The organism is Streptomyces sporangiiformans (assembly GCF_005768555.2).
Taxonomy (GTDB): Bacteria; Actinomycetota; Actinomycetes; order Streptomycetales; family Streptomycetaceae; genus Streptomyces; species Streptomyces sporangiiformans.
In genome coordinates this window covers 57379-115049 of the sequence record NZ_VCHX02000035.1, presented here as the reverse complement: position 1 = coordinate 115049, position 57671 = coordinate 57379, and the positions used below count along the sequence as shown (strand labels likewise).

The window sequence follows — 57671 nt, the reverse complement described above, 5'->3', positions numbered from 1 at the left end:
TGCTCTGGGAGTGGTGGGCCTTCCCGGTACAGGGAAGACGACGGTGCTGGAAGTCCTCACGGATTCAAGACCCGATCTGTCCTACGTGGGAACGAGTGCTTTCCATGCGCCCGGCTCGCGAATGGCTCATTACATCCATAGGCTCTTCGTCGAAGCTGACCCTCGCGCAGCCGTCCCCTGTCAGTTCGAGGCACTGACCGAGCGGACGCTGCTGCAGCGATCGGCTGACTCGACGGCGTGCGTCGACGAGCCCATCGAGGCGGTGCTCGCACACACACAGGCTCTGTGGGCGTGCGGTCTGCTGAGCGATTCAGAGGCCGGGACGTGGTTGACCGCATACGAGCTCGCCTCTCGAACTCTCCCGTCGGCAGCCTCTATGGTGCTGCTCACCTGTGACAGTGAGGAACGCCGACGGCGCACGCGCGTCCGCGGCCGCCTCCGCGATGGGAGCGTGGGCGACGGGTACCTGGATGCGTTCGACGAGGCTCTGCGCGAGATGCTGCAGGCATCCAGAGCTCATGGAGTCCCCACGTTCGAACTCGACACGACCGGCAGGTCGCCCTGTGCGTCAGCCGAGCGCCTCCGTCTCCTGTTGTGACAGAACCTGACGATCTTCGAGCCAACTAGCTTGGTGACGAATGCGACAAGGAAAGCTGGTGACCAGTCAGTGCCACGAGGTCGTCACCCGCGTGAGCGGGCTGGAGTCATTCTCGTTCACGAGGACCGCTTGGCGGTCAAGGTGCCCACGGGAAGCCTCGGCCCTGGCGAAGGCTGCTATGAATTCCCTATCGGCGAAATCTGCGCGGGAGAAACACCCGAGGCGGCAGTGGTGAGTCGCCTGCGTGAGGCCACCGGCCTGGAGGTCAGAGTCTCCACGCACGACTGCGTGCGCCTTGTCAGTACGGGCCATGTCGACTGGTACTTCCGCGCATCTGCCGTAGTTCCCTCGACCGCGGCGACTCTCAGCGTCTCTCGTTCCCTTGCGGGAAATCGCCTTGCGTTCGTCGATTTGCCGTCCATCGCAGCCGCGACTCTGTCACCACCATCTCTGGCCGAGGTCGTGTTGCATGCACTGTCCACAGGCGAGTGGTGGAGCAATGAGATCCGACTTTCCGACCCGTGTGAGAAGCCCCCGTCCAGGATCCGGGCAGGGGCGGTGGTCATCAACGCGAAGGGTGAGGTCCTCCTCATCGAGCGAAACAGCCCGGGGCGTCGCTGGTACGAGATCCCGGGAGGAGGCACCGAGCCGGATGAACTTCCGGAAAATGCCGCTGTGCGGGAACTCGTCGAAGAGACGGGCTTGTCCGTGGTGATTCGACTGGAACTTGCCGTCGTCCTCAAGGAAGGAAGGCGCGAGCACTATTTCCTCGCAAGTTGCAGCGACCCGGCCGTCGAACCGAGGGAACTTGACCTCAGGGAGCATTCGAAACTGGTGTGGTTGGACGTCTCAGACCTGCCGAATCTACCCTTGTGGCCCAAGCGGCTGGCTTGGCGGATCGCCCACTGGCACAAGACGGAGTGGCCCAAATCTCCTGTGGTATTGAGTGATTCCGTCCCGGACGCCGACCTCACGAAACCCTGCGACTGGTGAACCTTTTGATCGCCAGGTCAGTGTGTACGTGGCGCAAGTGACTGTGGTTCGCTTGCTGCGCTGCGGGCTGTCTGCCGGGCGAGTTGGTCAGGCGTGAGAACGGGAGAGCATCACCGATGAGCCCGCTGCTGCTGAGTGTGACCGTCATCCTTGTCGCGTCCGGCGTCGCCTTGCAGATCTGGTCCTCAGGGCCCGCTCGCGCCGGTCGGCAGTTCGCCCTGCAGCTTCCCGTGGTCCTCCTGTACTCCCTGGCAGGGGCACTGTTTCTCTTCACAGCCTTCCCCGACTCGCTCTCCGAGGGCAGGGCGCTGGGGTTCAGCCTTGGCGGGGCGGCTGGATTCGTTGCCTTCTTCATGCTGTCGTCCTTCGCATGGCTGTCCAAGACCCGCCGCCGCGACGAACTCGCCGCCGACCTGAAGAAGGCGAATAGGGAGAACGCCCGGCTGCGCAAACAGCTGCTCAGCGAGCGGAGCGAGGAAGGGGCGGCCCGTCCGCTCCAGAACACCCGGTACGAAATCCCCCTGCGAGGCGACCGCCGGCACCGGCTGGGAATGATCACCGGCAATCTCGCGAACGTGCTCGGAACGGACGTGTGGGTCAACACCGAGAACACCCACATGGAGATGTCGCGCGTCAACGAGCCGACCATCTCGGCGACGATCCGCTACCACGGCGGCCGAAGAGACGCGGGCGGTCACCTGGTCCACGACACCATCGCTTCGGAGTTGGCCGAACGGATGGCGGGCCAGTCTCAGGTGGCGGCGGGCCAGGTTCTGGTAACCGGGCCGGGGGAACTCCAGGAAAGCCATCAAGTCAAGCGGATCGTCCATGTGGCCGCCGTGGAAGGGGAACCGGGCTCCGGATTCCGCCAGGTCATGGACCTGGAGAGATGTGTCCGCAACGTCCTGGCCGAAGTGGACCGCCTCAACGAGGAGGGAGAGGTACTCCGCTCGATCGTGCTGCCGCTCCTGGGAACCGGGGGCGGCAACAGCGATCTTCGGAAGACGGTGGAGACACTGGTGGCCGCTGCCGTCGGCTACTTCCGGTCGAATGCAGTCTCGCGCATCCGCACTGTCTACCTGCTGGCCAACACCGATGTGCAGGCCGTCGCCTGCCGGACAGCTCTGGAATCGGAGCCGGGGCTCGTCGGCTCGTCCGAGTCCTAGATGGCAGGTCCGGCGGCTCCATGAGTCTCAGATCGTGTTACGAGCTCTCGGGATTCGCGATCCGTGCCACCCGTGGCTCGGCGAGCCGGGCGTAGTCCTGGCCCGAGATGACCAGGGAGCGGTCCAGACGGGCGGCGTTGAAGTACAGGCGCGGCTGGGTGACCACCTCCGGGTCGGCGACGAGTTCGAGGTCGGGATCGAAACTGAACGGGAGGACGGTGCCGGGGATGGCACGGGCCATTCGTTCGGCGGTGGCCGCGTCGCTGAATCCGGCGTAGCGGGCGGTGTAGAGCGAGCGGATGGCGTCGAGGTCCACGCGGCGGTCACCGGGCACGACAGCGAGGACGTGGCGGGTGGTCTTCCGGTCCACCTTCACCCTCAGGACGAGGCACTTCGCGGCCTCGGACTCCGGGTGACCGCGCAGCGCGCTGACGGCCCCGGTGCTGCCTTCAGGCTCGTGGTCGATGAGTTCGTAGGCGATGGAGGAGGTGTCGAGCAGGGCGATCAGACGGTCGTAGGTGTCGTAGTCGTGGGTGGTGCCGTGGTGGGGCATGCGGTGTCCTCTTCGGTTCCGTTCGGATGCGTGGCCTTCGGGTCCGTGGTGTCCGGGTCCGTGATGTCCGAGTCCGTGGTGTCCGGGTCCGTGGTGTTCGGGTGCTCGGCGTTCTTGAAGTCCGTGGTGCGGTGGGCGCGTTCGACGGCCTGCCCCCAGTACGTTCCGGCGACCATCAGGGTCGCGCCGAGACCGGTGAGCGGGGTGAAGTGTTCGCCGGCGAGGCCGATGCCGGCCGCAGCGGCCCAGATCGGCTCCGTGCCCAGCAGGAGGCTCGCCCGGCTCGCTGAGGTGCGCTGAACGGCCCAGGTCTGGGCAAGGAAGGCGAACACGCTGCAGAACAGGGCGAGATAGAGCAGCTGGGCCCAGCCGGCCGCGCCGATGTGGGTGAGGGCGGGAAGATCGCCGGACGCCGGTACGAGGAACAGGGCGGTGCCGACGAGGGTCTGCAGGGTGGTCAGTCGCAGCGGGCGTATCGCGCGGTGCGCGGTGAGCCGGCCGACGAGTGCGACATGAACCGCCCGGATCAGCGCGGCGGCGAGCATCAGCAGGTCGCCGAGGCGGGGCGCGTGGAAGCCGTTTCCCGACATGAGGAGGCCGACGGCCAGCAGACACACTCCGGCCGCTGCATAGAAGGACGGCGGAAGGCCGCCGCGGTGTCCCGTGCGGTCGAGGAGAGGAGTGATCACGATGGTGAGGCTGATGATCAGTCCGGCGTTCGCGGCGCTCGTGTGGGCGACGCCGTACGTCTCCACGACCAGCACGGCCGCCTGGGTGACTCCCAGGGGCACGCCGGCCCGGATCTCGTCACGGGTCCATCCGCGGGACGTCCGGTCGGCGGCGACCAGACCGAGACAGGCGAGCGCGGACAGCGCGTACCGGGCGAACAGCACCACCAGAACGGGCAGCACCGCGGTCGCGGTCTGGGCGGCGAGATAGCTGGAACCCCAGACGAGGGCCACGAGGAGAAGTACCGCATCGGTACGGCGGGCGTCAGGCACGCGCCCACCTTGCACTCCCGGCGTCCCTGAAGCCCAGAGCCAACTTCTTAACTGATCCTTTAGTTTCCCTACAGTGATCTCTAGGCTGGGTGCATGGACGAACGGCAGCTGCGGATCCTGCGTGAGCTGGGCGAACTGGGCAGCGTCACGGCGGTCGCCGAGGCGCTGCTGGTGACGCCCTCGGCGATCTCCCAGCAGCTGCGGCTGCTGCAACGCGCGATGCCCGTGCCGCTGACCGAGCGTCAGGGGCGGCGGCTGGTGCTCACCGATGCGGGGCAGGCTCTGGCCGGCGCGGCGATCGAGGTGGAGACGGCGATGGAGCGCGCCCGGCACACCGTCGCGGAGTTCGTCGACCGGCCGGACGGCGAGGTGTCGGTGGCGGCCTTCCACAGCGCGGGTTCGGCGTTCTTCCCCCTGCTGCTACGCGGGCTCGCCGCACCCGGCGGCCCGCTGCTGACCCTCGCCGACGAGGATGTGACGCAGGACGAATTCCCGCCGCTGACCCGGGAGTACGACCTCGTGCTCGCCCACCGCCTCGATCACACCCCGAGATGGCCGCGCACTGTGACGGCCACGACGCTGCTGCGGGAGCCGCTCGACGTGGCCATGCCCGCCGACCACCCGCTGGCCGTCAAGCGGCGGCTCACCCCGCGCGACGTGGCCGACCAGCCCTGGATCACGGCGCACGACGGCTTCCCGGTCCTGGCCACCATCGACGCCATCGCCACGGCCGCGGGGCGTCGGCTCCATCTCGCCCACCGCATCAACGAGTTCGCGGTGGTGGCCGAGGCGGTCGCCGCCGGTGGAGGGCTCGCCTTGATACCCCGCTGGACCATGCGTCCGCATCCCGCGCTGGTCCTCAAGCCGCTCAGCGGCGTACAGGCCCGGCGGCACATCGACGCGCTCCACCGTCCCGAGCGCATCGCGCGGAAGGCCGTACGCACGGTGCTCGCCGAGCTGCGTCGTGCGGCCGGGACGATCCGCGGCCAGGGCTGAGCGGCCGAGCGGTATCAGAAGGAATACCAGCGAACCGTCTCGTCCCCGTCCCGCAGTGACGCCACCCGCCGCTCGAACTCCGCCAGCGCCTTCGGGTTGCTCGGCGCGTGCTGGGCGACCCAGGCGCAGCTGGCCGTCTCACGCGCCCCGCGCAGTACGCCGCAGCCGTCCCACTCGCGCACGTCCCAGCCGTAGGTGTCCGTGAAGGAGTCGTACGCCTCGGCCGGCAGCCCGTAGCGGTCCCGGGACAGGGCCATGACCACCAGGTCGTGCTCGCGCAGGTCGACGGAGAAGGTCTCCAGGTCGACCAGCACGGGACCGTCCGGGCCGACATGGACGTTGCGGGGCAGCGCGTCGCCGTGGATCGGGCCCGGCGACAGCCGCGGCGTGAGCGCGGCGGCCGCCGTGGCGAAGCCGTCGCGGCGCTCCCGCAGATACTCGGCGTCCGCCGGGTCGATGGCGTCGCCCGCGAGCCGCAGCCACCGCTCGACGCCGCCCAGCAGCTCGCGCCGCGGCAGGTCGAAGGCGGGGGAGGACAGGGCATGTACGACCCGCAGCAATTCGGCCAGATCGCGTGGCTCGGCGGGCCGCACGGGTTCGGGCAGCCGGTGCCACAGGGTCACCGGGTGACCGGCCACGAGCCGTGGACCGGGCTCGGCCGCCCGCACCGCGCGGACGCCCGCCTCGGCGAGCCAGACCGCGATGGCCAGCTCCCGCCGCGCCCGGTCGAGGAGTTCGGCGTCGCGCCCCACCTTGACGACCAGGTCACCGGCGGCGAACACCGCGTTCTCGCCCAGCGCGAGCAGCTGAGCGCCGGACCGGCCGAGACCCGCCTCGGCGAGTACGTCCCGTGCCCGTGCCTCGTCCATCAGTCGCCTCCTGTGCCTCTCACGTCCGCCGACGCGTGCCGCCCCGCGTGATCACGCCGCGTTCACGCCCCCGAGTTGTCCCCGTACTGCGTCGAGATCGCGCCACACCACACCGTCCAGTGTCGCATTCGCACTGGTGAGAGCCCTCGCCGGGGCGTGCGCGCGGCCTTGACGCGCCGTCAGTCCATCAGCACGATGACCGGGGCCGCCAGGGCGGCCCAGGGGGCTGCTGCCCCCTACCGCAGAGCCGCCCGAAGGAGCCGATCGACGTGACCTTGGCGACCGCGACGAAGCGGTCAACGAAGCGCGCGCCACATGGGGGTGGGCCGGGACGCGCCGTGGACCACGGCGCCTGGTTCCTGGTGCTGCCCGCGCTGATACCGATCCTGATCCTGAGCGTCGGACCGCTCCTGTACGGGATCGCGCTGGCGTTCACCGACTCCCAGTCGGGCCGGACCGAACCCACCGAGTGGATCGGGACCCTCAACTTCCAGGATCTGCTGCACGACACGCTGTTCTGGGACTCGTTCCGGATCGGTCTGCTGTGGGCGGTCGGGGTCACCGTGCCGCAGTTCCTGCTCGCGCTCGGCCTGTCCCTGCTGCTGAATCAGAACCTCCGCTTCCGCTGGCTGGCGCGAGCCCTCGCGATCATCCCGTGGGCCATGCCCGAGGTCGTCGTCGGCATCATGTGGCGGCTCGTCTACAACGCGGACGCCGGCATCCTCAACGAGACGATCCGCGACCTGGGCCTCGGCGACGGCCGTGACTGGCTGAGTGGCCTGGCCACCGCCCTGCCCGCGGTGATCGTCGTCGGCGTCTGGGCGGGTATGCCCCAGACGACGGTCGCCCTGCTCGCCGGCCTGCAGAACACGCCCCGCGAACTCCACGAGGCGGCCGCGATGGACGGCGCGGGGGCCTGGCGCCGCTTCCGCACGGTCACCTGGCCCGCCCTCAAGCCGGTCGCGCTCGCCATCACCGCGCTCAATTTCATCTGGAACTTCAACTCCTTCGCCCTGGTGTACGTGCTGACCAACGGCGGGCCGGGCGGCCGCACCCGGCTGCCGATGCTGTTCGCCTACGAAGAGGCCTTCCGCTACGGGCAGTTCGGGTACGCGGCGGCGATGGGATGCGTGATGGTCGCGGTGATCTCGGTAGTGCTCGCCGTCTTCCTCGTGGGCCGCCTGAGGGGAGGTGAGGACGCGTGAAGACCGGCAAGGGCGCCCGCGCGGGCCAGTACCTCGCCCTCCTCGCGTATCTCGTCTTCCTCGCCTTCCCCTTCCTCTGGCTGCTGTCCACCGCCTTCAAACCGCCGCGCGAGCTGTCGAGCCTGCACCCCACCTGGATCCCCAAGGACCCGACGCTCGCCAACTTCCGGCAGGCCTTCGACGAGCAGCCGCTGCTGGACGCCGCGCTCAACTCCCTGGTCGCGGCGGTCGGCGCGGCGGTGATCGCCGTACTGATCGCGACCCCGATGGCCTACGTCATGGCCCGGCACCGCACCCGGCTCGCGAAGGCCGCGACCGGCTGGGTGGTGGTCAGCCAGGCGTTCCCCTTCGTGCTGCTGATCATCCCGCTGTTCCTGGTCCTGAAGAACCTGCGGCTGATCAACTCCGTACCGGGTCTGATCACGGTGTATGTGGTGTGGGCGCTGCCGTTCGCACTGTGGATGCTCGTCGGATACGTACGGGCCGTGCCGGCCGAGCTGGAGGAGGCGGCGGCGGTGGACGGCGCGGGGAAGGCGCGCACCCTGGTGTCGATCACGGCGCCGCTGCTCGCGCCGGGCATCGTGGCCACGGGGCTGTTCGCGTTCATCAGCGCGTGGAACGAGTTCTTCTTCGCGCTCGTCCTGCTCAAGACCCCGGAGAAACAGACCCTGCCGGTCGTCCTCACACACTTCCTCGGCGCGGAGGGCGCCGTGGAGCTTGGCCCGCTGGCGGCAGCCGCGTTCCTCGCGACGCTACCGTCGCTGGTCATCTTCGCGATCATCCAGAAGCGGATCACGGGCGGAATGCTCGCCGGGGCGGTGAAGAGCTGATGCGGACGAGACTGCTGGTGGTCCTGACGGCGGTGCTGGGCCTGGTGATCAGTGGCTGCTCGGGCGGTGACAGCGAGTCGGAAGGCGGCCGTGTCACGCTCCGCTTCCAGTCCCTCGCCTGGCAGAAGGAGTCCGTCGACGCCAACAAGGAGCTCGTGAAGGAGTGGAACGCCACCCATCCCGGCGTCAAGGTCGAGTATGTACAGGGGAGTTGGGACAGCGTCCACGACCAGCTGCTCACCTCGTTCGAGGGCGGTGAGGCGCCGGACATCATCCATGACGCCTCGGACGACCTCGCGGACTTCGCGTACGGCGGGTATCTCGCCGATCTGACCGATCTGCTGTCCGAGCGGCTCAAGTCCGATATCCCGCAGCGCAGTTGGGAGACGGCGACCTTCGGGGACGGCATCTACGGGGTGCCGTTCCTGCAGGAGCCGCGCGTCCTGATCGCCAACGCCGAGTGGCTCAGGGAGTCCGGCGTACGCGTTCCGACGCCCGAGAAGCCATGGAGCTGGGGCGAGTTCCGGCGCATCACCGAAGAGCTGAGCGGTGACGGCAAGTACGGCGTGGCCTGGCCGCTCAAGGAACCCGTCTCGGCCACGCTCAATCTGTCGCTGTCGGCCGGCGGGCGGATGTTCCACCGGGACGCCGACGGCAAGGTGAGAATCCGCTTCGGCGCGGCCGACGAGGTGGTGCCGAAGACCATCCACGACCAGGTGAACACCGATGGCAGCGCGCCGGGTTCCACGCTCGGCAGCGGTGGCTCCGACACGCTGCCCGGCTTCTTCGGCGGCAGGTACGCGATGGTCCCGCTCGGGTTCTCGTACCGGCAGCAGATCGTGCAGCAGGCGCCCAAGGGATTCGACTGGCAGGTGCTGCCCGCGCCGGCGGGCGCCGACGGACTCGCCCAGGGGGTGAGTCCGCAGACGCTGTCCCTCGCCCAGGACAGTCCCCACAAGGAGGAGGCCGCCGAGTTCATCGACTTCCTGCTCCGGCCGGAGAACATGGTCCGGCTCGCCCTCGGCGACTGGATGCTGCCCACCGGCACCGAGGCACTCAAAGACCCCGCCCTGCACACGGACGAGTACGACTGGGCGACGGGCACCGCCCTCGCCCGCGATCTGCGCTCGGCCCCCGCCCAGTCCGTGCGGGGCTACCCGGAGTGGAAGGACAAGATCGCCACGCCCGCCTTGCAGGAGTACTACAGCGGGGCGATCGACTTGGATGAGCTGCGCCAACGCCTGGTGGAGGACGGGAACTTGGTGCTCGCGCGTTATCAGAGGTAAGGCCGTAAATGAGTTGCACGAGACGTATCGTCTCGCGTATCTTGAGCGGCATGACCACCCCACCCCCCGCCCATATCGCCATGTTCTCCATCGCCGCCCACGGGCACGTGAACCCCAGCCTGGAAGTGATCCGGGAGCTCGTCGCCCGCGGACACCGCGTGACCTACGCGATCCCGCCGGCCTTAGCCGAGAAGGTCGCCGAGACGGGCGCCGAGCTCAAGCTCTGGAACTCGATCCTGCCGTCCCCGGACGACGACCCCGAGGCATGGGGAAGCACCATCCTCGACAACGTGGAGCCCTTCCTGAACGACGCGATCCAGGCGCTCCCGCAGCTCATCGAGGCCTACGAGGGCGACGAACCGGACCTCGTCCTGCACGACATCGCCTCCTATCCGGCCCGCGTCCTCGCCCACCGCTGGGGCGTCAAGGCGATCTCCCTCTCGCCGAACCTCGTCGGCTGGGACGGCTACGAGAAGGAGCTCCTCGAACCGATGTGGGAGGAGCCGAAGAAGACCGAGCGCGGCCAGGCGTACTACGCCCGCTTCCAGGCCTGGCTGGAAGAGAACGGGATCACGCAGGACCCCGACTCGTTCGGTGGCCGCCCCGCGCGCTCCATCGTCCTCATCCCGAAGGCCCTGCAGCCGAACGCCGACCGGGTCGACGAGAGCGTGCACTCCTTCGTCGGCGCCTGCCAGGGCGACCGCTCGGCGCAGGGCGACTGGACGCGGCCCGCCGGCGCCGAGAAGGTACTCCTCGTCTCGCTCGGCTCGGCCTTCACCAAGCTGCCGGCCTTCTACCGCGAGTGCGTCAAGGCCTTCGGTGATCTGCCGGGCTGGCACATGGTGCTCCAGATCGGCAAACACGTGGACCCGGCCGAGCTCGGCGCGATCCCCGGGAACGTGGAAGTGCGGGACTGGGTACCGCAGTTGGCGATCCTGAAGCAGGCCGACGCCTTCATCACGCACGCGGGCGCGGGCGGCAGCCAGGAGGGACTGGCGACCGGTACGCCGATGGTCTGTGTGCCCCAGGCCGTCGACCAGTTCGGAAACGCCGACATGCTCCAGGCGCTCGGCGTCGCCCGCCACGTAGCGACGGAGGAGGCGACGGCGGAGACCCTGCGCGAGGCCGTCCTCGCGCTGACCGATGACCCGGAGGTGGCACGGCGGCTCAAGGAGATCCAGGAACAGATGGCGGCCGAGGGCGGCACGCAGCGCGCGGCGGACCTGATCGAGGCGGAACTCGGCAGCAAGCGCGCCTGACGACATGACGACATGACGATGACGGCTGACGGTGAGGCGGAGGAGGGCCAGGCACTGGCCGGCGGCATGGTGAACGCGGGCGCGGTCTTCCGCAGGGGTGCGCTGGTGGACCGCCCGGCGCCGCGCACCACGCGCGCCCTCCATGCCCACCTCCGCGCGCTGGAGGAGCACGGCTTCGACGCGGCCCTCACACCGCCGCCCTGCTGGACTGACCGGCTCAGGCGGCGAAGGGCGGGGCGAAGAGCGGGGCGAAGAGCGGGGCGAAGAGCGAGGCTCGGAATTCCCACCGGTGCCCGGCACGGTTGTACGCCATCGGTGAAGCCATGGCGCACGTTGGATAACGGAAAGGTCATTCGGTAACGCTCGGATAACGCGGCGGGTGCCCGGCCGGGCCATGGACCGGGTTGCCGAGTTGGACGGTTACCCCCCTGAGAAGGTTGTGCTGGCCACTTCTTGTTCCTTGTGCGAACGGCTTCCTAGCGTGAGGTGAACTCAAGTCGAACTCTGGGAAGTTGCCCTATGCGCCGAGACATACCGCCCCTCGCCGAAGTGCGCCGCATCACCGAGAAGAAGCGCGACGCGTGGTGGACCGTACTGCTCGTCGACCCGGTCGCCACACCGCTGGTGCGCATCACGGCGATGCGGACGAAGATCACGCCGAACCAGATCACCTGGGGAGCGTTCCTGCTGGGGCTGGCCTCGGCGGCGTGCTTCGCGCTCGGTGACTGGCGCTGGCTGATCGCCGGCGCGATCGTCTACCACCTGAGCTTCATCCTCGACTGCATGGACGGGAAGGTGGCCAGACTCACCGGCCAGGGGTCCGTGTTCGGGGCCTGGCTGGACTTCGTCTTCGACCGTGTCCGCGTGATGGTGTGCGGAGTCGCGCTCATGGCTGGGCAGTACCAGCGCACCGACGACACGGTCTATATCTGGCTTGCCCTGGCCGTCGTCGGCCTGGACACGCTGCGCTACATCAACTCCCTGGAGATCTTCAAGATCCGCTACTCCATGCGCAAGCAGATCAAGGCGCGCGTGCGGGAGGCGCGGCGCGCGCAGAATTCCAGCGAACTCGCCTTCATGGAGGACTTGCTGCGCAACAACCCCGAGGCCGATGTCGAACAGGATCTCCGCAAGGCGGCGAGCTTGAGTTCCGAAGGCGCGGCGGAGATTTCACCGCAGGAGACGGAGGACTCGAAGAAACAGCCCCGAGTCATCGACCTGCACGAGGAGTTCCGGCATCGCTTCCCGGTCTATCTGCGCGTGCGTTCCTTCCTGCTCCGCCACCGTATTCGTACCCACCTGGTGAGCGGCATCGAATTCCAGATGGGTGTTTTCATCGTCGGCCCGCTCCTCGACGCGGTGATCGAGGCGACCATCGTCTCCGGCGGTCTCCTCCTGGTCTTCGAACTCGCCATCATCTACAAGCTGTTGCTCTCCACCCGCGACTTCACCCGCACGATCGACTCCTTCGAGCGTGAAGCCGTGACCGAGGCGGCCTGAGCACTCGCGTACGCGATGTGGCCGGGGCGGCATGCGCCCCGGCCACATCGTCAACCACGTCCACCAGATCCGAGCGGCGAGGTCAGACCCCGACCTTCTCGCCCTCGACCGCCGGTGGCTGAGGCGGCGAGGACATCACGCCCGCGCTCTCGGGCGATTCGTCGTGGGTGAGGTCCGGCAGGCGGTGCAGCCACTTCGGGAAGTACCAGTTGCGCTCGCCGAGGAGGGCCATGACCGCCGGGAGCAGCACGCCCCGGATGATCGTCGCGTCGATGAGGACCGCGGCCGCGAGGCCCACGCCCATCTGCTTCATGGACTGCATGGACAGCGTTCCGAAGATCGCGAAGACGGCGACCATGATGACGGCGGCGCTGGTGATGACACCGGCCGTCGTGACCACCCCGTGCTGGATGGCGTCCCGCGTCGTCAGCCCTCGCTGCCGCGCCTCACGGATCCGCGAGACCACGAACACGTGGTAGTCCATCGAGAGGCCGAAGAGGATCACGAAGAGGAACAGCGGCAGCCAGGTGATGATGGCGCCCACGCCCTCCGCTCCCACCAGCGACGCGCCCCAGCCGTGCTGGAAGACGCCGACCAGGATGCCGTAAGCCGCCCCCACCGAAAGGAGGTTGAGCACGATCGAGGTGATCGCGATCGTCAGCGAGCGGAACGACAGCAGCATCAGCAGGAAGGCGAAGACCACGACGAAGGCGAAGACCGGGGCCACCGCGCTGACGAGCTGGTCGTTGAAGTCCTTCGAGCCCGCGACCTGTCCGGTCACCGGCGCCTCGACCCCGTCGACCTTGCCGAGCGTCGCGGGACGGACCTCGTCGCGGATGGTCTCCAGGCTCTTCTCGGCCTTGTCCAGGTCCGAGCCGCCCACCAGCGGTACGTACACGAGGGCGAGGTTCTGCGCATCGTGCACCTTGACCTCGACCGGACCGCGTGAGGCACCCGAACTGACCGCCCGCTCACGGAAGTCGGCGAGCGCGGACTTCACCTCGGCGGAATTGATGTCGTCGGCCTTGACGACCACCTCGGCCGGCTCGGAACCGCCGGGGAAGGCCTCGTTGACCCGCTCGTACGTCGCCACGATCGGCAGCGAGTCGCCGAACTCCTGATCCAGCGTGAGGTTCTGGGTCTTCATACCGAGCGCGGGGGCCGCGATCGCGAGCAGCGCGCCCGTCGCGACCACCAGCGAGATCGCCGGCCTGGCCAGGACCACCCGCAGTACGCTCGTCCAGAACCGGCTCTCATTGTTCACCGAATGACCGTTGCCCGAATGACCGTTGCCCGTGCTGCCGTTGCCCTTGCGCCGCTTGTCCGGGTGCAGGAACGGAATCCGGCCCTTCTCGACCCGCTCACCGAGCAGCGAGAGCAGCGCGGGCAGCACCGTCACCGAGCCGACCATGGCGACCGCCACGACCATCAGTGAGGCCAGACCCATCGCCTTGAACGTGGCGAGACCGGTGAACAGCATGCCCGCCATCGCCACGCATACCGTGACACCGGAGACGATGATGGCGCGGCCGCTGGTCGCCGCGGCGATCCGCAGCGCGGTCTCGCCGTCCCTGCCCGCCATGCGCTCCTCGCGCTCACGCCGCAGATAGAACAGGCAGTAGTCGACGCCGACCGCGAGACCGACCAGCAGCATCACGGAGCTCGATGCGTCGTCCATCGGCTGAAGATGGCTGACGAGCCCCATCAGGCCCATCGTCGCCATGATCGCGGTGATCGCGAGCGCCACCGGCACCAGCGCCGCCACCAGCGCGCCGAACGCCACCAGCAGAATGCCCAGCGCCACGGGCACGGCGGAGTACTCCGCCTGCTGGAAGTCGTCACCGAAGGCGTCGTCGAACGTCTTCAACATGCTGGCGCTGCCGATCTCCTCGATCCGCACCGCGTCATGATCCTTCTGCACCTCGTCGACGGCCTTCAGGACGGGCTCCACCCGCTCGCCCGCCGTCTCCGCCTCGCCGCGCATGTCGAACTGCACGAGCGCGCTGCGGCCGTCCTTCGAGATCGTGTCCGTGTCGTACGGCGAGGTCACGTCGGTCACCTTGCCGGTGCCCTCGACCGCCTTCATCACGGCGTCGACGGCGGCGCGGAACTCGGAGTCCGTCGCCTTGGCACCCTCGCCCTTGGCCTGGACGAGCACGGTCTCCCCGGCCGGCTCGTCGATCCCGGCGTCCTCGAGGATGCGCGCGGCCTGGCTCGTCTCGCCGCTGAGTTGATCACTGTCCTTGAGCTCGGCCGTGCCCGCCGCCGAGCCGAGCCCCATCGCCAGGACGACGAACAGCACCCAGATGCCGACGGCCGCCCAGCGATGCCGTACGCTCCAGCCGCCGGCCCGGGCAGCTATGCCCCGTACCCGCGTATCTCCGTTCCCCATGACGGGCTTGCCCCCTTGTCTTCGGTGACGGCCCCCTGCCGTCCCTCATGGCTTCGAAGGTATGGGCCGGATAAAGCCATCTCCTCGTGCTGCCCGGTGAACTGACGGAGCGCTCAGTCCTCCCCTCGGTGCCCACGACCTCAGCACTAGGGAGGATGTGGGCCCCTTACATGTACTGGGACTTCTCGGGGTCGTGGAGGTCGCGGCGAGGCCCGTCCGATGTGTCGCCCCTGAACCCCTTTGTTATTGCGAACACTTGTCGATTGAGTCACAGGTGTACGTAGGTGTTGATCTGCGCGCGTCAATCCGTCAGGGTTTCTTGCCAACCGCCGGGTAACTTCTTCGCTCGGCGGTCAGACCCCCCACAAACCCCCCACATACACCACGAGGAGACCCCTCTTCATGGCAATTCGCATGCGTACCCGCAGGATGAGGCTGATCGCGGCCATAGCCACCACCGCCACCGCGGTGGGCGTGACCGTCGTCGCCGGCTCCACCGCCGGGGCGGCCGCCCCGGCCGAGGGCAAGGTATACGGCCTCGACGCCAAGGGCGCCGTGTCCGGCAGCTACATCGTGCTGCTCGACCAGAAGACCACCAAGGGCGGCAAGAAGGATCTCGCCCAGGAGTACGGCGGTTCGCTGAAGCGCACCTACTCGTCGGCCGTCAACGGCTTCTCCGCCTCCGGGCTGTCCGAGACCGAGGCCAAGCGGCTGGCCGCCGACCCGGCCGTCGACAAGGTGGTCCAGAACAAGAAGTTCCACATCGACGCCACTCAGTCCAACCCGCCGTCGTGGGGCCTGGACCGCATCGACCAGACCGACACCAAGGGCGACGGGAAGTACACCTACCCCGACGGCGCCGGCGAGGGTGTCACCGCGTACGTCATCGACACCGGAGTGCGCGTCAGCCACAGCGACTTCGGCGGCCGCGCCTCGGACGGCTTCGACGCCATCGACAACGACGACACCGCGCAGGACGGCAACGGCCACGGCACGCATGTCGCGGGCACCATCGCGGGCGAGGCGCACGGCGTCGCGAAGAAGGCGAAGGTCGTCGGCGTCCGCGTCCTCGACGACTCCGGCTCCGGCACCACCGAGCAGGTCGTCGCGGGCATCGACTGGGTCACCAAGAACCACTCCGGCCCGTCCGTCGCCAACATGAGCCTCGGCGGCGGTGCCGACGAAGCCCTCGACGCGGCCGTGCAGAAGGCCATCGCCTCCGGCGTCACCTTCGCCGTCGCGGCCGGCAACGAGTCGGCCGACGCGGGCCAGGGCTCCCCGGCCCGGGTCCCCGAGGCCATCACGGTCGCCTCCTCCACGAAGGACGACAAGCAGTCGGACTTCTCCAACTTCGGCTCCGTGGTGGACATCTACGCCCCCGGCTCGGACATCACCTCCGACTGGAACACCGGCGACGACGCCACCAACACCATCTCCGGCACGTCGATGGCGACCCCGCACGTCGTGGGTGCCGCCGCCGTCTACCTCGCGGGCCACCCCAACTCCACCCCGGAGCAGGTCGCCCAGGCGCTCACCGACGGCGCGACCGCGGACAAGATCTCCAACGCGTCCCCGGGTACCCCGAACAAGCTCCTGAAGATCGTCGAGTAACCTCTACGAGCCGCGGCCGTCGTGCCCACCCCCACGGGGTACGACGGCCGCCTTATGGTGTGCGGATGACGACGTACGCGGCGCTTCTGCGCGGGATCAATGTGGGCGGCAGCAAGAAGGTGCCGATGGCCGACCTGCGCACGCTGCTGGAAAGCCTCGGGCACTCCGGCGTACGCACCTATCTGCAGAGCGGCAACGCCACCTTCACCAGCGACCACGGCGACGAGGAGTCACTCGCGGCGGAGCTGTCGGAGGCCCTCGAGAAGCGCTTCGGCTTCCGGGTCGACGTTGTGGTGCGGGACCACGCGTACCTCCAGGCTGTGCTCGACGCCTGCCCCTTCCCGGCCGCCGAGCTGGAGGCCAAGCAGCTGCACGTCACCTATTTCTCGGCCCCCGTCGGCCCCGAACGCTTCGCGTCCGTCGACCAAGCCGCCTTCCTCCCCGAGGAGTTCCGCCTCGGCGACCGCTGCCTCTACCTCTACGCCCCCGAAGGCCTCGGCCGCTCCAAGCTGGCCGAGATCCTGTCGAAGCCCAGGCTCGTGAAGGACATCATCGCCACCAGCCGCAACTGGAACACCGTCGTCAAGCTCGCCGAGATGACCACCGGCTGACCGCGCCCGCGTCCAGGTTCTCCTCCAGGTGCGCGAGCGAGCCCGTACCCGGTGTCGGGCAGAGGACCCCGGGCCCACACGGAGCCGAACGTGAGACTTTCCGGAATCATCCCTGGAGGCTACACACATCTGTGCGAGGCTCAGGGCATGCGCTACATCATCATCGGAGCAGGAGCGGTCGGCGGTGTCATCGGCGGCCGGCTCGCGGAGGCGGGGCACGAGGTGGTGCTCGTGGCGCGCGGCGCGCACTACGAGGCGCTGCGCGACGGCGGGCTGAGGGTGGCGACCCCGGACGGGACGCGCACCCACCGGCTGCCCGCGGTCCGCGGACCCGAGCCGCTGGGTGAACTGCGGGCGGACGACGTGCTGTTGCTCGCGGTCAAGACACAGGACAGCGAGGCGGCCCTGGACGCCTGGGGCCCGCGCCCCGTGGCAGGCGGCGGCACCGCCGCGGAGCGGCTGCCGCTGGTCTGCGCGCAGAACGGCGTGGACAGCGAACGCCTCGCGCTGCGCCGCTTCAGGAACGTGTACGGCATGTGCGTATGGCTGCCCGCCACCTTCGTCGAGCCCGGTTCGGTGTCCGCCGGTGGCACCCCGCTCAGCGGCATCCTCCACCTGGGCCGTTACCCCTCCGGCACGGACGAGACGGCCGCCCGCATCGGGGCCGGTCTGGAGAAGACGGACCGCTTCGAGGCACCGGTCGTGCCCGACGTGATGCGCTGGAAGTACGCCAAACTCCTGGCCAATCTGGTCAACGCGATCGAGGCTGTCGCCGGCCCCCTGGCCGGCGAGGACGGCCTGACCGACGAAGAGGGCCTGGCCCTCCTCCGGCGCGCCCGCGCCGAGGGCGAGGCGGTGCTGGCGGCTGCCCGGATCCCCTACGCGGGAGAGGACGAGCAGAAGGAAGCACGCGGCGACAAGATCCGGTTCGAGCCCCTGGCCGGCTCCGTGCGCGGCGGCTCCTCCTGGCAGTCCCTGGCCCGTGGCACGGGCACGATCGAGGCCGACTACCTCAACGGCGAGATCGCGTTGCTCGGCCGGCTGCACGGCGTACCGACGCCGGTGAATGACACCCTCCAGCGACTCGCCAACACCTTCGCGCGCGAACGGAGGGCCGTCGGTTCGATGCCAGTGGCCGAGCTGACACGGCTGGTCGACGAGGCTGTCGCGTTTCTTCAAGAGGTCTGATCGAGCACTTTCTAGCGTGGTGCCCATGAACCGCGACGACGTGTATCCCTGCATGACCGAGTGCGCGGCCGAGGCCGCCCGCATCGCGCGCGGTGTCGCGCCCCGACAGCTGGACGCTCCCACCCCCTGCGGGGAGTGGGACGTCCGCGCCCTCGCCAACCACTGGGTCCTCTACACCTCCCACGGCCTGGAGCACCGCGCGCGGCGCATCCCACTCCCCGAGGAGCTGACCCGCCAGGACTTCACGGCCGATCCCGCCTGGGCCGACGCCTATGCCGGCCAACTCGACCGGGCCGTGGCCGCCTGGGCCGACCCGCAGGTCTGGGAGGGCGACATCGACCTGGGCTTCATGACGATGCCCGCCGTGGAGATCGCCTCCCTGATCGTCAAGGAACTCGCCGTCCACGGCTGGGACATGGCGACGGCCACCGGCCAGGAACTACATGTCTCCGAGGCCACCGCCCGGCTGGTCCTCGACGTGGTCGAAGCGCACGCCGAGGTCTACCGCCAGTACGACGGCTTCGCCGCCCCCGTCCCGCTGCCCGACGACGCGCCCGCCCTTGAGCGCGCCCTGGCGTTGAGCGGGCGTGACCCGCGCCGGGCCGAGGCGAGCACAGCGGGCCACTGAACACTGAGCAGTTGGCGTCGGTGTGAGTCAGGCGCTCACGGACGTCAGCGCGGGCAGCCGGCCGGCGCGGGCCGCGTCATAGCGGTCCAGCAGCACCCGCGCCACCTCGGGTGCCGGTCCCAGCACATCCGCCAGGACGTCCGCTTCGGCGGCCCCGTGCGCGATCCGGTCCGGAAGGAAGCCGGGCGCGAGCACGTACGGAGCGACGGCCACCCGCTCGCAGCCGAGGGCACGCAGCTCCCGCACCGCGTCCTCGGTGCGGGGGAGTGATGCGGAGGCGAACGCAGGCCGCACGGCGCACCAACCGGTGTGCCGCCACTCCCGCGCGATTTCTGCGATCACTGCGATCGCCTCCGGGTCCGTGGACCCCGCCGAGGCCAGCACGACCCCGGTCGAGGACTTGTCGGCCGGGCTCAGCCCGGCCTCGTACAACCGCCGTTCCAGCGCGGCGGTCAGCAGCGGAGACGGGCCGAGCACCTCGGCCTGCCGGATCCGCAGCCGGGGCGGCGCCTCGCGCAGCACCGCCGGGATGTCCGCCTTCGCATGGAAGGCACGCGTCAGCAGCAAAGGAAGCGCCACGACATCCCGTACGCCCTCCGCCGCCAGCGAATTCAACACCCCTGAGACGGAGGGGACGTTGAAGTCCAGGAAGCCGGTCTCCACGCGTACGCCCGGTCGCAGGGCACGTACGCGGCGCACCAGGGCGTGCACCGTCGCGGCATGACGCGGGTCGCGGCTGCCGTGGGCGATGACGAGAAGTACCGGACTGTGCATGGGAGTTCAGCTCTTCACGAGGAGACCGCGGTTGCGCAGGACCCACCGCTCCAGCGGGCTGAAGATCAGCAGGTCGATGGCGATGCCGACGATCAGGATGAGGAGGATGGCGAGGAACACCATGGGCATGCTGTTCGCCGTACGGCCGTTCTCCAGCAGTTGGCCGAGCCCGATGCCCAGGTCGGGCGAGGACGCGATGATCTCCGCGGCCATCAGCGAACGCCACGAGAACGCCCAGCCCTGCTTCAGGCCCGCGAGGTAGCCGGGGAGAGCGGCGGGCACCACGATGTGCCAGGTGCCGCGCAGCCCCGTCGCGCCCAGGGTGCGGCCCGCCCGCAGGAAGAGCGGCGGCACCTGGTCGACACCGGAGACGAGCCCGTTGGCGATCGACGGGACCGCGCCGAGCAGGATCACCGCGTACATCATCGAGTCGTTCAGCCCGAGCCAGAGGACCGCCGGCGGCACCCACGCCACCGACGGCAGCGACTGCAGTCCGGACAGGATCGGCCCGATCGCCGCACGCACGAACTTCACCCGCGCGACCAGCAGACCCAAGGGCGTGCCGATCGCCAGGGCCATGAGGAAGCCCAGCAGGCCGCGGGAGACACTGGTCCAGATGTAGTCGAGGAGCGTGCCCTGGAGCCAGGCCTCGCGGACCTCGTCCCAGACCGCTGACGGCGCGGGCAGCTTGTAGCTGTCGGTGACCTTCGCCCACACCAGGATCTGCCAGACCACCAGCACCAGCAGGACGGCGACGGCCGGCGGCAGGATCTTCTCGACGAAGGTCTTCCGCAGCGGCGTACGCGCGGTCTGGACGGTCTCCAGCGCGTCGAGGCCCGCTTCGAGGCCGGCGAGATCGTTGCCGTCCTTGACGTTCCCGTCGACCGTGGTCTCAGTGCTGGCCATGACGGCGGATCTCCCCACGCAGTTGTTCGGTGATCTCGACGGACAGTTCCGCCACGGCGGCGTCCTCGATGCGGCGGGGCTGGGGGATGTCCACCGTCCACTCCCGCGCGATACGGCCCGGGCGCGAGGACAGCAGCACCACGCGCTCGGCGAGCCGCACCGCCTCGCGCACGTTGTGCGTCACGAACAGCACCGACAGGTTCGTCTCGCGCCAGATGCGCGTCAGCTCGTCGTGCAGCACGTCCCGTGTGATGGCGTCGAGTGCCGCGAACGGCTCGTCCATCAGCAGCAGCTTGCTGTCCTGCGCGAGCGCGCGGGCCAGCGCGACCCGCTGTCGCATACCGCCGGACAGCTCGTGCACGCGCTTCCCGAACGCGCCCTTCAGCCGTACGAGCTCCAGGAGCTCCTCGGCCTTGTCCCGGCGCTCCGACTTCGGCACGCCCCGCAGTTTCAGGGCGAGCTCGATGTTCTTGCCCGCGGTCAGCCACGGGAAGAGGGCGTGCTCCTGGAACATCAGGGCCGGGCGGCCGTCGGTGCTGATGCCGCCCGCGGACGGCTTGTCCAGCCCGGCGACCAGATTCAGCAGCGTCGACTTACCACAGCCCGAGGCCCCCAGGAGGGTGACGAACTCGCCCGGCGCGACATCAAGGGTGATGTCGTCGAGGACGAGCTGCTGCCCGGAGGGTCCGGGGAAGGACTTCGAGACGTGCTCGATCCGCGCGGCGTGCTCCACCGACGTACTGGTGTCGGCGGCCTTGGCGAGGGCTGTTGCCATGGTCGTCACCTCCTGGGAACTCATTGATGTCCGGGCTTACTTGACGCCGAGACCGGCGTCGTCGACCGGGCTCTCGCCTTCGGCCTTGAGGACCTTGTTGAGCGGTGCGAGGTCGTAGATGCCGTCAAGCTTCGGCTTCTCCAGCAGACCTGCCTTCACCGCGTGCTCCGCCTCGGTGTTGAGGGTGGCGGCCAGCGGGTCGTTGGTGAACTGGATCGACTTCCACGCCGGGTCGAGGACGTCGGCCGGCAGAGCCTTGCCGGACAGCTCCTTGAGCTTGGCGTTCGCGGCGGCCTTGGCCTCGTCCGGGTGGGCGCTGATCCACGCGTTGGTCTTCACCGAGCCGCGCAGCACGGCCTCGACGACGTCCGGGTGCTCCTTGAGGAACTTCTGCGACACGATGATGTTCGTGATCACGAACTTCTTGTCCGGCCACAGGTCGGCCTCGTCGAGGAGGACCTTGCCGCCCTCGGCGACCAGCTTGGACGCGGTCGGCTCCGGCACCCAGGCGCCGTCGATGGAGCCGGACTTGTAGGCGTCCGGAGTGATCTTGTTGTCCGTGCGGACCACGGACACATCGCCCTTACCGCTCTCCGGGTCGACCTTCCAGCCCTGCTCGGCGATCCAGTTGAGGAACGCCACGTCCTGCGTGTTGCCGAGCTGCGGGGTCGCGATGTTCTTGCCCTTGACGTCCTTCAGGGACTTGATCTTCTTCGGGTTGACCACGAGCTTCACACCGCCGGAGGCGGAGCCGCCGATGATCCTGAGGCCCTTGCCATCAGTCGTGCTGTAGCCGTTGATGGCGGGCGAGGGGCCTATCCACCCGATGTCGATCGAACCCGAGTTGAGCGCCTCGATCTCCGCGGGACCCGCGTTGAACTGGGAGTACGAGGCCTTCGTGCCTCCGAGCTCCTTCTGGAGCAGCCCTTCCTGGTCGCCCACGAGTGCCGTGGCGTGCGTCAGGTTCGGGAAGTAACCGATGCGGACGGAGGCGAGACCGTCGATCTTCTTGCCCACGGCGGCGACCTTCGAGGTGTCGTCGTCCTTGGACTGGGAGCCGTAGCCGCAGGCGGTGGCGGCGAGCGCGAGGAGGGGCAGCGCGGCCATGGCGGCGAGGCCGCGGCGCAGCGTACTTCGGGTGGCAGACACGGGAGGGATTCCTCTCGTCGGCCCGGCGGTCACGCCTCTCAGGTCGTGGCCGGGAGGTCGGCAGGTCTTCGTTTTCGCAGGCGGTGGGGGGTGAGGGCGCGCAAGCAGTGCGCGTACGTCATCGCGCACATCGCGCCACTCCGCCCTGCCCGCTGCCGAGGGCGCCGCTGCCGACGCGGCCGCCCTCCTTGGCGAACGTGGAGTAGAAGTCGGAGGAGTTCATGATCAGAAGTCCCACCCGTCGTCGTCCGCCTCGGCCTTCACCGGCTCCGGCGAGGCGAAGGACTCGCCGACCATGCCCGCGGTGAGCGTGGTGCCGTCGGACGGGTCGATCAGGATGAACGAGCCGGTGCGCCGGGAGTCGGCGTACGAGTCGACCGGCAGCGGCTCGGCGGTACGGATCTTGACGCGGCCGATGTCGTTGGCGTCCAGGTGGCCCGGGTGCGGGTGCAGGGACAGGTCGTCGAGGGTCAGCCGGGACGGGATGTCCTTGACGATGGCCTTGACCGTGCGGGTGCCGTGCTTGAGCAGTACGCGGTGACCGATGGTCAGCGCGGCGTCGGCGACGTGGCAGACGGTCGCCTCGATGTCCTGCGTGGTCGCGGGCGCGTCCTTGCGCGGCACGATCAGGTCGCCGCGCGAGATGTCGATGTCGTCCTCCAGCAGGACGGTCACCGACTGCGTCGTCCAGGCCACGTCGACCGGCTCGCCCAGCAGATCGATCCCGGAGATCTTCGACGTACGGCCGGAGGGCAGCACGGTGACCTCTTCGCCGACGCGGAACGCACCGGCCGCGATCTGACCCGCGTACCCCCGGTAGTCGGGGTGCTCGGCGGTCTGCGGACGGATCACGTACTGCACGGGCAGGCGCGCGTGGCAGGTCGTGAGGTCGTGGCTGACCGGGACCGTCTCCAGGTGCTCCAGGAACGTCGGGCCGCCGTACCAGTCCATGTTCGCGGAAGGCTCCACCACGTTGTCACCGGCGAGCGCCGAGATCGGGATCGCGGTGATCTCGGGAACGCCCAGCTCGGACGCGTACGCCGTGAACTCCTCGGCGATCGCGGCGAACACGGACTCCTGGTAGTCGACGAGGTCCATCTTGTTGACCGCAAGGACCACGTGCGGCACACGGAGGAGAGCGGCGATCGCGGCGTGCCGGCGGGTCTGCTCGACGACGCCGTTGCGGGCGTCCACGAGGATCACCGTCAGCTCGGCCGTGGAGGCACCCGTCACCATGTTGCGGGTGTACTGCACGTGGCCGGGTGTGTCGGCGAGGATGAACCGGCGCCGGGCCGTGGCGAAGTAGCGGTACGCCACGTCGATCGTGATGCCCTGCTCACGCTCGGCGCGCAGACCGTCGGTGAGCAGCGCCAGGTCGGGCGCCTCCTGGCCACGGCTGCGCGAGGCGTGCTCCACGGCCTCCAGCTGGTCGGCGAGGACCGACTTGGAGTCGTGCAGCAGACGGCCGACGAGCGTGGACTTGCCGTCGTCGACGGATCCCGCGGTCGCGAAGCGCAGCAGGGTCGTCGAGGACAGCTGCTCGACCGACAGCGGCTCGGTGGTTTCTGTGGTGCTGGTCATGGCTAGAAGTACCCCTCGCGCTTGCGGTCTTCCATCGCGGCCTCGGAGAGCTTGTCGTCGGCGCGCGTGGCGCCCCGCTCGGTGAGCCGGGAGGCGGCGATCTCGGCGATCACCGCGTCCAGCGTCGTGGCGTCGGAGTCCACGGCGCCCGTGCAGGACATGTCGCCGACGGTCCGGTAGCGGACGAGGCGCTTCTCGACGGTCTCGTCGTCCTTGGGTCCGCCCCAGTCGCCGGCGGTCAGCCACATGCCGGCCCGCTGGAAGACCTCGCGCTGGTGGGCGAAGTAGATCTGCGGCAGTTCGATGTTCTCGCGGGCGATGTACTGCCACACGTCCAGCTCGGTCCAGTTGGACAGCGGGAAGACGCGGACGTGTTCGCCGGGTGCGTGGCGGCCGTTGTAGAGGTTCCACAGCTCGGGCCGCTGACGGCGCGGGTCCCACTGGGAGAACTCGTCGCGCAGGGAGAACACGCGCTCCTTGGCCCGCGCCTTCTCCTCGTCGCGGCGCCCGCCGCCGAAGACGGCGTCGAACCGCTCGGTCCGGATCTTCTCGGTGAGCGGCACGGTCTGCAGCGGGTTGCGGGTGCCGTCGGGGCGTTCCTTGAGCAGGCCGCGGTCGATGAAGTCCTGGACGGAGGCTACGTGCAGGCGCAGTTGGTGCTGGGCGACCGTGCGGTCGCGGTACTCGATGACCTCGGGGAAGTTGTGCCCGGTGTCGACGTGCAGCAGGGAGAAGGGGATCGCGGCGGGGGCGAAGGCCTTCAGCGCGAGGTGCAGCATGACGATGGAGTCCTTGCCGCCCGAGAAGAGGATCACCGGCCGCTCGAACTCACCCGCCACCTCGCGGAAGATGTGAACGCCCTCGGACTCCAGAGCGTCCAGGTGGCTCAGCGCGTACGGGCTGTCGGTCCCCTCGGAGACAGTGGCGACGGTCGTCATGCGAGACCCCTCTCGGTCAGCAGCGCGTGCAGCGCGGCCGCGGACTCCTGCACGGTCTGGGTGTGCGACTCGATGCGCAGATCGGGCGACTCGGGCTCCTCGTACGGGTCGTCGACCCCGGTGAGCCCGGAGATCTCGCCCGCCGCCTGCTTGGCGTACAGCCCCTTCACATCACGCTCGGAGCACACCTCGACCGGCGTCGCGACATGCACCTCGATGTACGCCGCCCCGCTGGCCTGGTGGCGCTTGCGCACAGCCTCACGGCTGTCCGTGTACGGCGCGATCACCGGCACCAGCGCCTTGACACCGTTGCGGGCCAGGATGTCGGCGAGGAAGCCGATGCGCTGCACGTTCGTGTGCCGGTCCTCGCGGCTGAAGCCGAGGTCCGCCGTCAGGAACGTACGGATCTCGTCGCCGTCGAGCACCTCGACACGGTGGCCCTCCTCGCGCAGCCGGACGGCCAGTTCGTTCGCGATGGTGGTCTTGCCGGCGCTCGGCAGACCCGTGAGCCAGATGGTGGCTCCGGTCACTTGGTTCTCCTGGTTCCTCGAAAGCGCAGTCATGATCAGCCGTGCAGCCCGCACTCGGTCTTGGAGCGGCCCGCCCAGCGGCCGGCGCGCGCGTCCTCGCCCTCCAGCACCCGGCGGGTGCAGGGGGCGCAGCCCACGGAGGGGTAACCGTCCATGAGCAGCGGGTTGGTGAGTACACCGTGCTCGGCGACGTACGCGTCGACGTCGTCCTGCGTCCAGCGGGCGATCGGGGAGATCTTGACCTTGCGGCGCTTGTCGTCCCAGCCGACGACCGGGGTGTTCGCCCGGGTCGGGGACTCGTCGCGGCGGAGGCCCGTGGCCCAGGCGGTGTACTGCGTGAGCCCCTCCTCGAGGGGCTTGACCTTCCGCAGCGCGCAGCACAGGTCGGGGTTGCGGTCGTGCAGCTTCGGCCCGTACTCGGCGTCCTGCTCGGCCACGGTCTGGCGCGGGGTCAGCGTGATGACGTTGACGTCCATCACGGCCTCGACCGCGTCCCGGGTACCGATGGTCTCGGGGAAGTGGTAGCCGGTGTCGAGGAACACGACGTCCACGCCGGGCATGGCGCGGGAGGCGAGGTGGGCGACCACCGCGTCCTCCATCGAGGAGGTCACGCAGAACTTCTTGCCGAACGTGTCGGCGGCCCACTGGAGGATCTCAAGGGCGGACGCGTCCTCGAGGTCGCGCCCCGCCTGCTCGGCGAGCGCCTTCAGCGCCGCGTCCTGATCGTTCGCAGTCCCTGATTCGGCCTGGTCGGCCTGAACCGTGTTCATATCTCGTCCCCTCCACCGTCCGTGCGCTGAACTCCCCGGGCGAGCAGCCCGAGGAACTTCAACTGGAAGGCTCGATTGCACGCTCCGCATTCCCACGCCCCATGACCCTGCTCGCTGGGACGCAGGTCCTCGTCGCCGCAGTACGGGCAGTAGAAGGGCGCCGCGCGCTCACTCATGAGAGGGCTTCCTCACTGGCACGGGACGCCCAGGTGGCGAAACGCTCGCCCTCCTCGCGCTCCTCCTGGAACCGCGTGAGGACCCGCTCGACGTAGTCCGGCAGCTCCTCCGCAGTGACCTTCAGGCCACGGACCTTGCGGCCGAAACCGGCGTCGAGGCCGAGCGCGCCGCCGAGGTGGACCTGGAAGCCCTCGACCTGGTTGCCCTGGTCGTCCAGGACCAGCTGGCCCTTGAGACCGATGTCCGCGACCTGGATACGGGCGCAGGCGTTCGGGCAGCCGTTGATGTTGATGGTGATCGGCTCGTCGAAGTCCGGGATGCGGCGCTCGAGTTCGTCGATCAGCGAAGCACCGCGCACCTTGGTCTCGACGATCGCGAGCTTGCAGAACTCGATGCCGGTGCAGGCCATCGTGCCGCGCCGGAACGGGGAGGGCTTGGTGGTGAGGTCGAGCGCCTCAAGACCCTCGACGAGCGAGGCAACCTTGGACTCCTCCACATCAAGCACGATCATCTTCTGCTCGACGGTGGTGCGCAGCCGGCCCGAGCCGTGCGCTTCGGCCAGCTCGGCGATCTTCGACAGCGTGGTGCCGTCCACCCGGCCCACGCGGGGCGCGAAACCGACGTAGAAGCGGCCGTCCTTCTGCCGGTGCACACCGACGTGGTCGCGCCAGCGGGCGACCGGCTCGGCGGGCGCCGGGCCGTCGATCAGCTTCCGCTTCAGGTACTCGTCCTCCAGCACCTGGCGGAACTTCTCGACGCCCCAGTCGGCGACCAGGAACTTCAGGCGAGCGCGCGTACGAAGGCGCCGGTAGCCGTAGTCGCGGAAGATCGAGATGACGCCTTCGTAGACGTCCGTCACCTCGTCCAGCGGCACCCACGTGCCCAGGCGCTGTCCGAGCTTCGGGTTGGTGGAGAGGCCGCCGCCGACCCAGAGGTCGAAGCCGGGGCCGTGCTCCGGGTGGTTCACGCCGACGAAGGAGACGTCGTTGATCTCGTGCGCGACGTCGAGCAGCGGTGAGCCGGAGATCGCCGACTTGAACTTCCGCGGCAGGTTGGAGAACTCCTTGTTGCCGATGATCCGGCGGTTGATCTCCTCGATGGCCGGGGTGCCGTCGATGATCTCGTCCTCGGCGATCCCGGCGACGGGCGAACCGAGGATCACACGCGGGGTGTCACCGCAGGCCTCGGTCGTCGAGAGGCCGACGGCCTCCAGCCGCTCCCAGATCTCCGGGACGTCCTCGATGCGGATCCAGTGGTACTGGACGTTCTGCCGGTCGGTGATGTCGGCGGTGCCGCGCGCGAACTCCTGCGAGATCTCACCGATCACCCGCAGTTGCTCGGTGGTGAGCCGGCCGCCGTCGATGCGGACCCGGAGCATGAAGTACTCGTCGTCCAGCTCCTCCGGCTCCAGGATCGCGGTCTTGCCGCCGTCGATCCCGGGTTTGCGCTGGGTGTAGAGGCCCCACCAGCGCATCCGGCCGCGAAGGTCGTTGGGGTCGATCGAGTCGAAGCCCCGCTTGGAGTAGATCGTCTCAATACGTGTCCGTACGTTGAGACCGTCGTCGTCCTTCTTGAACTGTTCGTTGCCGTTGAGTGGGGTGAAGTGACCCACGGCCCACTGGCCCTCACCGCGGTGACGGCTCACCTTGCGGCGGGGCGCGGCGACAGGCTTCTGTGGGGTGGCGGCCATGGTTCTACGTCCTTCGGGACAGGCGGGAAAGCGGCTCTGGACCTGCGCGTGCGGACGCATGCGAGCGCATGCGGACATACGTGCGCGTCGTTGCGCAGGGCGAGACGAAGAGGGGGAGGTCGGCGGTGCTGGGGGTGATCAGCTCGCCGGACAGATGGCGCTGGACATGCGGCCGAGGTCGACGTGCCGCCGACTCACCAAGGCAATTCCAGTTCCAGGCATGACGGAAGCCTGGCACGGCGATCTGGACACAGTCCAGCTTTGTCCACAGTGCGGACATCCTTGTCCCGAGATGCGAGACAAGAGTGTCCTTGGTCACATGGCCGGAAACCGGCTGGTCTTTTCAGGGTCTCACCAGGTCAGACGGTCGTCCCTGCTCCCGGCCAGGGGCCGGGTGCGGGCACGTCGGGCTCCTCCTCCACCTTGGTGTCGAAGACCTTGAAGCCGCGCCGCAGGTAGTTGTCCATCGCGTGCTCCCCGTCCTTGCTGCAGGTATGCAGCCAGACCCGCTTCGTCGGCGTCCGCCGCGGCCAGCGCTCGGCCAGGTCCCAGGCGCGCGCGACCCCGTACGAGAGCAGGTGCCCGCCGATCCGCCGGCCCCGGAAGGCCGGAATCAGGCCGAAGTTGACGATCTCCACGACTCCGTCGTCCTGCGGGTCGAGATGTACGTATCCGGCGGGCGTCCCGCGGTCGTACGCGACCCAGGTCTCGACTCCCGGCCGGTCGAGGTCTTCCTGCCACTGCGCGTACGTCCAGCCGAGCCGGTCGGTCCACCGGATGTCGCCGCCGACGGCGGCGTACAGGAAGCGGCTGAACTCGGGAGAGGGCACCTCGGAGCGGACGATCCGGACGTCGCCGGACGGTGCGGCCGCGGGCAACAGGTCGGCCGGCGAGGTCTGCTCCAGCGACCAAGTGGTGACAGCGATGCTCATGCGGGTCAGCGAACCACGAAGGCGAGCCGCGCTCCAAAGCGAGTTCGTATGGGCCTGCCCCCGAACGGGCTAGGACGAGGGTGGGCCTTGCCTCCGCCGGGCCGTTGGCGCCCGGAATCCGCTCACTCCAGCGAGTCCTCGACCGAGGACAGCGGGACCGCGTACAGCACCCGTTCGGGACGGGTGGCGGACTGCCGCTCCGTCAGCGTCCACAGCTCGCCGGTCTCCCGCCAGTACGACATCGACTGGGTGTGCTGCCCCCAGCAGGCGTACGACTCGTTCGAACCGCACTTCGCGGCCTTGGCGACGCTCCCGTTCTGCCGCCAGAGCGTGCCGTGCCGGTCGCGGGCGCCCGGTGCGTGGCCGACATACCAGTCCGCCTCGCTCGCGCCGCTCGACCGGTGCGAGAGCACGCCCTGCAGGCCGACGGCCTCGGTCTCGTACGCCTCGTCGGCGTCGACGCGCCCTCGGGAGTCGGCGGCCAGCAGGCCCGTACGGTCGCTCGCGGTGCTGTAGTCGTAGCGCCACACGCGGGCCGGTTCGTCGCCGCCCGGGCGGAACCATTCGTTCGCGACCAGGCTGTTGGGAGTCGACGTGCGGTCCAGGGAGACGGAGGCGAGGCATGGAACGCGGTCGTTCGTGGTGGCGTCGCAGCTGCCGCCGGTGAGGCTGTACGAGCCCATCGCCGGCATCACGTAGCGGTAGTGGTGCGCCGACCAGCCGTCCTTCACCTTGCCGACCGTGTCGCTGATGACGTCGGCGCGCAGGATGCGGTTCATGTCGAACGCGAACAGGGCCTCGTTGCCGGCGGCGCCGTTCTCGGCCGTGACGATCAGCTTGTCCTGGTACCAGACCATGCCGCCGGCGCGGGAACGGACGGCCTCGAAGTCCTTGCCGCCGTCCACCGGGGCGACCAGCAGGACCCAGCGGTACTTGAGATCCTTCGGATCCGTCGCGTCGATGAAGGCGACCCGGGCGAGGCTCCTGTCCTCCTCCCGTGCGTCCGCGGCGCTGTCGTTGTGGGTCCAGCCGGAGAGGATCACGCGCTTGGCGCCCCACCTGCCGTCCCGGTCGGCGTCCCCGGAGGTGGTGACGGACTGGGGCCGCCACTTCGCGGTCTTCGCGTCCGCGTCATCCCAGCAGTACGCGCGCGTGGCGGTCGGCTCGACGGGCAGGGCGGCCTTCTCGGTGGTGTCGCAGTCCGCCCGGTCGCGCATCGAGTGGTTGGCGTCACTGAGGACGCCGTCCACGCCGACGCTCCCACCCATCCCGTTCTGCAAGGTGTCGAGAGTGCCCTCGTCGACCACGTTCTCACGCAGCTGGAGCTTGTCCTTCTCGGACGAGGCGGTGATCGGGGTGAGCGCGCCCGGATTGACGCTGCTCGCCGCCTGCGACGTACTGATGAGGCCCGCGGCGACGGTGAGGCCGAGGGCGGTGCCGGCCAGGGTCGCCCGCAGCGCGCGTCCCTTCTTGCGGCGGCGGTGCCTGCCTCGGTACGTCATAGGTCCTCCCGTCGTAGGCCAACTGCCCCTCATGATCAGTGCGTTGAACCGGAGGAACAGTGTGGGGGGCCACGGGATGGATGGTACGTCAGATGTCGCCGGGCCTGGGCGAATACCCCGGAATACGTGGTACGAGAGGGAGGACCGGTTCCGCCGCACCGCAGCCGGACCGCACGGCTCGCCCCGCGTGGACGCGGTACAGGGCCACCGGCTCACTCACGCAACGCGCCCTCAACCCGCCGCGAACCGCCCCGAGTTCGGGCCCCGGGCGCGTGACCTGAGCACCGCCGGTGCCGTGGAGTGGGGGAGCAGGTCGAGCGGATCCTCCGGCAGGCTCACCCGGACCTCGGCGTCCTCGCGGAAACGGTACGGGCGGTGTTCCAGGAAAGCCCCCAGATACCGGCGCACACGCGACATCTCCGCCCGCACGGTCACCGTGCGGGCCGGATCGCCGAAGAGATCCTCGGCCAGGCCCGAGGCGCTGCGACCGGTGCGGTGCAGGGCCAGGACGTAGAGCAACTCGGCGTGACGCGGGCTCAGTTCGTGCGTCCAGTCTCCCGCGCCGCCCGACACGGTCACCGACCAGCGGCGCGCCTGTCCCACGTCGAGCACGATCCGCGTGGCGTTCCTCGCGGCCTCCTCGTCCGAGGCGCGCACCAGCCATCCGCCGGGCAGCGGCTCGACCGAGCACGGTCCGAGCGCGGGCAGCCACACCTGGTCGCCCGCGATCGTCCCGGGCAGCGCGAGCCGGTCCACATGGGGTGTGCCGGTGACCGCGGCGGTCCAGCCGTCCTTGTCGACGGCCAGCGCGCGGCCGCCGACCCGGGAGAGGATCGGCGCGGCCACCGAACGCAGCCGGTCCAGCGCGACCAGATGACGCTCCCGCAGCCGCGCCTCGGCGAGTTTGGCCACCGAGTCGACCCACGCGAGCGTCGCCGGGTGCGTCGTCTCCAGCGGCCCGCTGATGTCCACGACACCGATCAGCCGGCCGTCGCGGGGATCGGTGACGGGAGCGCCCGTGCAGGTCCAGGTGGCGTAGGTGCGGACGAAGTGCTCGGACGCGAAGACCTGGACAGGGCGGCGGGTGATCGCCGAGGTGCCGACACCGTTCGTGCCGACGACCTGCTCGCGCAGATCCCCGCCGATGCCGAAGCCGTGTCCGTCGGCCTTGCGCATGACCGGCCGGCTGCCCTCGCGCCACAGCACCCGGCCCTCCGCGTCCGCGACGATCATGATCTGCCCCGCGTCCGCGACCGACAGCAGGCCCGCGCGCAACACCGGCAGCACATGGCGCAGCGGGGAGTCGCACCGTCGCCGCTCGACCTCGTCACGGCTGAGCGGTCCGGCGCGGACGTCCTGGTCGGGGTCGACGCCGCCGCGGAGCACGCGCTTCCAGGACTCCCCGATGACCGGACGCGGCGCGACCGGGGCTCGCTGCCCGGAGAGCGTCGCCGTCCGTACCTCGCTGAGCACCTGTGCCGCTCGTGGCGCGTCGACGGCGGCCAGTCGCGTCACGTCCAACGGCGAGTGCGTCACTGGGACCTCCCGGAAGGGCTGAGCGGACGTGGTTCCCAGCCTCCGCCGGCCAAGGGTCCCAAGGCCGGAGCAGGCTTGCAACCCCCTGCAACCCTGGCCAAGTCCTCCCTGGTGGCCGAAAATTGTCCCAACGCCGCCGCGTGCGGTGTGTGTGCTCCGCACGACGGGGGCCGGAGAACGGGGGTGGTGCCGTGTCGGCGCAGCACCACCCCCGTGCCGGAGGCCGACCTGGGTTCGGCGGTGCCGCTTCAGGAAACGGGCCGCGCCCGTTCCACCACCGCTGCCAGGTCCAGGCTGTGCGGCAGCGTCCCGAACGCCGTTCCCCAGTCTCCGCCGAGGCGTGAGGCGCAGAACGCGTCGGCGACCTCCGCGGGCGCGTACCGCACGAGCAGCGAGCCCTGCAGCACCAGCGCGATCCGCTCGACCAGGCGCCGGGCGCGACCCTCGATGCCTTCCAGGTCTGCGAGTTCGGTGAGCAGGTTCTTGATCGCCCCGTCCAGCCGGTGGTCGGCGCCGCGCGCCCGGCCGACCTCCTCGAGGTAGGCGTTCAGGGCCTGCGGCTCGCGCCGGAGGGCCCGCAGCACATCGAGCGCCTGGACATTGCCCGCGCCCTCCCAGATGGAGTTGAGCGGCGACTCGCGCAGCAGCCGCGGCATGCCGGACTCCTCCACGTATCCGTTGCCGCCCAGGCACTCGGACGCCTCGACCACGACCGGGGTGCAGCGCTTGGTCACCCAGTACTTCGCGGCCGGCAGCGCGAGCCGCAGAAACGCCCGCTCCCGCTCACTCCCGTCGTCGTACGCGGCGGCCAGCCGCATGGACAGCGTCGTCGCGGCCTCGGACTCCAGCGCGAGGTCGGCCAGTACGTTGCGCATCAGGGGCTTGTCGATCAGCTTGCCGCCGAAGGCCTCGCGGTACGTGCAGTGGTGCACGGCCTGTGCCACCGCCTGCCGCATGAGGGAGGCGGCGCCGAGCGCGCAGTCCAGCCGGGTCATCGCGACCATCTCGATGATGGTGCGCACCCCGCGCCCCTCGTCCCCGACCCGGCGCGCCCAGGTCCCGTCGAACTCGACCTCGCTCGACGCGTTCGACCTGTTGCCCAGTTTGTCCTTGAGCCGCTGGATCGCGAAGGCGTTGCGTGTGCCGTCCTCCAGCACGCGCGGCACGAGGAAGCACGTCAGGCTCTCCTCTCCCGCGCCGCCCTCGGCGGGGGACGTCTGTGCCAGCACCAGGAAGCCGTCCGACATCGGCGCCGAGCAGAACCACTTGTGGCCCGTCAGCTCGTACGTCCCGTCCTCGGCGAGCGGCCGCGCCGACGTCGTGTTGGCCCGTACGTCGCTGCCGCCCTGCTTTTCCGTCATGCCCATACCGAAGAGCACGCCCGCCTTCTGCGCGGCGGGCCGCAGACCCTGGTCGTAGACGGTGGACGTGAGCCGCGGCTCCCACTCGGCCGCGAGCGCCGGGTCCGTGCGCAGCGCGGGCACCGCCGCGTGCGTCATCGACAGCGGGCAGCCGTTGCCCGCCTCGACCTGCGTCCAGACCACGAACCCGGCCGCCCGCCGCACATGCCCGCCTGGTCGCCCCCAGGCCGCGGTCAGCCCCGCCGAGACGCCCTTGCCCAGCACGCGGTGCCAGGACGGATGGAACTCGACCTCGTCGATGCGATTCCCGTAACGGTCGTGCGTACGCAACTTGGGCGGATTCTCGTTGGCCAGCCGCCCCCAGTCCTGGACCTGAGCGGAACCGGCGCTGCGCCCCAGGGCCGTCAGCTCGCCCCGCGCCTCGTCCAGCAGCTCGGGATCGAGATGCCGGTCGACCGCTTCCGCCAGGACCCGGTCGGCGCTGAACACGTCATATTCGACCAGCGGTGGAGCCTGGTTGGTCGCTTCATTGGTCCCGGTAGCCATACCAGGAAACCTACCCCCGAGTACTGCGGCGGTCACCTCCCGGACGGTCGGTGAAGACCGCACGTTGCGGCAGATACGGTTAGGGGGTGCAGCCAGCAAGCGAAACCCCAGAGGGCCCGTCCGGTCGGCTCCACCGGGCACGCGTTCTGTACCGGAATGTCTCCAAACGCAGGACCGCCTGGCTGCTGCTCAAGGACACCGTCAATTCCTGCATCGAGTACCGCATCCTGGGGCTCGCCGCGGAGGCCGCGTTCTTCACGCTGCTGTCCGTGCCGCCCTTGCTGCTGAGCATGCTCGGACTGCTCGGCTACGTGGACGACTGGACCGGCGCCGACACCATCGCCAGCGTGGAGACCAACCTGCTGGAGGCCTCGCGCACGATCCTCACGGACAAGGGCGTCACGGAGATCGCCCAGCCGATCCTCCACGACGTGATGAAGGGCGGCCGGCCCGACGTCATCTCCCTCGGCTTCCTGTTCGCGCTGTGGTCGGGCTCGCGCGCGGTGAACGTCTTCATCGACACGATCACCGTCATGTACGGCCTCGACGGCGTCCGCGGGATCGTCAGGACCCGGCTGATGGCGTTCATGCTGTTCCTCGTGGCGCTGCTGATCGGCTCCATCGCGCTGCCGCTGATGGTCGCGGGCCCGGACGCGGTGGTGGGCCTCGTGTCGTGGTCGACGACCGTCGTGCAGGTCCTTTACTGGCCTGTCGTCATCCTGCTGTCCATCGTCTTCCTGACGACGCTCTACCACGTGTCCGTGCCGGTGCGTTCGCCGTGGGTCGAGGACGTGCCCGGTGCCCTGGTGGCGCTCGGGATGTGGGTGCTGGGCAGCTTCCTGCTGCGGATCTATCTGACCACCGCGATCGAAGGGCCGACGATCTACGGCTCGCTGGCCGCACCTGTCGCCGTGCTCCTGTGGATCGGTGTCTCGGCCTTCGCGGTGCTCGTCGGGGCGGCCGTCAACGCGGCCATCGACCGCGTCTGGCCGGCCGCCGCCACGGCCGCCGCGCGCGCCGTCAACGAGCGGCTGCGCGAGGAGCAGGCCGCCGACCTCGTGGCCCGCGCGGCCGCCGCCCGGGCCATCGATCCCGAGGACCCGGACATGCCCTCCGAATTCCCGGAGCGCTGGTCCCGCTTCCTGCCCCCGGAGGACGTGACCTCACGTCTGCGCACGCACGTCAAGAGCTCACCCAAGAACGGCGACGCCTCGCCTCCGCCTGATTGACCGGGCCGCAGCCGGCAGCGGTCAGGCCTTTCTGCCAGGTCTTCCTGTCATGTCTTCCTGTCAGGTCTTCCACACACCGCGCGCCGCGTGCTCCCGCGCGAAGTCCCTGAAGTCGCGCGGGGCACGGCCCAGGACCTGCCGCAGGTCGTCGGTGGCCTTCGCGTCGCCGCCGTGGAGCAGTTCCTCGATGAGCGCCTCCGTGAACGCGACCTCCTCGGGCGACAGCCCGAACCCGGCCAGGATGGCGCCGTACTCCTTCACGGACTCCGGCACGTACCGGATCTCCCGGCCCGCCGCGGCGGAGATCTCCGCCATGGCCTCGCGGAAGGACAGCAGCCGAGACCCCGTGATCTCCAGGGCCCGCCCCACGTAGGAGGAGTCGGTCAGCGCCTCCACGACCACGTCCGCGATGTCGCGCGTGTCGATGAACGGCTGCGGCGCCTCGCCCGCCGGGAACACGAACTCGCCGCTCCGTACCCCCTCCAGCAGCAGGCCCTCACTGAAGTTCTGCATGAACCAGGTGGCCCGCACGATGGTCCACTCGGCACCCGACTCCCGCAGCGCCCGCTCGGCCGGCTCCGCCTGCCGCTCGCCGATCGCCGACAGCAGCACCAGGCGACGCACGCCGAACTCCTGCGCCCGCTGGGCGAAGGCGGCGATGCTCTCGTCCGCGCCCGGCGCGCCGACGTCCGGCGGGTACGCCAGATACGCCGCGCGGGAGCCGCGCAGCGCCTCGTCCCACGTCGACCGGTCGTACCAGTCGAAGCGCACCGCTCCACCGCGCGAAGCGGCCCGTACGCCGAACCCCGCGGCCTTCGCCGCGTCCGCCACCTGACGCCCCGTCTTGCCCGAGGCTCCCGTCACCAACACCGTCTCGTTCCGCGTGTTTTCCGTCATGGGCCCAGTGAACGGCCGTGCGCGGCAAGGGAACATCGCTGAACCTCTCGTTCCCATAAGCGCGCGTCTACGCTGACGCCATGGACGCACTCGCAGGCCTTCTGGAGGGCCCACGCGCGCGTGGCGCCTTCATGATCCGGGCGTGCTTCGAGCCGCCCTGGTGCATCCGCATCGAGGACCGCGCCCCGCTGACGGTCATGCTCATGGTCCGCGGTGACGCCTGGGTCATGCCCGACGAGGGGGAGCGGCTGTTCCTGCGGGCCGGCGACCTCGCCATCGCGCGCGGCCCGGACCCGTACACCTGCGCCGACGCCCCTTCGACCGCGCCGCAGGCGCTGATCCTGCCGGGCGCCGAGTGCTTCTACCCGGACGGGCGGTCCCTGAAGGGCACCATGGATCTGGGAGTGCGCACCTGGGGAGCCAGGCTCGACGGCTCCGTGGTGATGCTGATCGGGACGTACACGATGCAGGGCGAGATCAACGGGCGGCTGCTCGACGCCCTGCCGCCGCTGCTCAGCCTGACGTCCGACGAGTGGAACTGCCCGCTCACCCCGCTGCTCACCGAGGAGATCGTGCGCGACGAGCCGGGCCAGGAGGTCGTCCTCGATCGGCTGCTCGACCTGCTGGTCATCGCCGCGCTACGGGTCTGGTTCTCGCGCCCGGAGGCCGAGGCGCCCGCCTGGTACCAGGCTCTGGCGGACCCCGTGGTGGGCCGGGTGCTGCGGCTCCTGCAGGACGATCCCGCCCACCCCTGGACGGTCGCCTCGCTCGCCGTGAAGGCGGGCGTCTCCCGGGCCGCGCTCGCCCGCCGCTTCAGGGAACTCGTGGGGGAGCCCCCCATGACGTATCTGACCGGCTGGCGCCTCGCGCTCGCCGCGGACCGGCTGCGCGACACCGACGACACCATCGGCGCCATCGCCCGCCAGGTCGGCTACGGCAGCGCGTTCGCGTTGTCCAGTGCCTTCAAGCGGGTGTACGGGGTGAGTCCGCAGGAGCACCGGACGCGGGTGGCGTGAGCACGGATCGGGGCAGCAGGCAGCGCGGATCGGCGCTCACGGGCCGGCCGGGCGTAGCCTTTCGTACGTGTCCGACGAGCACGAAGACCCGTTCCGGTACACGGAGTGGGCGTCCCGGCTGACGGGTGCGGTCGTGTGGACCCGCACGACCGCGCCGGACGACCAGGCTCCGGTGCTGCCCGACGGCTGCATGGACCTCCTGTGGACGCGGGGTCGGCTCTTCGTCGCGGGACCCGACACACAGGCGCACCGGGGCGAGGACGCGACCGGAGGCATCCGCTTTGCGGGCGTCCGGTTCTTCCCCGGCACCGCGCCCGCCTACCTCGGCGTACCGGCCCATGAACTGCGCGACCGGCGGGTGGACTTGGCGGACCTGTGGCCGTCGGGGGAGGTGCGGCGGCTGACCGAGCGGGTCGACTCGGCCGACGACCCCGCGGCGGCTCTCGAAGCGGTGGCCCTCGGCCGCGCGGCCGACACGGAGCCGCCCGATCGGCGGCTGCGGGCGATCGTGGCGGCCGTGTCCGCGGGCCGCTCCGTCGCCGCGACCGCGGACGCGCTGGGCTGGAGCGAGCGGCAGCTGCACCGCCGCTCCCGCGACGCGTTCGGCTACGGCCCCAAAACACTGGCCAGGATCCTGCGCCTGCAACGCGCGCTCACCCTCGCCCGGGACGGGGTGCCCTTGGCGGACACGGCCATCCGCGCCGGCTACGCCGACCAGGCCCATCTCGCCCGCGACGCACGGGACTTGGCGGGCTCGCCCATGGGCGAGCTACTGCGGCGTTAGCGGGGCGAAGAGGTCCACGCCGTTGCCGTCCGGGTCGTTCACGACGGCGTACCGCTGACCCCAGGGCGCGTCCCAGGGCTTGAGCTCCCCTGGGTAGCCGGCGGCCACCAGCTCGTCGTACGAGGCGTCGACGTCCGCCGGGCTGTCGCACAGGAAGGCCAGCCCGATCCGGCCCCCGCCCGACGGCGGCTCCCACCCGGCGTGGAACGAACGGACGATCTCCTCGGTGTCGAGCGCGAGGCGCAGCCCACCGGGCAGCTGCGCCTCCACATGCGGCTGCTCCTCGGAAGCCTCGGGAAACACGAGGCCGAGGCGGCGGTAGAAAGCGAGCGATGCGGCCATGTCGGAGACGACGAGGCCGATGAGGTCGAATCGTGGAGTCATGCGGCCACCGTAGGCAGCCCGAGGGCCGGGGTCTTGGAGGAATCGGACACAGGGCTCGGGCTCGCGCGGCTCGGAGTCGTTCATGCTTATGAATAATAATCAAGTACGTGTCTATTGACGCGTTCACGGCAAGCCTTTAGCGTCCCGAGAAAGCGCTTTCCCCGTCCGGATGCGGTGTCTGGCCGTCCGGCCCGTTCATGTCGTCGAACCAGCCGCATCGTCGCACCCGGAGCCGCCACAGAAAAGGGGTCAGCCCATGCGCCTGCTGTCTTGGCGCGGGACCCGACCCACCCAACCTGGAGGCACACGATGCACCTGAGACCCGTCATCGCGTCCGTCGGCCTGCTGGCCGGCACGCTCGTCGCGCTGTCCGGCAACACGGCGCAGGCCGCGTCCACCCGTCATGAGGCGGAGAGCTCCCCGGCGGTCTGCACCGGCACCATCGACTCCGACTGGACCGGCTACTCCGGCAGCGGATTCTGCAACGGCGACAACGCGTCCGGCGCCTACGCACAGTTCACCGTGAACGCCTCCGCCTCGGGCACGGCGACGCTGAAGATCCGCTTCGCCAACGGAACCACCACCGCACGGTCCGCCAATGTCACCGTGAACGGCTCGGCGGCCACGTCGGCGTCGTTCGAGGGCACCGGAGCGTGGGGGACGTGGGCGACGAAGACGATCACGGTGCCGGTGACGTCGGGCAGCAACACCATCCGGCTCAGCCCCACCACCTCCGCCGGCCTGCCCAACATCGACTACCTCGATGCCGAGGTGACCGGTGACACCACCACGCCGCCGCCGTCGGCCTCGGCGCTGTACGTGGCGCCGAACGGCAGCGACAGCGCGGCCGGAACGCAGTCGGCCCCGACGACGCTCACTTCGGCGATCTCCCGCATCACCCCCGGCGGAACGATCTACATGCGTGGCGGCACCTACCGCTACTCGCAGACGGTCACCATCCCGGCGGGCAGCAACGGCACTTCGAGTGACCGCACCGAGCTGTCCGCCTACCCGGGTGAGACACCGGTACTGAACTTCTCGGCCCAGAGCGAGGCAACGTCGAACCGCGGGCTCGCCGTGAACGGGTCGTACTGGCACGTCAAGGGCCTCGTCGTCGAGCGCGCCGGTGACAACGGGATCTTCGTCGGCGGCAGCAACAACATCTTCGAGCGCACGGTGACGCGCTTCAACCGGGACACCGGGCTGCAGCTCTCGCGGATGCTCTCCAGCACCCCCAAGGACCAGTGGCCGTCCAACAACCTCATTCTGAGCGCGGAGTCGCACGACAACGCCGACTCCGACGGCGAGGACGCCGACGGCTTCGCCGCGAAGCTCACCTCCGGGCCCGGAAACGTCTTCCGCTACGCCGTGGCCCACAACAACATCGACGACGGCTGGGACCTCTACACGAAGAGTGACACGGGCGCCATCGGTGCGGTGACCATCGAGGACTCCCTCGCCCACGAGAACGGCACCCTCAGCGACGGCTCCCAGGCCGGGAACGGTGACCGCAACGGCTACAAGCTCGGCGGCGAGGACATCGGGGTCAACCACGTGGTCCGGCGCAGCATCGCCTACGACAACGGCAAGCACGGGTTCACCTACAACAGCAACCCCGGCACGATGGCGGTCTCGGACAACATCAGCATCGACAACGCCCAGCGCAACTTCAACTTCGACGCCGGCACCTCGGTGTTCCGGAACAACACCTCGTGCCGCGGTGGCAGCGGGACGAACGACAGGATCGTCGGCAACGCCGACAGCTCGAACCAGTTCTGGTCCGGCTCGAACGGGTCCCGGTGCTCCTCGTACCCCGGCGCCCTGAGATGGTCTTTCGCGGCGGACGGCCGCCTCGTCGTGACCTTCGGCGGCAACGAGATCACGCCGTAACCGACTTGACCGACCTTCCTGGCCGGCCCATCCGGTTCGCCCGGACGGGCCGGCTAGCCCGACGCGGCTCGCCGTGTCAGTGCGCCAGTGCGCCGTGGACCCGAAATTTTCGGGCCCCCGGCGCGCTGGGTCCCACCTTCCTCCACGAAATAAGCTCGGATTTCATGGCAGCGCACACCGGCCCCCGGATACTCGTCTACTCCCGCACCACGGCCTACCGGCACGAGTCGATCCCGGACGGCATCGCGGCCGTACGTTCGCTCGGTGCCGCGCACGGCTTCGAGGTGCACGCCACGGAGGATCCCGAACTCTTCGACGCGCCCCTCGGCCCGTACGCGGCTGTCCTCTTCCTCTCCACCAGCGGTGACGTCCTGACGCCCGCGGGGCGTGAGCATCTCGCCGCGTACGTCGAGGCGGGCGGCGGTTTCGTCGGCGTGCACGCGGCGGCGTGTACCGAGTACGACTGGCCGTACTACGGCGAACTGCTCGGCGCCCGGTTCGCGCGCCACCCCGACCATCAGCCGGGCAAGCTCCTCGTCGAGGACCACGACCACCCGGCGACCCGACACCTGCCCGTGGCCTGGGAGTTCACGGACGAGTGGTACGACTTCCGGTCGAACCCCCGGGGTTCGGTACGGGTGCTCGCCTCGGCCGACGAATCCTCGTACGACGGTGGCGGGATGGGCGACGACCATCCCCTCGTGTGGTGCCGGGAGCAGGGGGCGGGCAAGGTCTTCTACACCGCGCTCGGACACGCCTCGGAGGCGTACGAGGACCCGGACTTCCGGGCGCATCTGCTCGGCGGCATCATGTGGGCGGCCGGTCTCGCGCAGGCGTAGGCCCGCGCAGGGGCGCGGTCCTGGGGCGCGGTCCTGGGGCGCGGTCCTCAGGGCTGCTCGACGCCCTGGGCGGACCCCGGCGGCTTCCCCGTGCTCTCCCGCACCACCAGCCGCGTGGACAGTTCGGTCCGTGTCCCTTCCGGCCGCTCGCCCGCCATGAGCCGTACCAGCAGGCGCATCGCGGTCGCGGCCATCTCCGACAGGGGCTGGCGGATCGTGGTCAGCGCGGGTGTGGCCCAGTGGGCCTCCGGCAGGTCGTCGAATCCCACCACGCTCATGTCGTCCGGGACGGTCAGCTTCCGTTCGGCCAGGGCCCGGTAGGTGCCGAGGGCCATCTTGTCCGAGCAGACGAAGACGGCCGTGGGCGGTTCGGGCAGGTCGAGGAGTTCCAGCATGCGACGGTGGGCGCCGACCTCGTTGAAGCTGCCGTAGCGGAGGTACTCCGGCCGGTGGCGGATGCCGGCCGCCGCGAGGGCCGAGCGGTAGCCGGCGACGCGGGCGCTGCTGCACATCTTGCGGCGGTATCCGGCGATGACCGCGATGCGCTCGTGGCCGAGGGAGATCAGATGCTCGGTGGCCGTCACCCCGCCCTGCCAGTTGGCGGCGCCCACCGACACGACGCCGGGCGGCGGGTCGAGCACCGGGTCGATCAGGACGAACGGGATGCGGTGCTGTTCCAGCCAGGCGTACTGGGACGGGGTCAACTCCGCCAGGTTGAACAGCACCCCGGCGGAGCCGCGCGTGGAGAGCTTGTCCAGCCAGCCGCGCTCGGGACGCCCGCCGCGTGTCCGGGTCAGGCCCGCCGAGACCACCACCTCCAGGCCGGCGTCGTGCGCGGCCTCCTCCACGCCGTGCAGCACCGCGCCCGACCAGGAGGACTCCAGTGAGTGCACGACGAGATCGACCATGCCCGGGGACTTCGCCGAGTCGAAGCGCGGTTTGCGCACGTAGCCCAGCCGGTCGAGCGCCTCGGTGACCCGGCGGCGGGTCTCGGGCGCCACGTCCTCACGGCCGTTGACCACCTTCGACGCCGTCGGCACGGACACCCCGGCCTCGCGGGCCACGACAGCCAGCGTCGGCCCGGCCACGCTCCCGGTACGCACCATGGAAGCCCACCTCTCCGGCTCCGTCCCGAGAGCCAGCGAAAGTTTCGGATCGCCACCGGTCAGGCACGGTGGCATCGACCGCGCCTAGAAAGCGCTTCCTACATTATGGCTGCCACGAGTGTGCGCGGAAGGGTAGCTGTTCAGCGGATTTCTGGTGAGCCGAAACTTTCGAAATGTCGAACACGTGGCTCGGGGTGAGCGCATTGGACATGGTGGGGTCTGCGGGGGCGGGCGGAGCCCTCAGCGGTTTCGCCAGGAGCGGTCAGGCCGAGCGCCGCGTGGACGCCACTGCCTCCGAGATACCCGCGATCGCCCTCGGTCCCACCCGGCAGCAGCCGCCGATCAGCCGCGCGCCGGCCCGCTGCCACCCGGTGACCTGTTCGAGGGTGAACGTGGAGCGCCCGGTCCAGGCGCGGGCCTCGGCGTCCCAGGCCTCGCCGCTGTTGGGGTACACCACGACCGGCTTGCCGGTCACCCGCGCGGCGGTCTCCACCGCCGCGTCCACGTCGTCGGGGGCACAGCAGTTGACGCCGACCGCGATCACCTCGTCGACGTCGGCGGCGAGCGCGAAGGCCTCCTCCAGCGGCTGCCCGGCCCGCGTCCGGTCGCCGGCCACGCTGTACGACAGCCACGCCGGTACACCCAGCCCGCGCACCGCCCGCAGCAGGGCCCGGGCCTCGTCGGCATCGGGCACCGTCTCCAGCGCGAACACATCGGGCGCGGCGGCGGCCAGCACCTCGAGGCGGGGCCGGTGGAACCGCTCCAACTCGGCCACGCTCAGCCCGTACCGCCCCCGGTACTCCGAACCGTCCGCCAGCATCGCACCGTACGGACCGACCGACGCCGCCACCCACAACGGCTGCCCTACGCCCTTGGCGCCGGCCTGCCGGGCGGCCTCGCGGGCGAGTTCGACACTGAGCCCGAGCAGTTCGGCCGCGCGCTCGCGGGTGATGCCGCGCCGGGCGAACCCCTCGAACGTCGCCTGATAGCTGGAGGTGATCGCGACGTTCGCGCCCGCCTCGAAGTAGGCGAGATGCGCCTGAGTGATCGCCTCCGGCTTCTCGGCGAGCAGCCGCGCCGACCAGAGTTCGTCGCTCAGGTCGTGCCCGGCCGATTCGAGCTGATTCGACATACCGCCGTCGAGGACGACCGTGCCGGTGGTGCCGGTGCCGGCGAGCGCTTCGGCGAGGGTGGGGGAGGTGTCGCTGGTCATGTCACGACGCTAGCCGAAGCGGGAGCCGACGCCGCGACGAGTCCGCCGCTGATCGCGGGCGCGGGCTATGCGGCGGTCTAGCAGGGGGTGCTGTTCACCTCACGATGAGATTACGATCCGGCCGCGTACTGGTGGCGGATCGGTAACCGGGCGAGCATGCCCACATGAACGCGGCACGTCGCGCCATGGAGCAACTGCAGACATGGCCCGACCTCACGGGGGCCCCGGCCAGTTGCGGCACAGGACTGGCGCTGCAGGTCGACCAGTGCGAGATCGTGCACTTCCATGACGATCGGAGCGCGGACCTTCATCTCACCGTCCTGGCCATCCGGCATCTGGCCGCCGAGCTCGAGCGGTCGACGGCGATACGGGTGCTGTCCTCATCGCCATGGGTGACCGTGCGCTTGGACTGTGCCACGGACGCCGATGTGCTGCTGAGCCTGACCAGCGTCGCCCTTCAGGCGCACAGTGCGAGGTCCGGCACCGGCTCCTCACCGCAGCCGCCGTGCAACCTCCACCGCGTGACGATCAGGAAAGGCCAAGGCGGCTAGGCGGCTGCCGGGCGGTGGCTGGGGGCGTAGGTCTTCCAGAGCTGGATGAGCAGACGCATGATGATCGCCTCGATCACGGCGACCGCCACCTTGGTGAGGATGGAGGTGAGCAGGTGCGACACAGTGAGCCGCCTTTCTTGTGCAGGGTGCGTCCGTGCTGCTCCTTTGTGGGGTCTGCGGGCTTCGTGCGGCCAGAACGTGGGTGACCGCAGAGTGAACTGTCAGAGGCGTCGGGGTGTGGCGGCGCCGGGATGCCCGCTCTGAGTGCCGAGGCGATCCAGCACGGCCGACAGCAGAACGGAACCAACTGCCGCTGCCAGACCGATCGTCCAGCCCGCAGGGCCGATGGGCCGGCTGCCGAAGAAGTGGCTCAGTCCGGGGACGGCCACCGCGAGGACGAGTGCGACCAGGGACCCCACGGCGGCGAGGGCGACCACCGGGTCCCGGCCCGCGTCCATGAGCGTCTGCAGGAGCTGGGAGGCAACGAGGGCGACCAGTGCGACCGTGCCGGCCCGGGCCCGCGTACCGGTCGCCCGGGCGACGATCCACGCGCTGCCCGCCGCGGCCGTGGTGACGGTGGCGCGAAGGCGGAGGTGCCGGGTGAGGGCCGCGCCCAGGGAGGCCTCGGGCCCTTCCGCGAGCAGCTTCTCGGCCCTGCCCGCCGGGGGCCGGGCGGCGATGGCCATGGCCGGCAGCATGTCGGTGAGGAGATTGACGAGGAGCAGCTGGCGGGCGTTCAGCGCGCTGCGGCCGGTGAACACCGTGGTCGCCAGGACGAAGGCGATCTCCCCGAGGTTGCCGCCGAGCAGGATGCCCAGCGCCTTGCGGACCGAGGCCCACATGGCCCGGCCCTCCACGATGGCGTCGACGATGGTCTCGATGCGGTCGTCGGTGACCACGACGTCGGCGGCGGAGCGGGCCGCCGGGGTCGCCCGGGACCCGATGGCGATGCCGACGTCGGCGATCCGGATGGCCGGGGCGTCGTTGGCCCCGTCACCGGTGACGGCGACGACCCGGCCGGCCGCGCGCAGCGCGGTGACGATCCGTACCTTGTGCGCGGGGGTGACCCTGGCGAACACCGAGATCCCGGGCAGCGTCCTGGCGAGGTCGGCGTCGTCCAGGGCGTCCAGTTCGGGTCCGGTCATCATCCGCGGTTCCTCGTCCGGCTGGAGTTCGCCGGCGATCGCGGCAGCGGTGCTGGGGTGGTCTCCGGTGAGCATGACGATCCGTACGCCGGCCGCCGCCAGTCGGCTGACGCTCTCGGCGGCGGTGGGCCGTACGGGGTCCGCCAGTCCGAGCAGGCCCAGCAGACACAGCCCGTCGATGTCCGTGTCGTCGAGGGCCGGGGGAGCCTCCGCGCGGGGACCCGGCAGGGTGCGTTCCGCGACCACCAGGACCCGCAGACCCCGCCGGGCGTGCCGGTCGATGTCCCGGTCGAGCTCGTCCCGCAGCTCGGCGTCGAACGGCCTGGTGGTGTCGTTCTGCCGTACCCGGTCGCAGCGGGCCAGGACGACCTCCGGTGCTCCCTTGACGACCAGCAGCGTCCTGCCGCGCTCTCGGTCCCGCTCGGTCGACGGTTCCTCCGCGCCGGTCCGGCCCAGCACCGCGTGGTAGCCGCGCGCGGGCTCGAACGGCAGCTCCGCCAGCCGCTGCCAGCCCTCAGCCGCCACGATGTCCGGGGTGGCGCCGACCCGCTCGGCCCCGGTGGCGATGGCTCGGTCCGTGGGGTGGGTGAGCGTCGAGGCCGGGCCCGCCGGACCCGCGAGGGCCGCTGCCGCGACGACCCGGCGCAGCCGCGGTGTGAGCGCGTCCAGTGGGCGCCGTTCACCGCCGTCGGACACCTGCTGGAGGCTGATCCTTCCCTCGGTGAGGGTGCCGGTCTTGTCGAAGCACAGCACATCGGTGCGGCCGAGCGCCTCGATGGTCGGGGCGCTGCGCACGAGGGTGTTACGGGTGGACAGCCGACGGGCGGCGGCGAGTTCCGCGACGGTGGCGATGAACGGCAGTCCTTCGGGCACGGCGGCGACACACAGGCTGACCGCGGAGCCCAGCGCCGCGCCCAGGGGCTGCCGCCGTGCCAGACCGACGACGAACAGGACGAGACCGGAAGCGATGGACAGGGGCAGGAACCAGCGGCCGAGGGCGGTCAGGCGGCGTTCCACGCCGCTGTCCGGAAGGCCGCCCCCCAGGTCTGACTCGGCGGCGCTGCCGACCTCGGTGGCGGCTCCGGTGGCGACCACCACGGCCAGCGCGCCGCCGGCCGCCACCGTCGTGCCCTGGTACAGCATGGAATGGCGGTCCGCGACCGCTTGCGCGGCCGTCGGCGCCGGTGTCTTCAGGACGAGTTGGGACTCGCCGGTGAGGCTCGACTCGTCGACCTCCAGGCCCGTGGCCTCCACCACGCGGCAGTCGGCCGGGACCGCGTCACCGGCACGCAACTCGATCATGTCACCGCGCACCAGGCGGTCGGCGGCCGTCTCCGTGGCGCCGGGCCGGTTCGCCCTCCGCAGCCGTACCCGTGCGGAGGTCGCCTCCACGAGCTGCTCCGCCGCGCGGTCGGCCCCGAGCCGCTGGGCCCCGCCGACGAGTGCGTCGACCCCGAGCACTCCACCGATGAGCACCGCGTCCAGGACGGAACCGAGCGCCGCCGAGATGCCGCCACCGATCGCCAGGACGGGGGTGATCGGGTTGGCCAGCTCTTCCGCCACCCTGCCGATCAGGGTGCCGGGAGTGGTTCGTCGTTCGAGTCCGTCGAACGGGCGGCGCCGTGCGGCCTCGGCATCGTCGAGTCCCCTGGGGGAGGCTTCGAGTCGGGACAGGACCTGACGCACCGTCATGGTGTGCCAGGGCGTCCGCTCGACGGCGACGGGAGCCGGGCGGCTTCGCAAAGTCCACCCCTCCCAGGCGCCCGCCCCGATCGCGGCAATGGTCACGCCGTCGGTCACCATGCGGGCGCGCGCCCAGGCGCGGGGCCGGGGGACGGCAAGTGCCAGTGCCACACCGACAAAGGCCCCGATTGATTCCAGGCGAACGCACTGCCGGCTCAGTCGCAGGGCCTGCGGGACGGCGGTCAGCAGCAGATGCGCCACGTCGGGCGGACCTGCGATGTCGGCGTCCCAGGGCACTAGGCGGGGGCCGGTGGTCACCCCGATACCGAGGTCGGCACGGACGACGGCGCGGCCGGACCGGGTGGTCACGACGGCGACACCGTGGCCCTCTGCCTGGAGGGAGCGGACCAGTGCGGCCATGCGTGTTCCGCCGATGGGAACGGTCTCGTCCAGCCCGAACCGGCGGTGCAACCCGGGCGGGCCACCCGCGAGCACGACCCGCCCGCATCCGCGCGCCGCCTCTACCAGGTGCTCGGCGAGCGGGTGCAGCTGAGGCACCAGATCCGCGACGGCGACGGGCTTGCCGTCGCGGAGGACGAGCAGGACTCTCCCGCCCTGATCGGCCCATTCCGCGACCGCGGCAGCCGCCTCCCCGGGCAGCTCGGTCTCCGCCGCGGGGCCGTCGGTGAGCGAGCGCAGTGCCCAGCCCGCGCGCTCCTGCGGCTGTGACGGATCGGCGCCGTCGATCAACTCGTGGATTCTCGCGTGGACTTCGTCGACGTCCGGAGCCGCGTCCGCGCTCCCGAGCGTGTCCGGGTACTCGCCGTGCGGCGCCAGAGGCACCACGGCACCGACCGTCCAGGTACTGGTGGCCAGCACGCGGGCGTCGAGGACGACCGTGTCGACGCGGTCGAGGCGGCGCAGCGCCTCCGGCCGGAGCACAAGGGCTCCCCGGCCGGAGGCGGCCTGCCCCACCGAGCAGGCGAAGGACTCGCGGCCGAGCCTGGGGCTTCTCGGTGTCCCCCCGATCATCATGGCCAGAGCCCGGTCATGGCTGCGTGCGACGGCCGCCATGAACCCGTAGCCCGCGAGCGCCGCGGGGACGGCCAGGTTGGCGTACCGCTCCGCCGGCCCCGGTGGCAGAGGAACCGGCCGTTCGAAGGCGGGTGTGGCGTCGTGGCGGTACGCCCCCTCCCGCTCGCTCAGCCGCAGCGCCCAGCCCTGCCATGCCTGGCGCCTGGCCTTGGCCTCCGCATACCGGACACCGGCCAGGAAGGCGGTCACGAGGGGGCCGAGCGGCCGGAACGTGAACGTCGTGGTGAGCAGGTTCGCCGTCGCCCAGCCGGTCTCGGCGGCCCCGCCAATGCGCCGATCGGCGGCGCGGCGCAGCCGCGGCGTGGCCTCCGCGAGCTGTACCAGCGCCGGTACGACCGGCGGCAGACCGGCGGCTCTGGCGGCTCGGCCCATCACCGCCACACCGACCGCGGCAAGGCTCGCTCCCAGCTGCACCGCCGCACCGAGTTGACTCTCGGGCACACCGGGAAAGCCCACAGCGTGTGGCGCCCGTCCCACGCCGGCGTCGGCCCCGCCCCGGCCCTCCCCGCCTGCCGCCTCCTCAGCGGCCACTTCGGCCTCGGCGTCCGCGACGAGGCGGACGACGTGCTCCAGATCGGTTCCAGCGGGCTCGCAGCCGACGTACACGCAGCCGAGCGTCCCGTTCACCTCGGCCCGGACCACCCCGGGCACGTCCATCAGCCGGGCCTCCAGGTCGCGTGCGGCCCCGGTGGTTCCCGGCAGTCCCACACGGCCGACCTCGATCTGCACCCCACCCGGAACCTGCCAGGTCCGACGCGTACCCGGCGTCAGCAGACGTCCGAACTCCGACAACGCCACGGGTACCGCGCTCACCGCCCCTGCGGCGGCGCGCGCGGTTCTGGAAAGGAGTGCCCCGATCACACGGCCTCCGCCATGACTTGCGGTGGTGCATGGTGGCGCCGACGACCCGAAAAAGTCGGGCAAAAGCACCTTCTTTGAGTATGGTCACACCTCTACGGCGCTGTCCTGTTCGCCGCAGTCATACCGCTCGCGGCGTCCCCGCGTCAGAATGGGTGATAGGAGCATTTCATCCTGTTCGAGAGAATAGGGAGGTTTGGGATGTCAACCGCAGAACGAAGCACCACCGCCGAGGAGCGGCAATCGGAGAAGGACGGGCAGTTTCTGCACATGCATACCGCCCATCCCGCAGTGCCCGTTCCGTACTTCACTCCAGGAGATCTCAAGGCCAACGCCCAGTCGATGACATCACGGGTGCCGGTCAGGGACGTCATCTTCTACGGCGGCCTGGGGGCACTCACCGTCGCGGGTGCGCTCGAATGGCCCGTCGCGCTCGCCGTCGGAGGAGCCGCCATGGTCCTGCGCGGCAGGGCGAAGGGAGAGGCGAAGGAAGAAGCGAAGGGCCGGCGGAAGGAAGAAGCGAAGGCAGAGCAGCAGGAAGAAGCGAGGGGAGAAGCGAAGGAAGAAGCGAAGGGCCGGCGGAAGGCCACCCAGTACAAGACATGACGGAGATCCCGGCGCTCGCCGGGCGAGAGGTCTACGCGCCGCCCGGCGCACCGGCGGTCAGTCGGCGACGGCCTGGTACAGGTTGACGGCAGCCAGTGCCGCCAGCACCCCGGCGGACACGCGCGTGATCAGCGGCAGCGGCACATGCTTCATGAGGGTGCGCCCACCCAGTACGCCGAGACCGGCCACCGCCCACAGCGCAACCACCGCACCGATGCCCACAGACACCGGCGCACCGTAGCGGGCGGCCAGGCTGGCGGTCATGATCTGTGTCAAATCGCCGAACTCCGCGACCAGGATCAGCATGAAGCCCGCGCCCGCCACCTTCCAGAAGCTCTGGTCGCCCGGCTGCCCGACGTGCTCCTCGGTCGCCTGCCGCTTGCTCACCAGAAGGATCCCCGCTCCCACCAGGAAGAGCACTCCTGATGCGACCTGCAGCCAACGGGTCGGCAGCAGGCCGAGCAGGCTCCCCGCGCTGACCGCCAGCACGACGTGGGCCGCGAAACCGGCCGCGATGCCCGTGAAGACATAGCCGGCCGGGTAGCGGGTCGCGAGCACCAGAACAGCCGCAGCCGTCTTGTCGGGCAGTTCGGTGACGAAGACGAAGACGAAGACGAAGCCGAAGGTGACGGCGACGATGGACACGTCGAACACGGGTTTGCGTCTTCTTGTCACCGGCGGAACGGCCGATCGAGGACCCTGGCGGCCTCGGCGCGGAAGCGTCGCGCATCGCAGCCGTCGGCAGCACATACGCGAGGGGGCTGCCGACAGGGGTCTCTGAGGGTCTCTCAGACAATGCACCTGCTCGATCGACACGCGAGTCGGTTCCCGGTCCTGACGACCGCTCAGGAGGTGGCGATGGCGGCGATCACCGCCCGCGGACCGGCTGCGAGGGATCGCGAGATCCGGATCCGCGGGCATCAGCCGAAGCGGCCGGAGATGTAGTCCTCGGTGCGCTGGTCGGAGGGGTTGGAGAAGATCCGCTCGGTCTCGTCGTACTCGACGAGCCTGCCGTGCCGTTCGCCCTTGACGTCGACGTCCGAGGTGAAGAAGGCGGTGCGGTGCGAGACGCGCGCGGCCTGCTGCATGTTGTGCGTGACGACGACGATCGTGAACTCCTGGGCCAGGTGCTCCATCAGGTCCTCGATCTTCGCGGTGGCGATCGGGTCCAGGGCCGAGCACGGCTCGTCCATCAGGATCACCTCGGGCTTGACCGCGATCGTACGGGCGATGCACAACCGCTGCTGCTGACCGCCCGACAGCGCCAGCGCGGAGGTCTTCAGCTTGTCCTTGACCTCGTCCCACAGCGCCGCACGGGTGAGGGTCTCCTCGACCAGGTCGTCGAGGTTTCCCTTGAAGCTGCCCACTCGGGGCCCGTACGCGATGTTGTCGTAGATCGACTTCGGGAACGGGTTCGGCTTCTGGAAGACCATGCCGATGCGGCGCCGCACCTCGATGGGGTCGACCTCCTTCCCGTACAGGTTCTCGCCGTGGTAGCGGATCTTGCCGACCACGCGGGCCGTGGGGATGAGGTCGTTCATGCGGTTGAAGCAGCGGATCATGGTGGACTTGCCGCAGCCGGACGGGCCGATCATCGCGGTGATCTGGCGGTCGCCGATGGTCATGTTGACGTCGCGGACGGCTTCGTGGTCGCCGTAGAACACCGACAGACTGCCGACCTCGAAGACCGGCGTGGTCAGCGGCGGGGCATCGCGAAAGGAGACCCGCGGGGCCGTGGTGCTGTCGGGGGCGTCGGGGGCGTCGGGGGCGTTGGAGGGGGAGGCGACGGCGGCCGTCTGCGCGGACCGAAGGGCCCGTCGACGAAGGCGTTGGATGCGTCGGGAGGGCTCTGTGGTCATGGCGCGGTCACCAGCGGTGGGAGTAGCGGTTGCGGAGCCAGATGGCCAGAGAGTTCATGGCCAGCAGGATGACCAGGAGGATCACGATCGCGGCGGCGGCGAGTGAGACGAATTCGGAGCGGGACTGGCTGATCCAGTTGAAGATCTGGATCGGCAGCACCGTGAAGGCGCTCTCCGGGCCGGTCGGGTTGAAGGTGATGAAGGTCAGGCCGCCGAGCAGCAGCAGCGGGGCTGCCTCGCCGATGGCGCGGGACAAGGCGAGGATGGAGCCGGTGGCCATGCCGGGTACGGCGGCGGGCAGCACCTGGCGCCAGATGGTCTGCCATTGGGTGGCACCCAGCGCCAGGGATGCCTCGCGGATGGATTGCGGTACGGCGCGGATCGCCTCCCGGGCGGCGATGATCACGGTGGGAAGGACCAGGAGCGACAGTGTGAGCGAGGCGGTGAGCACGGTCTGTCCGAAGCCGAGACCGCGGGAGATGATGCCGAGGCCGAGGATGCCGTAGACGATCGACGGGACCGCCGCCAGGTTCTGGATGTTGATCTCGACCGCGCGGTTCCACCAGCGCTCGGGGTCGGCGTACTCCTCCAGGTAGATGGCGGTGAGGAAGCCGACGGGCAGGCAGTACAGCGCGGTGAAGCCGATCACCCAGATGGTGCCCATGATCGCCGACTGGGCGCCGGCCTGTGACGGGTCGATGATGTCGGGGAAGTTCGTCAGGATCCGGAAGTTCAGCCGGGGCCATGCCTCCACCACGATGTAGACGAGAAGGCAGCCGAGGAAGACCACGCCGACGGCGAGCGAGGCCCACAGACTCAGCTGGAACAACCGCTCCCGCCACGGAGTGCCGTCGCTCTTGAGCCGGCGCACCTCCGGGACGCCGGCCTCCGGTCCCTTGTCGAGGACGGGGCTGCCCATTACTCGTACACCTGCCGGTACCTGCGCACCAGGCGAATGCTGACCAGGTTCATCACCAGCGTCATGACGAACAGCAGCGAGCCCACCGCGAAGATCGTCTGGTAGCCGATGGTGCCGGTCGGCAGGTCGCCGATTCCGGCCGCCGCGATGAACGCGGTCATCGTCTGCATGCCTTCGAGCGGGTCGAAGGACAGGTTGGGCCGGCCACCCGCGGCGATCGCGACGATCATGGTCTCGCCGATCGCCCGCGAGACGCCGAGCACGATCGCGGCGACGATGCCGGACAGCGCGGCGGGGAAGACGACCCGGGTGGCGACCTGCATACGGGACGATCCCAGCGCGAAGGCGCCGTCGCGCAGGTCGTTCGGTACGGCGTTCATGGCGTCCTCGGAAAGCGAGGCGATCGTCGGGATGATCATGATGCCCATGACGAATCCCGCCGAGAGCGCGTTGAAAACCTGCGGCCCCTCGCCACCCGGCCAGATGTCCTGCAACAGCGGGGTGAGGGCCTGCAGGGCGAAGAAGCCGTACACGACGGTGGGGATACCGGCGAGGACCTCCAGGATCGGCTTGAAGAACGCGCGGACCCTGGGCCTGGCGTACTCGCTCAGGTACACCGCCGCCCCCAGGCCCAGCGGCACGGCGACCAGCAGCGCGATCAGTGTGACCATCAGCGTGCCGGTGACCAGGGGCAGGACACCGAAGTGCGCCGGCTTGAACAGCGGTGACCAGTCGGTGCCGGTGATGAAGTCGCCGAAGCTCACCTCGCCGAAGAACTCGGCGGCGGGCGGGATGAGCGCGATCACGATGCCCACGGTGGTCAGCACGGAGACCAGGGACGCGGCGACCAGCAGAACCTTGACGGCCTTCTCCCCGTAGCGCGGCTGGGACCGCTTCAGGAAGCCGGGGCTTCCCGAGGCGACCCTGCGCCCGCTGCCCGTGGAGGTCATGACCCGTGCTGCTCCTGCAGTCTCTTCAGGTCCTTGTTCAGGTCGGCCTGCTGCGTCTGGTTCAGTGGTACGAACAATGCCTTTTCGGCGATCTCGGCGCTGTTCTCCACGTAGTACTCGACGAACGCCTCGACCTCCGGCTTGTCCAGCGAGGACGCCTTCGGGTAGATGAACAGCGGCCGCGACAGGGGCTTGTAGCTGCCGTCCTGCACGGTCTTGGAGGTCGGCTCGACGCAGCCGTCACCGCCGTCGATCTTCAGGACCTTCAGCTCGTCCTTGTTCTCCTCGTAGTACGACAGGCCGAAGTAGCCCATACCGCCCTTGGAACCGGCCACGCCCTGCACGGTGACGTTGTCGTCCTCGCTCGGCGAGTACTCCGTACGGGAGGCGCCCTCCTCGCCGTTGACGGCCTCGGTGAAGTAGTCGAACGTGCCCGAGTCGGTGCCCGGGCCGAAGAGCTCGAGTTTCTCGTCCGGGAACTTGGGGTCGACCTGGTTCCAGTTGTTGACCTTGGAGCCGGGCTCCCAGATCTTCTTCAGCTGCTCGATCGTCAGGCATTCGGCGAAGTCGTTGTCCTTGTTCACCACGACCGACAGCCCGTCGTTGGCGATCTGGAGCTCCTCGTAGGTGATGTCGTTCTGCTGGCAGGCCGCCTTCTCGTCGGCCTCGATCGGGCGCGAGGCATCGGAGATATCGGTCTCGCCCGCGCAGAACTTCTCGAACCCGCCACCTGTACCGGAGGTGCCCACGGTCACCCTGACACCGGGGTTCTCCCCCTGGAAGAGCTGGGCCGCCGCCGTGGAAAGCGGAGCCACCGTGCTGGAACCGTCCACCCGGATCGTGCCGGACAGGTCGCCCTCGACACCACCATCGCCGGAAGCGGAACCGCTGGCGGAACCACCGCACGCGCTCGCGGCCAGCAGTACGACAGCCGTCAGGGCCACGGGGGCCACAGGGGCCACGGGTCTGCGCAACGAAGCGTGACTCTTCACGTGACTCCCCGATCCTCGCGTGGTCGCCCTTTCGGTCAATATGCATGAGACGGACGAACCGCACTACTCGAACAATTCGACCAAATCGCCCATATGTGAACTGTGTGTAAACGGCATGCGGCCAAGCGGTAAAGAACCACCGCTCGGCCGGCTCGCCGGTCACGCCCTCCCAGAGGTCGGTGAGGCGGGGTCCCACAAGTCGGTGCGGTGAGCGCCGACCAGGGCGCCGATCCGGTCCAGGACGTCCTCGGCGGGCAGCGGATCCAGACGCCGGCCGTCCCGCAGGCGCAGGGCCACCCGGTCGTCGGCGGCCTCCCTGGCACCGATCACCGCCTGGTACGGCACGAGTCGGGCCTCCCGGATACGGGCGCCCAGGCTGCCGCGCTCCGGACCGGCCAGCTCGGCCCGCAGTCCGAGGTCGGCGCACCGCCGGGCGAGCGCCTCGGCGTGTCGCAGCTCGGCCTCGGAGATCGGCAGGACGACCACCTGGGTGGGGGACAGCCAGGCCGGGAAGGCGCCGCCGTGCTCCTCGATGAGGTGGGCGACGGCGCGTTCCACACTGCCGATGATGCTGCGGTGGACCATGACCGGCCGGTGCTTGGCGCCGTCCGCGCCGATGTAACGCAGGTCGAACCGCTCCGGCTGGTGGAAGTCGACCTGCACGGTGGACAGGGTGGACTCCCGGCCCAGGCCGTCGACGACCTGAACGTCGATCTTCGGACCGTAGAACGCGGCCTCGCCCTCGGCTGCCTCGTACGGCAGACCCGAGCGGTCCAGGACCTCGGTCAGCAGCGCGACGGACCGCTCCCACTTCTCCGGGGCGGCGACGTACTTGCCGCCCGGGCCCGGCAGCGACAGCCGGTAGCGGGCCGCGCCGATGCCGAGCGCCTCGTACGCCCGCCGGATCATCTCCAGCGCCGCGCCTGCCTCGTCGGCGACCTGGTCGAGGGTGCAGAAGATGTGCGCGTCGTTGAGCTGGATGGCCCGTACGCGGGTCAGCCCGCCCAGCACGCCGGACAGCTCCGAGCGGTACATGCCGCCCAACTCGGCCATGCGCAGGGGTAGTTCGCGGTAGCTGTGGGATCGGGAGCGGTAGATGAGCGCGTGGTGGGGGCACAGGCTCGGTCGCAGGACGACCTGCTCCGCGCCCAGGTCCATCGGCGGGAACATGTCGTCGCTGTAGTGCGACCAGTGACCCGAGATCTCGTACAGCTCGCGCTTGCCGAGCACCGGTGAGTACACATGCCGGTAGCCCGCCTTCCGCTCCGCGGTGCGGATGTACTCCTCCAGGGCGTGCCGTACGACCGCGCCGTCGGGCAGCCAGTACGGCAGCCCCGCGCCGATCAGCGGGTCGGTGTCGAACAGGGCGAGTTCACGGCCGAGTTTGCGGTGGTCGTGCATGGTGGTGGTCTCCTCGGTGAGGGCTCCGGCCGAGTGACCACCGCACAAGCCGAAGCCCCGGGGCACTCGCCCCGGGGCTTCGGACTGGCTCATCGGTCAGCGCGCCGGGACACTCTCCGGCGTCGTCGTCATATGGGCGCGCTTCATGTCGCAGACGGTAGCAGCGCAACGGCGCGCTCCGCTCGGGTTTTTCTGGGGTGGGTTCCCTTCCCCAACCCCACCCCTTCCCGAAACAGGGGGCTGCGCCCCCAGGCCCCCCATACCTGCGGTTGCACTCAGTCGGGTGGGGTGGGTGGGCTTCGTACTTCGGCTGCGGGTCGGTTGTGGCTGGTCGCGCAGTTCCTCGCGCCCCTGGCTGGGGGCTGCGCCCCCAGGCCCTCCGGTTCGGCTCGTACTTTGGCTGCGGGGCGGCTGTGGCTGGTCGCGCAGTTCCCCGCGCCCCTGAAGGGGCGCTCCCGGAGGGTGGGTGGGAAGGAGCGCGCACGCAGTCGCCCACGCGCGGGAGGAGCGGGATCGGCGCACCCAGCCGCAGTGGGCCACCGGCGGGAGGGGCGGGATCGGGGCACCCAGCCGCAGTGGGCCACCGGCGGGAGGGGCGGGATCGGGGCACCCAGCCGCGGTTGCCTACGCGCGGGAGGGGTCGTGTGCCGGTGCGTCAACGCCCGTCGCGTAGGGCTTGTCTCAGGAAACCCGCACGCTGTACCAACACCGGGCCGTACGCCCCCGCGGCGACGGGCGGACGCACCGGCACACGGCCCCGACCCGACCACCCACCGCAGGCGCCCCCGCCCAACCGCCGGAGGCACCCCGCGGACGCACCGGCACACGACCCCGACCCACCCACCAACCAACCGCCCAAGTCGGCCGGATTCAGGCGTCGAACGTCGTCGCCCGGGTGACCTTCTCCCACGCGGCGATCTCCGCGCGGACCCCGTCCAGGTGGCTCACCACGGCGTCGACGGCGTCGTCGCCGAGCGGCAGGCGCAGCGGCGTCTGCTCGGCATCCAGGGCCGTGAGGATCGCGGCGGCGGCCTTCGCCGGGTCGCCCGGCTGGGTACCGTCGCCGGAGGCGACCATGCGGCGGGTCGCGCCGACCGTCTCCGCGTACGCGTCGAGTTCCGCGCTGGCGCTGACATTGCCGAACAGGCCGGTGCGGAAGGAGCCCGGCTCGACGATCAGTACCTTGATGCCGTACGGCCGGACCTCGTCCGCCAGCGCCTCCGACATACCCTCAAGGGCGAACTTCGTACCGCTGTATGCCGCGAACCCGGCGAACGACAACTGCCCGCCCATGCTGCTGAGCTGCACGATCGCGCCGGAACGGCGCTCGCGCATGTGCGGCAGCACGGCGCGGACCAGCGTGGCGGGCCCGAACACGTGCACGTCGAAGAGGTCGCGCAGCTCGGTGTCCGTGGTCTCCTCGAAGGCCCCGACATGACTGCGCCCCGCGTTGTTGACCAGCACGTCGATCCGCCCGTGGCGCTCCACCACGTCCCGCACGGTCGCCTCGATCCCCGCCGCGTCGGTGACGTCCAGGGCCAGCGCCTCGATCTGGTCGGGATGCGCAGCGACCAGATCGCCCAGTGTGTCCGGACGGCGCGCCGTGGCCACCACGACGTCCCCCGCCGCGACGGCCGCCTCGGTGATCGACCGTCCGAAGCCGCTGTTCGCCCCGGTCACCAGCCACACCTTGCTCATCTCAAGCTCCTCGCTCGTCGACTCCCGATGTCGTCAAGCCTGGCCGCGAATCCAGTCGCCCGTCCAAGATCTGTCGTGATAGCCGTTGGCTATGGATGTGCATGGCAGAGATCTGAGGTACTTCGTCGCGGTCGCCGAGGAACTGCACTTCACGCGGGCCGCCGAGCGGTTATATGTGTCGCAGCCGGCCCTGAGCAAGCAGGTCAGGGCGCTGGAGCGGCAGTTGGGCGCGCCGCTGTTCGAGCGTGACCGGCAGGGCGTGCGGCTCACGCCGGTGGGCACCGCTCTGCTGCCGCACGCCCGGCAGGTCATCGCCGCCTGGAAGGCGGCCCTGAACGCGGCCGAGCGTGCGAAGACGGAGCAGGCCGCCGTGCTCCTCGTCGGTATGAGCACCAGCCCCGCGCGCGGCGGCCTGCTCCCCGCCATCCGCTCCAGGTTCACGGAGACCCACCCCGAAGCCACCCTGCGGCTGCGGCAGATCGGCTGGGAGGACCCGACCGCCGGACTCGCGGACGGCACCGTCGACGTGGCCTTCATCTGGCTGCCGGTCCCGGACCTCGATCGCTACACCACGGTCGTGGTCGCCGAGGAACCGCGCGTGGTCGCCCTCGCGGAGACGCATCCCCTGGCGGCCCGCGAGTCCTTCGATTTCGCCGAACTGCTGGACGAACCGTTCCTCGCCCTGCCGAAGAGCGCGGGCGTC

Annotated in this window: 52 protein-coding genes and 2 pseudogenes (2 of these 54 only partly in view); 22 read left to right on the top strand and 32 right to left on the bottom strand. The window is 70.0% G+C overall.

The window, feature by feature from the left end; genetic code table 11:
- From FGD71_RS02115 to FGD71_RS02105, 3 genes are all read left to right on the top strand, one after another.
- On the top strand, positions 1–598 hold the 3' portion of the coding sequence (locus FGD71_RS02115) for a P-loop NTPase family protein (protein ID WP_140935802.1). It extends 101 nt beyond the left edge of the window; only the last 598 of its 699 coding nucleotides appear in the window; its start codon lies beyond the left edge, outside the window; the stop codon is at positions 596–598.
- 129 nt (positions 599–727) lie between these two features.
- The gene (locus tag FGD71_RS02110; protein WP_162930995.1) at positions 728–1591 is read left to right on the top strand and encodes an NUDIX hydrolase; all 864 of its coding nucleotides are present in this window, start codon (positions 728–730) and stop codon (positions 1589–1591) included.
- A gap of 116 nt (positions 1592–1707) precedes the next feature.
- A complete protein-coding gene (locus FGD71_RS02105) occupies positions 1708–2757 on the top strand; it encodes a macro domain-containing protein (protein WP_119098620.1) in 1050 nt (349 codons plus the stop codon).
- 37 nt (positions 2758–2794) lie between these two features.
- Here the strand turns inward: FGD71_RS02105 and FGD71_RS02100 are convergent, their stop codons facing one another.
- Positions 2795–3310: a YbaK/EbsC family protein gene (locus FGD71_RS02100; RefSeq protein WP_119098619.1), complete on the bottom strand. Its 516-nt coding sequence runs from the start codon at positions 3308–3310 to the stop codon at positions 2795–2797.
- Positions 3262–4311, bottom strand: coding sequence for a DMT family transporter (locus FGD71_RS02095; RefSeq protein ID WP_119098618.1), 1050 nt, complete (start codon positions 4309–4311; stop codon positions 3262–3264). The genes FGD71_RS02100 and FGD71_RS02095 overlap by 49 nt, the downstream gene beginning before the upstream one ends.
- A 93-nt stretch (positions 4312–4404) precedes the next feature.
- On the opposite strand from FGD71_RS02095, the gene FGD71_RS02090 reads away from it, so the two are divergent.
- A complete protein-coding gene (locus tag FGD71_RS02090; RefSeq protein ID WP_119098617.1) occupies positions 4405–5307 on the top strand; it encodes a LysR family transcriptional regulator in 903 nt (300 codons plus the stop codon).
- Between the two features lie 14 nt (positions 5308–5321).
- Here FGD71_RS02090 and FGD71_RS02085 read toward each other — a convergent pair whose 3' ends face one another.
- Entirely contained in the window at positions 5322–6176 is an 855-nt protein-coding gene (locus tag FGD71_RS02085) for a phosphotransferase enzyme family protein (protein ID WP_119098616.1), read from the bottom strand.
- A gap of 269 nt (positions 6177–6445) precedes the next feature.
- Here FGD71_RS02085 and FGD71_RS02080 point away from each other — a divergent pair, with 269 nt between their 5' ends.
- From FGD71_RS02080 to FGD71_RS02055, 6 genes and pseudogenes are all read left to right on the top strand, one after another.
- Positions 6446–7381, top strand: coding sequence for a carbohydrate ABC transporter permease (locus FGD71_RS02080; protein WP_119098615.1), 936 nt, complete (start codon positions 6446–6448; stop codon positions 7379–7381).
- Entirely contained in the window at positions 7378–8211 is an 834-nt protein-coding gene (locus tag FGD71_RS02075; RefSeq protein WP_119098614.1) for a carbohydrate ABC transporter permease, read from the top strand. The genes FGD71_RS02080 and FGD71_RS02075 overlap by 4 nt, the downstream gene beginning before the upstream one ends.
- A complete protein-coding gene (locus FGD71_RS02070) occupies positions 8211–9497 on the top strand; it encodes an ABC transporter substrate-binding protein (protein WP_119098613.1) in 1287 nt (428 codons plus the stop codon). The genes FGD71_RS02075 and FGD71_RS02070 overlap by 1 nt, the downstream gene beginning before the upstream one ends.
- Positions 9487–10756: pseudogene (gene mgt / locus FGD71_RS02065) on the top strand (macrolide-inactivating glycosyltransferase). Before FGD71_RS02070 ends, mgt begins: the two are co-directional and overlap by 11 nt.
- A gap of 18 nt (positions 10757–10774) precedes the next feature.
- Positions 10775–10951, top strand: a pseudogene (locus tag FGD71_RS48340) (aminoglycoside phosphotransferase family protein); the annotation flags it as partial.
- 324 nt (positions 10952–11275) lie between these two features.
- Positions 11276–12256 carry a CDP-alcohol phosphatidyltransferase family protein gene (locus tag FGD71_RS02055; protein WP_119098611.1) on the top strand — a complete coding sequence of 327 codons (981 nt, stop codon included), beginning with the start codon at positions 11276–11278 and terminating at the stop codon, positions 12254–12256.
- An 82-nt stretch (positions 12257–12338) separates the two neighbouring features.
- Here the strand turns inward: FGD71_RS02055 and FGD71_RS02050 are convergent, their stop codons facing one another.
- On the bottom strand, positions 12339–14648 hold the full coding sequence (locus FGD71_RS02050) for an MMPL family transporter (protein WP_119098610.1): 2310 nt from the start codon (positions 14646–14648) through the stop codon (positions 12339–12341).
- Positions 14649–15050: 402 nt separating this feature from the next.
- Between FGD71_RS02050 and FGD71_RS02045 the strand changes: the two genes are divergently transcribed.
- From FGD71_RS02045 to FGD71_RS02030, 4 genes are all read left to right on the top strand, one after another.
- On the top strand, positions 15051–16259 hold the full coding sequence (locus FGD71_RS02045; RefSeq protein WP_119098609.1) for a S8 family peptidase: 1209 nt from the start codon (positions 15051–15053) through the stop codon (positions 16257–16259).
- A gap of 65 nt (positions 16260–16324) precedes the next feature.
- Positions 16325–16870: a DUF1697 domain-containing protein gene (locus FGD71_RS02040; RefSeq protein WP_119098608.1), complete on the top strand. Its 546-nt coding sequence runs from the start codon at positions 16325–16327 to the stop codon at positions 16868–16870.
- A gap of 147 nt (positions 16871–17017) precedes the next feature.
- A complete protein-coding gene (locus FGD71_RS02035; RefSeq protein WP_119098607.1) occupies positions 17018–18058 on the top strand; it encodes a ketopantoate reductase family protein in 1041 nt (346 codons plus the stop codon).
- 25 nt (positions 18059–18083) lie between these two features.
- Positions 18084–18686 (top strand): TIGR03086 family metal-binding protein, encoded by a 603-nt coding sequence (locus FGD71_RS02030; protein ID WP_119098606.1) that lies wholly within the window; start codon positions 18084–18086, stop codon positions 18684–18686.
- Positions 18687–18713: 27 nt separating this feature from the next.
- Here the strand turns inward: FGD71_RS02030 and FGD71_RS02025 are convergent, their stop codons facing one another.
- The 15 genes from FGD71_RS02025 to FGD71_RS01955 form a co-directional block, all read right to left on the bottom strand.
- Positions 18714–19460 (bottom strand): sirohydrochlorin chelatase, encoded by a 747-nt coding sequence (locus FGD71_RS02025; RefSeq protein WP_119098605.1) that lies wholly within the window; start codon positions 19458–19460, stop codon positions 18714–18716.
- A gap of 6 nt (positions 19461–19466) precedes the next feature.
- Complete coding sequence (locus tag FGD71_RS02020; RefSeq protein WP_119098604.1) at positions 19467–20366, bottom strand: ABC transporter permease; 900 nt, start codon at positions 20364–20366, stop codon at positions 19467–19469.
- Positions 20353–21141: an ABC transporter ATP-binding protein gene (locus FGD71_RS02015; protein ID WP_119098639.1), complete on the bottom strand. Its 789-nt coding sequence runs from the start codon at positions 21139–21141 to the stop codon at positions 20353–20355. The genes FGD71_RS02020 and FGD71_RS02015 overlap by 14 nt, the downstream gene beginning before the upstream one ends.
- Positions 21142–21177: 36 nt before the next feature.
- Positions 21178–22290, bottom strand: coding sequence for an aliphatic sulfonate ABC transporter substrate-binding protein (locus tag FGD71_RS02010; RefSeq protein WP_181359100.1), 1113 nt, complete (start codon positions 22288–22290; stop codon positions 21178–21180).
- Between the two features lie 225 nt (positions 22291–22515).
- The gene (locus FGD71_RS02000; RefSeq protein WP_119098603.1) at positions 22516–23871 is read right to left on the bottom strand and encodes a sulfate adenylyltransferase subunit 1; all 1356 of its coding nucleotides are present in this window, start codon (positions 23869–23871) and stop codon (positions 22516–22518) included.
- A gap of 2 nt (positions 23872–23873) precedes the next feature.
- Positions 23874–24809: a sulfate adenylyltransferase subunit CysD gene (gene cysD / locus FGD71_RS01995; protein WP_119098602.1), complete on the bottom strand. Its 936-nt coding sequence runs from the start codon at positions 24807–24809 to the stop codon at positions 23874–23876.
- The gene (cysC, locus tag FGD71_RS01990; RefSeq protein WP_119098601.1) at positions 24806–25372 is read right to left on the bottom strand and encodes an adenylyl-sulfate kinase; all 567 of its coding nucleotides are present in this window, start codon (positions 25370–25372) and stop codon (positions 24806–24808) included. The genes cysD and cysC overlap by 4 nt, the downstream gene beginning before the upstream one ends.
- Before the next feature lie 2 nt (positions 25373–25374).
- Complete coding sequence (locus FGD71_RS01985; RefSeq protein WP_119098600.1) at positions 25375–26109, bottom strand: phosphoadenylyl-sulfate reductase; 735 nt, start codon at positions 26107–26109, stop codon at positions 25375–25377.
- Entirely contained in the window at positions 26106–26285 is a 180-nt protein-coding gene (locus FGD71_RS01980) for a hypothetical protein (RefSeq protein ID WP_119098599.1), read from the bottom strand. The genes FGD71_RS01985 and FGD71_RS01980 overlap by 4 nt, the downstream gene beginning before the upstream one ends.
- A complete protein-coding gene (locus tag FGD71_RS01975) occupies positions 26282–27976 on the bottom strand; it encodes a nitrite/sulfite reductase (RefSeq protein ID WP_119098598.1) in 1695 nt (564 codons plus the stop codon). Before FGD71_RS01975 ends, FGD71_RS01980 begins: the two co-directional genes overlap by 4 nt.
- A 138-nt stretch (positions 27977–28114) precedes the next feature.
- Entirely contained in the window at positions 28115–28198 is an 84-nt protein-coding gene (locus FGD71_RS49865) for a putative leader peptide (protein ID WP_310739661.1), read from the bottom strand.
- Between the two features lie 137 nt (positions 28199–28335).
- On the bottom strand, positions 28336–28908 hold the full coding sequence (locus FGD71_RS01970) for a GNAT family N-acetyltransferase (protein WP_119098597.1): 573 nt from the start codon (positions 28906–28908) through the stop codon (positions 28336–28338).
- Between the two features lie 122 nt (positions 28909–29030).
- Positions 29031–30410 (bottom strand): hypothetical protein, encoded by a 1380-nt coding sequence (locus tag FGD71_RS01965; protein ID WP_119098596.1) that lies wholly within the window; start codon positions 30408–30410, stop codon positions 29031–29033.
- Positions 30411–30641: 231 nt separating this feature from the next.
- Positions 30642–31946, bottom strand: a complete 1305-nt coding sequence (locus tag FGD71_RS01960) for a GAF domain-containing protein (RefSeq protein WP_119098595.1) — start codon at positions 31944–31946, stop codon at positions 30642–30644.
- Positions 31947–32194: 248 nt separating this feature from the next.
- Entirely contained in the window at positions 32195–33853 is a 1659-nt protein-coding gene (locus FGD71_RS01955) for an acyl-CoA dehydrogenase family protein (RefSeq protein ID WP_119098594.1), read from the bottom strand.
- 86 nt (positions 33854–33939) lie between these two features.
- Between FGD71_RS01955 and FGD71_RS01950 the strand changes: the two genes are divergently transcribed.
- Positions 33940–35082 (top strand): YihY/virulence factor BrkB family protein, encoded by a 1143-nt coding sequence (locus tag FGD71_RS01950; protein ID WP_119098593.1) that lies wholly within the window; start codon positions 33940–33942, stop codon positions 35080–35082.
- A 60-nt stretch (positions 35083–35142) separates the two neighbouring features.
- Here the strand turns inward: FGD71_RS01950 and FGD71_RS01945 are convergent, their stop codons facing one another.
- The gene (locus FGD71_RS01945; protein WP_119098592.1) at positions 35143–35979 is read right to left on the bottom strand and encodes an NmrA family NAD(P)-binding protein; all 837 of its coding nucleotides are present in this window, start codon (positions 35977–35979) and stop codon (positions 35143–35145) included.
- A gap of 80 nt (positions 35980–36059) precedes the next feature.
- Here FGD71_RS01945 and FGD71_RS01940 point away from each other — a divergent pair, with 80 nt between their 5' ends.
- A complete protein-coding gene (locus FGD71_RS01940) occupies positions 36060–36995 on the top strand; it encodes an AraC family transcriptional regulator (RefSeq protein ID WP_119098591.1) in 936 nt (311 codons plus the stop codon).
- 67 nt (positions 36996–37062) lie between these two features.
- Positions 37063–37779, top strand: coding sequence for a helix-turn-helix transcriptional regulator (locus FGD71_RS01935; RefSeq protein WP_119098590.1), 717 nt, complete (start codon positions 37063–37065; stop codon positions 37777–37779).
- Here FGD71_RS01935 and FGD71_RS01930 read toward each other — a convergent pair.
- Positions 37765–38163 (bottom strand): VOC family protein, encoded by a 399-nt coding sequence (locus tag FGD71_RS01930; protein WP_119098589.1) that lies wholly within the window; start codon positions 38161–38163, stop codon positions 37765–37767. The two genes, FGD71_RS01935 and FGD71_RS01930, sit on opposite strands and share 15 nt — an antisense overlap.
- Before the next feature lie 309 nt (positions 38164–38472).
- Between FGD71_RS01930 and FGD71_RS01925 the strand changes: the two genes are divergently transcribed.
- Both FGD71_RS01925 and FGD71_RS01920 read left to right on the top strand, forming a co-directional pair.
- Positions 38473–40053, top strand: coding sequence for a carbohydrate-binding protein (locus FGD71_RS01925; RefSeq protein WP_119098588.1), 1581 nt, complete (start codon positions 38473–38475; stop codon positions 40051–40053).
- A 164-nt stretch (positions 40054–40217) separates the two neighbouring features.
- Entirely contained in the window at positions 40218–40892 is a 675-nt protein-coding gene (locus FGD71_RS01920) for a ThuA domain-containing protein (RefSeq protein ID WP_119098587.1), read from the top strand.
- Between the two features lie 47 nt (positions 40893–40939).
- On the opposite strand, the gene FGD71_RS01915 is transcribed toward FGD71_RS01920, so the two are convergent.
- Positions 40940–41998 carry a LacI family DNA-binding transcriptional regulator gene (locus FGD71_RS01915; protein ID WP_119098586.1) on the bottom strand — a complete coding sequence of 353 codons (1059 nt, stop codon included), beginning with the start codon at positions 41996–41998 and terminating at the stop codon, positions 40940–40942.
- Positions 41999–42260: 262 nt separating this feature from the next.
- Complete coding sequence (mmuM, locus tag FGD71_RS01910) at positions 42261–43211, bottom strand: homocysteine S-methyltransferase (RefSeq protein WP_119098585.1); 951 nt, start codon at positions 43209–43211, stop codon at positions 42261–42263.
- Positions 43212–43375: 164 nt separating this feature from the next.
- Here mmuM and FGD71_RS01905 point away from each other — a divergent pair, with 164 nt between their 5' ends.
- Positions 43376–43762 (top strand): luciferase domain-containing protein, encoded by a 387-nt coding sequence (locus FGD71_RS01905; protein ID WP_119098584.1) that lies wholly within the window; start codon positions 43376–43378, stop codon positions 43760–43762.
- On the opposite strand, the gene FGD71_RS49590 is transcribed toward FGD71_RS01905, so the two are convergent.
- Entirely contained in the window at positions 43759–43884 is a 126-nt protein-coding gene (locus FGD71_RS49590; protein ID WP_276147113.1) for a hypothetical protein, read from the bottom strand. The two genes, FGD71_RS01905 and FGD71_RS49590, sit on opposite strands and share 4 nt — an antisense overlap.
- A gap of 99 nt (positions 43885–43983) precedes the next feature.
- Positions 43984–48498 (bottom strand): cation-translocating P-type ATPase, encoded by a 4515-nt coding sequence (locus FGD71_RS01900; RefSeq protein ID WP_240436344.1) that lies wholly within the window; start codon positions 48496–48498, stop codon positions 43984–43986.
- A 246-nt stretch (positions 48499–48744) separates the two neighbouring features.
- On the opposite strand from FGD71_RS01900, the gene FGD71_RS47205 reads away from it, so the two are divergent.
- Positions 48745–49149 carry a hypothetical protein gene (locus FGD71_RS47205; RefSeq protein WP_162930994.1) on the top strand — a complete coding sequence of 135 codons (405 nt, stop codon included), beginning with the start codon at positions 48745–48747 and terminating at the stop codon, positions 49147–49149.
- A 57-nt stretch (positions 49150–49206) separates the two neighbouring features.
- Here FGD71_RS47205 and FGD71_RS01890 read toward each other — a convergent pair whose 3' ends face one another.
- The 7 genes from FGD71_RS01890 to FGD71_RS01860 form a co-directional block, all read right to left on the bottom strand.
- Entirely contained in the window at positions 49207–49803 is a 597-nt protein-coding gene (locus FGD71_RS01890) for a TMEM165/GDT1 family protein (RefSeq protein WP_119098582.1), read from the bottom strand.
- A gap of 266 nt (positions 49804–50069) precedes the next feature.
- The gene (gene pstB, locus FGD71_RS01885; RefSeq protein WP_119098581.1) at positions 50070–51008 is read right to left on the bottom strand and encodes a phosphate ABC transporter ATP-binding protein PstB; all 939 of its coding nucleotides are present in this window, start codon (positions 51006–51008) and stop codon (positions 50070–50072) included.
- Positions 51009–51015: 7 nt separating this feature from the next.
- Positions 51016–51927, bottom strand: a complete 912-nt coding sequence (gene pstA, locus FGD71_RS01880) for a phosphate ABC transporter permease PstA (protein WP_119098580.1) — start codon at positions 51925–51927, stop codon at positions 51016–51018.
- On the bottom strand, positions 51927–52877 hold the full coding sequence (pstC, locus tag FGD71_RS01875) for a phosphate ABC transporter permease subunit PstC (RefSeq protein ID WP_119098579.1): 951 nt from the start codon (positions 52875–52877) through the stop codon (positions 51927–51929). Before pstC ends, pstA begins: the two co-directional genes overlap by 1 nt.
- Entirely contained in the window at positions 52874–53869 is a 996-nt protein-coding gene (locus FGD71_RS01870) for a PstS family phosphate ABC transporter substrate-binding protein (RefSeq protein WP_240436343.1), read from the bottom strand. Before FGD71_RS01870 ends, pstC begins: the two co-directional genes overlap by 4 nt.
- 159 nt (positions 53870–54028) lie before the next feature.
- Positions 54029–55336, bottom strand: a complete 1308-nt coding sequence (gene thrS, locus FGD71_RS01865; RefSeq protein WP_420878224.1) for a threonine--tRNA ligase — start codon at positions 55334–55336, stop codon at positions 54029–54031.
- Between the two features lie 804 nt (positions 55337–56140).
- Positions 56141–56968: an oxidoreductase gene (locus FGD71_RS01860; protein ID WP_119098578.1), complete on the bottom strand. Its 828-nt coding sequence runs from the start codon at positions 56966–56968 to the stop codon at positions 56141–56143.
- A 91-nt stretch (positions 56969–57059) separates the two neighbouring features.
- On the opposite strand from FGD71_RS01860, the gene FGD71_RS01855 reads away from it, so the two are divergent.
- On the top strand, positions 57060–57671 hold the 5' portion of the coding sequence (locus tag FGD71_RS01855) for a LysR family transcriptional regulator (protein WP_119098577.1). The gene runs 288 nt beyond the window's last position; 612 of the gene's 900 nt are visible here — the first part of the coding sequence; it begins with the start codon at positions 57060–57062; its stop codon lies off the right edge, out of view.

Coding starts and splice junctions, on each gene's coding strand:
- FGD71_RS02045 (WP_119098609.1), top strand. CDS start 15,051: ATGGCAATTCGCATGCGTACCCGCAGGATGAGGCTGATCGCGGCCATA.
- FGD71_RS01915 (WP_119098586.1), bottom strand. CDS start 41,998: ATGGTGCGTACCGGGAGCGTGGCCGGGCCGACGCTGGCTGTCGTGGCC.
- FGD71_RS01905 (WP_119098584.1), top strand. CDS start 43,376: ATGAACGCGGCACGTCGCGCCATGGAGCAACTGCAGACATGGCCCGAC.
- FGD71_RS01930 (WP_119098589.1), bottom strand. CDS start 38,163: ATGACTCCACGATTCGACCTCATCGGCCTCGTCGTCTCCGACATGGCC.
- FGD71_RS02090 (WP_119098617.1), top strand. CDS start 4,405: ATGGACGAACGGCAGCTGCGGATCCTGCGTGAGCTGGGCGAACTGGGC.
- FGD71_RS02040 (WP_119098608.1), top strand. CDS start 16,325: ATGACGACGTACGCGGCGCTTCTGCGCGGGATCAATGTGGGCGGCAGC.
- FGD71_RS01970 (WP_119098597.1), bottom strand. CDS start 28,908: ATGAGCATCGCTGTCACCACTTGGTCGCTGGAGCAGACCTCGCCGGCC.
- pstB (WP_119098581.1), bottom strand. CDS start 51,008: ATGACCACAGAGCCCTCCCGACGCATCCAACGCCTTCGTCGACGGGCC.
- FGD71_RS47205 (WP_162930994.1), top strand. CDS start 48,745: ATGTCAACCGCAGAACGAAGCACCACCGCCGAGGAGCGGCAATCGGAG.
- cysD (WP_119098602.1), bottom strand. CDS start 24,809: ATGACGACCGTCGCCACTGTCTCCGAGGGGACCGACAGCCCGTACGCG.
- FGD71_RS49865 (WP_310739661.1), bottom strand. CDS start 28,198: ATGCCTGGAACTGGAATTGCCTTGGTGAGTCGGCGGCACGTCGACCTC.
- FGD71_RS01925 (WP_119098588.1), top strand. CDS start 38,473: ATGCACCTGAGACCCGTCATCGCGTCCGTCGGCCTGCTGGCCGGCACG.
- FGD71_RS01860 (WP_119098578.1), bottom strand. CDS start 56,968: ATGAGCAAGGTGTGGCTGGTGACCGGGGCGAACAGCGGCTTCGGACGG.
- FGD71_RS02030 (WP_119098606.1), top strand. CDS start 18,084: ATGAACCGCGACGACGTGTATCCCTGCATGACCGAGTGCGCGGCCGAG.
- FGD71_RS01945 (WP_119098592.1), bottom strand. CDS start 35,979: ATGACGGAAAACACGCGGAACGAGACGGTGTTGGTGACGGGAGCCTCG.
- FGD71_RS02025 (WP_119098605.1), bottom strand. CDS start 19,460: ATGCACAGTCCGGTACTTCTCGTCATCGCCCACGGCAGCCGCGACCCG.
- FGD71_RS02035 (WP_119098607.1), top strand. CDS start 17,018: ATGCGCTACATCATCATCGGAGCAGGAGCGGTCGGCGGTGTCATCGGC.
- FGD71_RS01980 (WP_119098599.1), bottom strand. CDS start 26,285: ATGAGTGAGCGCGCGGCGCCCTTCTACTGCCCGTACTGCGGCGACGAG.
- FGD71_RS02100 (WP_119098619.1), bottom strand. CDS start 3,310: ATGCCCCACCACGGCACCACCCACGACTACGACACCTACGACCGTCTG.
- FGD71_RS02020 (WP_119098604.1), bottom strand. CDS start 20,366: ATGGCCAGCACTGAGACCACGGTCGACGGGAACGTCAAGGACGGCAAC.
- FGD71_RS01940 (WP_119098591.1), top strand. CDS start 36,060: ATGGACGCACTCGCAGGCCTTCTGGAGGGCCCACGCGCGCGTGGCGCC.
- FGD71_RS01955 (WP_119098594.1), bottom strand. CDS start 33,853: ATGGCTACCGGGACCAATGAAGCGACCAACCAGGCTCCACCGCTGGTC.
- FGD71_RS02085 (WP_119098616.1), bottom strand. CDS start 6,176: ATGGACGAGGCACGGGCACGGGACGTACTCGCCGAGGCGGGTCTCGGC.
- FGD71_RS02000 (WP_119098603.1), bottom strand. CDS start 23,871: ATGACCAGCACCACAGAAACCACCGAGCCGCTGTCGGTCGAGCAGCTG.
- FGD71_RS01975 (WP_119098598.1), bottom strand. CDS start 27,976: ATGGCCGCCACCCCACAGAAGCCTGTCGCCGCGCCCCGCCGCAAGGTG.
- FGD71_RS01965 (WP_119098596.1), bottom strand. CDS start 30,410: ATGACGTACCGAGGCAGGCACCGCCGCCGCAAGAAGGGACGCGCGCTG.
- FGD71_RS02055 (WP_119098611.1), top strand. CDS start 11,276: ATGCGCCGAGACATACCGCCCCTCGCCGAAGTGCGCCGCATCACCGAG.
- FGD71_RS02015 (WP_119098639.1), bottom strand. CDS start 21,141: ATGGCAACAGCCCTCGCCAAGGCCGCCGACACCAGTACGTCGGTGGAG.
- FGD71_RS02070 (WP_119098613.1), top strand. CDS start 8,211: ATGCGGACGAGACTGCTGGTGGTCCTGACGGCGGTGCTGGGCCTGGTG.
- FGD71_RS02050 (WP_119098610.1), bottom strand. CDS start 14,648: ATGGGGAACGGAGATACGCGGGTACGGGGCATAGCTGCCCGGGCCGGC.
- cysC (WP_119098601.1), bottom strand. CDS start 25,372: ATGACTGCGCTTTCGAGGAACCAGGAGAACCAAGTGACCGGAGCCACC.
- FGD71_RS02105 (WP_119098620.1), top strand. CDS start 1,708: ATGAGCCCGCTGCTGCTGAGTGTGACCGTCATCCTTGTCGCGTCCGGC.
- FGD71_RS01920 (WP_119098587.1), top strand. CDS start 40,218: ATGGCAGCGCACACCGGCCCCCGGATACTCGTCTACTCCCGCACCACG.
- pstC (WP_119098579.1), bottom strand. CDS start 52,877: ATGACCTCCACGGGCAGCGGGCGCAGGGTCGCCTCGGGAAGCCCCGGC.
- mmuM (WP_119098585.1), bottom strand. CDS start 43,211: ATGACCAGCGACACCTCCCCCACCCTCGCCGAAGCGCTCGCCGGCACC.
- FGD71_RS01985 (WP_119098600.1), bottom strand. CDS start 26,109: ATGAACACGGTTCAGGCCGACCAGGCCGAATCAGGGACTGCGAACGAT.
- pstA (WP_119098580.1), bottom strand. CDS start 51,927: ATGGGCAGCCCCGTCCTCGACAAGGGACCGGAGGCCGGCGTCCCGGAG.